Here is a 57,671-nt window from a genome sequence, read left to right as displayed (position 1 = left end):
TTGGAGCGATGATTTTACAAAAGGGTAACTTTTCGATTTATCTTGTCTTAATTGTATTATTTACATTTAATGGGATTTGCCTCGATCCTGATAAAAATACTCAATACTATAAATTTAAAGCGATAGCACCACGTTACATGGTAGTTTATGGAATGATTTTAGGGTTGATTTTTGGCTGCAGCGTCCAAGTTTTATCGACGATTTTGACAGTCATTGCAATGTTAGTAATTTTAGGAATCTCCATTTTATTCATTATGAGGTTATTCCACACTTCGATTCCTCAAATTGCTTTAATGACTCCTGAAACAATTACAACATTAATGTTAATTGGAACGTTCTGTTTAGGTTTTGCTTCAGTTACAAGTATGATGTCAGTCTTTTAACAAGAATCAAGTTCCATGCAAAAGATCAATCAAAGTAAATAGCTTTAATTCAAAAGAAGGCTGCGTTATGGCGCGGTCTTTTTTGTTATCAGTTGAATCGAAGTTTAAAGGAGTTTAAAAGTGGTTGAACTATCCAATTGATTTGAACTCCGATGGCTGCTTTTTTAACCAAATTTCTTCATAAATAATCGAGAATCTAAAAACGGTGCCGCACAAATATGCAGCACCGTTTTTGAATCTAATTATTTAATTTTAAAGGCAATCGATTGGTATGGTTGCAACTGGATTGCATCTTTCAATTGCATCTTCCGTGGTTCGCCGTAGTTATCGATCAAGACTTCAACTTCTTTATTTTGCAGGTCAGCTGGAATGTCAGCCCACGGTTCGTAGCCGTAGAAGTTGTTTAAAACGAATAATTGTTCATCACTGTCGTCAAGGTAACGCCGGTAAGCGAAGACTTGCGGATGATCTTCCAATTCAGCCTTAAAGTGACCATTGGAAATCAAATCTTCCGTTTTCCGGAGCTTGATCAGTTGTTGATAGTAATTAAAAATTTCGCCGTGATCAAGTTCGGCTTGAACATTGATTCGATCCTGATCAGTCGGCTTCAACCATGGTTTTCCAGTTGTGAAACCGGCATTTTGACTGTCATCCCAGTGCATTGGGACCCGTGAATTATCACGCGCTTTGGTTTTCACGATTTCAAAGGCATCGTGAGCGCTCATCCCGTTATCCATCATTTCCTGGTAAGCATTCAGCGCTTCAACGTCAACGTAATTGTGGATCGAGTAGTAATGCGGATCGATCATTCCAAGTTCTTCGCCCATGTAAATGTACGGTGTTCCGCGCAACAGGTGAATGGCAGTTGCGAGCATTTCAGCTGATTTTTCACGGTAGTTGACCGGATCGCCGAACCGGTTCAATGCCCATGGCTGATCGTGATTATTCCAGAACAGGGCTTGCCAGCCGTTACCGCGGTCGATTCCGGCTTGCCATTCATTTAAGATGCGTTTGAGTTTCATGAAATCAAACGGAACTTTGCTCCATTTTTCGCCGTTTTCATAGTCGACTTTTAGGTGATGGAAGGCAAAGACCATTGAAAGCTCATGGTCGTCTGGCTTCGTATATTCGATTGATTTTTCGATCGTCGTGGATGACATTTCACCAATGGTTACGGCATCTGGATCCTGACCGAAACTTTCACGGTTGAGTTGCTTAATGTAGTCCTTAACGACTGGAGTATCAGTGTAAAGGGCTTTTTCGTGATCGATGTTGCCATCGGAATCGACTAAAACTTCATCTTTTCCAGTAACGTTCAACACGTCAAACCGGAAGCCTTTGACGCCCTTTGTTCGCCAGAAATTGACGATGTCGACAGCTTCTTGGCGGACATCGGGATTATGCCAGTCAAGATCGGCTTGAGACGGATCAAACAGGTGAAGATAGTATAAATCGGTGTCACCAAATTTTGCCCAGGCCGGCCCGCCGAATTTTGATTCCCAGTTTGTCGGAAGATCGCCATTCGGCTTAGCCGGCCGGATGTAGAAGTATTTCATGTACTTTTCATCGCCGGCTAAGGCGTTTTGGAACCATTCATGGTCAGTTGAACAGTGGTTGAGAACCATATCCAACATCACGTCGACGTTGATTTCCTTTAACTTCGCAACCAATTCTTCAAAGTCCGCCATCGTTCCGAAGCGCGGATCAATTTCACGATAGTTGGCGATGTCATACCCGTTATCGTGCTGTGGTGAAACGAAGAACGGGTTGAACCAGATCATATCAATGTTGAGCTTGGCGATGTAGGGAATCTTTTCGATGATTCCTCTTAAATCCCCGATCCCATCGCCGTTACTATCATAAAAAGATTTGGGATAAATTTGATAAATAACTTTTTTTCCTAAATTCATGGGAAAAGTCCTTTCTATTTTAATTTGATTTTCTGTCGCCGGGCAAAGTCGCTGAATTTAAATTTGTCAGGCCGGTGGTAAGATTCAGTCAATTGAAAAAGGGTCGTGTCATTTAAAAATGATAAGCTGCGGACAACGACAACAAGTTGGTCGCCGGTCAGTTTCAGTTGGGCAGCGACTTCGTCATCAGCCTTTTCAACGGTAATTTCCTTTGAAGCGTAAGAAATATCCAGCCCTAATTCACCTTCAATATAATCGTATAACGAATTTTCAGCAACCTTTTGCGGAATTTCGTCAATTGGCGGAGTCAGCAAAAAATCACGGTCGATTACAACTGGTTCATGATCGATCATTCTGAGCCGTTCAATGTAAATGGATGGTTGATCGGCATCAACGCCCCGGTTTACAAAGTATTGCGGAATTGAAGTGCAGGGTTCGTTTTTAAGAACCGTCGTGACCGCATGCATTCCCAATCTTTGATTAAGTTCCTGGAAACTGGTAATTCCGGATACCGGGAAAGTAAATTTTTGATAATCAAGGACGATCGATCCTTTCCCTTTGATTTTTTGAATTAGCCCCAAGTCATTCAACTGGGAAAGGGCACTGCGAATCGTTTCACGCGAAGTTCCGTACAGGTCGGTAAGCTGATGCTCGCTTGGCAGATAGTCCCCTGGACAGTACAATCCATGATGGATTTTTTCAGCAAGATCCTGGGCAATCATATCTTGTTTGCTCATGAACGTCCCTTCTTTCATTGATTTAAGTTCAAGTTCTATTTAACCATAGAATGTATAGTCAGGCAAATTAATAAAAGCTAATAACGTTGTCAAAATAATTTTGAAAGCGATTAAAAAAGATGTTGACAACTTGTTTATACAAGATATAAAATAATGACAGAAATTAAAAGAAAGTGCTTTCAAAAAATTAAGGAGGAGCCGCAATGGCAAAGAGAACAGATATTGAGGTCCTTGCACCGGCAACGGGGAAGGTCTTACCATTATGCGAAACAAAGGATGAAGTTTTTTCAGCAGGAACAATGGGCCAAGGATTCGGCCTCGAACCATCAGCTGAAGGTGAAATCGAAGTTGTTGCTCCGGTTAGCGGAAAGGTCATGATGTTGGCTGACACCAAGCACGCAATTGGAATTCAAACTGCGGATGGGCTTGAAATTTTGATCCACATGGGAATTGATACGGTCAATTTGAAAGGAACCCCATTTACGGTTCATTGCGAACAAGGTTCAACGGTTAAAGCGGGACAACCGATTGCAACGATGAACTTAAAAGAAATTGAAGCTCACAAGCTTGCCAAGACGATCATGGTGATCGTAACGAACTCAGCTGATAAACTTGAAAGTCTTTCATTAGATGAAGGCGAAATTCAAGCCGGCGAACCAGCCGCTGATGCACATTTGAAAGGTGCCGGGAAAAAGAAAAAGGGCAAACGGGATTATGATGCATTAGCAACGACGATCATCAAGTTAGTCGGCGGGAAGGAAAACGTGAATAACTTGATCCACTGTATTACCCGGTTGCGGTTCTACTTAAAGGATGAAAGCAAAGCAGACACTGAAGCATTGAAGAATACCGATGGCGTAATCGATGTGATGAAGGCTTCAGGCCAGTATCAGGTTGTCATCGGGAATGAAGTGACGAACGTTTTTGATGCGGTAATGAAGCAATTAGGACCGTTGGATGAAGACGCAGCCGCTGCTCAACCAGCAGAAAATGACGGGAAGAACCCAATCAGCCGAGCCTTTGGCAATTTGATCGGCTTTATTACCGGTTCAATGAGTCCGGTAATCGGCGTTATCGCTGCATCTGGGATCATCAAAGGAATCTTGGCATTGTTGACTTTGCCTCAATTAGGTTCGATTTTAAGCGTGAAGAGTACAATGTACATGACGGTCAGTGCAATGGCGGATTCAGCCTTCTTCTTCCTGCCGATTTTAGTTGGTTATTCAGCTGCTAAGCGGCTCGGTAGTGATCCAATCGTTGCGGCCGTTATCGGGGGTGTCTTGACTTATCCGCAAATCATTACTTGGGGGAAAGCCTTCAAGACAATGTTTACCATTGGCGGATTCCACTTCCAATTCTTGAATTACACGTATTCGATCTTCCCGATGATCGTTGCTGCATGGTTGGCCAAGAAAGTTGGTGATTGGTTGAAAGACCACTTGCCAAGCTACCTTCAAATGATCTTCAATCCGTTGATCACGATTTTGGTAGTTTCAACGATCACCTTAGTAATCACCGGCCCAATTATTCAAGGAGCTGCGAACGGAATTGCCGACTTCGTTAACTGGTTGGTTCAAGCATCAGGCTGGATCGGCGGTTTGATTATCGGTGGCTTCTATCAATTACTGGTTATCTTTGGGTTGCACTGGGGCGTTGTGCCGTTAGTTGCCCAACAAATTGCCCAGACGCACCAAAGTGCTTTGAACGCAATTATTTCAGTTACAATGGTTTCTCAAGGGGCTGCCGTTTTAGCAGTTGCAATCAAATCAAAAAAGGATAACATGAAAGAACTTGGCTTTGCAGCTGCCATTTCAGCCTTCTGTGGGGTTACAGAACCCGCAATTTACGGGATCAACTTGCGTTACAAGAAAGTCTTTGTTTCCGGGCTGATTGGTTCAGCTGTCGGTGGATTGATCACCGGGTTGATGCACGGAACAATGTACGGCTTCACGGGTTCATTGATCGGATTCTCATCATTCTTCAACCCAGCTCACCCAACCCAATTAACAAGCTTCTACGCATTCTTGCTTTCAAGCATTGCCGCAATTATTGTTTCATTCCTTGTAACATGGTTCTGGGGCTACAACGATAACATGTCGATGGGCAAGAAAGTTGAAAAGAAGAAACGTCCAGGAACAAAATAAAAATATTAATTAACCGATAAGATCTCAACCACTTTATTAGTGGTTGGGATTTTTTTATATGATTTAACTATAATAAAAGTGTTGATTTACATTGACGTTAGTAACTTATATTGTGTAAAATATAAGTTAATTTGAAATATTGAGAGAGGGATCATTTTGAAAACCAAAAAGAAAATGTCGCTTGCCCAGCGAATCAACATTCTGCGGGCAGCAGTCATGGGCGCAAACGATGGAATCTTGTCAGTTGCCGGAATCGTTATCGGGGTTGCCGGAGCGGCGACAAGCAACTTTGCGATTTTTATTTCTGGAATCGCCGGAATGTTAGCCGGAACGGTTTCAATGGCAATGGGCGAATATGTTTCAGTCAGCGCTGAAAAGGATTCGCAAAAGCAAGCGATCGCGACCGAAAAGCAGGCGCTTAAAGATGATTATGATGATGAATATGATTTTGTAAGACAAAAGTATTTAAAGAAGGGCATTAAGCCGGAATTGGTTGAAAAGGCCGTTCATGAAATGATGGAACGGGATGCACTCCGGACAATGGTACGTGAACGGTATGGGTTTGACGTTGATGAATTTACCAGCCCATATGCGGCCGCAATTGCATCAATGATCTCATTTCCGTTAGGTTCGATCTTACCGCTGTGTTCAATTTCATTTTTCCCGCATTCGATCAAGATTGTAGCAACGTTTATCGCGGTGATCATTGCATTGGCAATTACCGGGTGGGCCGCTGCTTGGTTGAACCACGCTAACAAACTTCACGGAACGGTGCGGAATGTGATTTCCGGGATCATTACGATGTTAGTAACATATGGGATCGGTCATTTATTCGCGCACTAGAAAGGAGGACTTAGACAATGGCAAAGAATAAAAAAGATGAACAACGCTCAGCAATGGGCGAACGTTTGAATGTTTTACGGGCTGGAGTTTTAGGCTCCAATGATGGAATTTTAACGGTTGTCGGGGTCCTTTTTAGTGTGGCGGTTGCGACGTCGAACCGGTTTACGATTTTTATCGCTGGTTTGTCTGATTTGCTTGCCTGTGCTTTTTCAATGGCTTCGGGAGAATATGCTTCGGTAAGTACCCAACGCGACATGGAACAGGTAACGGTTAAAGAAGAACAGGCGCTGTTGAAGAAAGACCGCGAAGGCGAATTAGCCGCAGTTCGGAAATACTACATGGAAAAAGGGGTTTCCGAAGAAACGGCTGAAGACATTGCGGAAGATTTACTGAATAAAAAGCCGCTTGAAACGGTGGTTGATGTGAAACACGGATTGATTTTAAACGAGTACATGAACCCGTGGAATGCAGCTTTTTCATCATTGATTTCCGCTTCACTCGGCGGAATCTTCCCGTTAGCGGCAATGACTTTTAGTCCGGTAAAGTGGATGTGGCCGATTACGATCTTGGCCGTTTGCGTTTCCGTTTCATTGACCGGTTATCTAAGTGCCAAGCTTGGAAACGGGTTGGTTAAAGTGGCTATTAAACGGAACTTGATCGTCGGGATCATTACGATGATCATTCACTACACGTTAGGATTAATGATTTAGCCGCTTTACAGGGATTTGAATAACGTTTAAAATGAAAGTAACAATTTCAATGACCGGATTGAAGTAGAAGATCCAGTAACAGAGAGGTTTCAAGTGCTGAAAGAAACCAGGATCTTCGAAGTGGGACCGACCAGAAATTCCAACTAAATATTGGTAACAAGTGGCAGGATAACTGCAAATTAGGTGGTACCACGGTTAAAATCGTCCTATTCAGAAGTGATGGGACGATTTTTTGATTGGTCAGGAAAAAGAAAGGAATTTTATCATGGCAGAAAAACCAGTAATTTTAACCGGTGATCGTCCAACCGGCAAACTTCACATCGGACACTATGTTGGTTCATTAAAGAACCGGGTTGAAATGCAGAATACAGGGAAATACACGCCGTTCATCATGATTGCCGACCAGCAAGCATTGACGGATAATGCGCGTGATCCGGAAAAAATCCGCAAATCATTGATCGAAGTTGCATTGGATTACCTTGCAGTGGGCTTGGATCCAGCCAAATCAACGATTTTTGTTCAATCCCAAATTCCAGCCCTTTCAGAATTAAACTTGTACTACTTAAACTTAGTAACGGTTTCGCGGTTGGAACGAAACCCAACCGTCAAGGCTGAAATTCAACAAAAAAACTTTGAACGGTCGATCCCAGCTGGATTCTTTACATATCCGGTCAGCCAAGCAGCTGATATTACAGCATTTAAGGCCAGCCTTGTGCCAGTCGGCGATGACCAGGAACCAATGCTTGAACAAACGCGGGAAATTGTCCGGAGTTTCAACTCAATTTACGGCGATGTTTTGGTTGAACCCAAAGGCGTTTTCCCACCAAAGGGTTCAGGACGAATTCCAGGATTAGACGGCAATGCTAAGATGAGCAAGTCGTTAGGCAATGCAATTTATCTTTCAGATGACGCAGACACATTGCGGAAAAAGGTCATGTCAATGTACACGGATCCAAATCACATTCACGTTGAAGATCCAGGGCAAGTCGAAGGCAACATGGTCTTTACCTACCTTGACATTTTTGATGATGATAAGGAAAAAGTTGCTGAATTGAAAGCCCAATATCAGCACGGCGGATTGGGCGATGTGAAAATCAAACGTTACCTGAATGAAGTCCTTGAAAATGTCTTAGGACCAATTCGGCAACGACGGGAAGAATTCGCCAAAGACATTCCAGCGGTTTACGATATGTTGAAAAAAGGCAGCGAACACGCCAACGAGGTTGCAAACCAAACCCTTGAAGAAGTGCGGCACGCGATCGGCGTTGATTATTTTGGATAATAAAAATGGCATTCAGAAAATTCTGAATGTCATTTTTACTTAAACGCATAATTATATTGATAATACTTGGCCGACAACTTTGTCAATGTTCCGCTCATCCGCAAGCTGTTGATGACTTGTGAAACTTGTTTGGCAAGCTGGTCATCGTTTGTAATGGCAAACAGTTGCTGCGATAAAATTTGCGGATCGCTAACCTTTTTAAATGGCGGCAGTTTTAAACTCGAATTGTTGATCTGGGCTGCCTTTTCCCGTTCCGGATGCTTATCAAGGTAAAGGTTATATTGATATTGGTTCAATAAAATTGCCTTAACTTGATTTTGATCAAGGGCGTTCACCAGCTGATTGACCGTCGCAAACTTTTGCGGTTTAAGTTGAAGCTGGGTTAACATTGTTCCTTGCCCGCTTTCGTCCAAAATTCCAATCTTTTTATTTTGAAGACCGGTCAATAAGCGGGACTTGGTGCTCAGCATCACGTTTTTAATATATAGATAAGGCTGCGTTTGATAAACGTTTTTCAATTTTGGGGTTGAAAAGCCCATTGCCAGGTCAAGCTGGTGGTCAGCAACGGCTTCTTCCAGCTGAGATTGCTGCCGGTATTGGCGAATTACAACCCTTCGGTGGAGCTTTTGCCCAATTTGAAGCGCAAGCCGCTGGTCAAATGCACTTGAGTTGTGATTGGTGGTTTCGGTTTGAATTCCGACTTTTAAAACCGGGGCGGCTTCGATTCGTGAAAAGAGGCTGCTGATTCCGATCAAAGTCAGCAGCGAAACCAACAGGCGCGTAATTTTTTTCAAAATAATGCCCTCCGCGAAAACTTTTTCAAGATATTATATAATTAGTTTAACAAAGAATTGAGAACAGGGAGTAAAAAGAATGCAGTGCTTCAATAAATACTATCAAAAGCCATGGCAAAAGCGGTTGGCGATTTTGAAAAAAAACGGATTTCTGGATGAAAAGGAAATCAATCAGCTTGAAACTCAAGCCGTTGACCCAACGCTTGGCGATACGATGATCGAAAATTTCGTAACGCAGTACCAGCTTCCTGAAGGCCTAGCGATGAACTACGTAATCAACGGCAAGGAATACGTCGTGCCGATGGTTACGGAGGAGCCGTCAGTTGTTGCGGCGGCCAGCAATGGAGCTCGTTTAGTTAAGTTTGGCGGCGGTTTTCAAACCAAGTCATTATCCCGTCTGATGATCGGTCAAATTGCAATCGAAAACGTAACGGCGATGGATCAACTCGTTGAAACGATCGATCAACGGCAAGATGAATTCTTAGAAATTGCAAATCACGCCCATCCATCGATCGTGAAACGCGGGGGCGGTGCCCGGTGGATTCGAACTCGGATTTTGGCCGATGATATGTTGTCAGTTGACATGGCGGTCGATGTTCAGGAAGCAATGGGGGCAAACATGCTGAACACGATGCTTGAAGCGGTGGCCGATGAAATCCGGTCAACCTTGCATCAGGACATTTTAATGAGCATTTTGTCAAACTATGCAACGGAATGTTTAGTTTCAGCCCATGTTGAAATTCCGGTTACGGTTTTGGCAAAGGAAAAGATCGACGGAGCAACGGCAGCTGCGAAAATTGCTCAGGCAAGCCGCTTTGCCCACCTTGATCCGTACCGCGCAGCAACCAATAATAAAGGCATCATGAACGGAATCGATGCGGTCGTGATTGCCAGCGGAAATGACTGGCGGGCCATTGAAGCCGGAGCCCATGCCTATGCCGCCCGTGACGGCCAATATCGCGGGCTGAGCCAATGGCGGGTTGATGGTGATCAACTGATCGGTGACCTGACAATGCCGATGCCGGTTGGTTCGGTTGGCGGTTCAATTAAAATTGTGCCGTTAGTGAAAATCAATCACCATTTGATGAAAATCGAAAGTGCCGTTCAGTTAGCACAAATCATTGTTGCAGTTGGGTTAGGGCAAAACTTGGCGGCCTTATACGCATTGGTAACCGATGGGATTCAACGCGGTCACATGCGGTTGCAATTGAAGAGTTTAGCGGCATCAGTCGGCGCAACTAAGGATGAAATTCCAATGCTCGTTAATGCCCTTGAAGAACAGCATGCCCGGGATTCACACACTGCAGAAGTTTTATTAAAGAAGATACGTGAGGGAAAAGAATGACAGAACCACAATTAAATGAAAAAGTTCAACAATTGATCAAAAAAGCAGAAGCGCTTCAACCAAATGGCATTGAGATCCAATACCATGACGAAAAATCGGGTTTTGTGCGTCACGACCAGGCGCAGCACTTTTTACGCAACGGAAAATTAGTGATCGACGTTTTAGATCAAACCGACGTGAACTACATCGTTTCGCATGAACTGTTGCACTTTATGTTGATGTTTGAAAAGCTGCCGCAGATCGCATTTAATTTGGAAAGCGGGCGGCAAAAGCTTGATACAAAGTACACCGCTACGGGAATGGAATTGTATGATATTTTGATGCACTTCTTTGTTTATGACCGGCAGCGCGAATTAGGCTTGATCGATGACCAGGTCGAAGATTTGTACTTTAAAGGCATTTTGGCAGTCTTAAAACCGGAACCGCAAGATCATCAGGATGACTGGATGGTTTTACGGACGGTCAACCTGCTTGATGCGTTGATTTTCTTTAAGGACCAACAGGATAATGTTTTACCGAAATTGCGGGAATTATACCCGAAGGCAACTGCGCAAGCCAAAAAACTGTATGCAATTGTTACGGCTAAACCGCTCGATTCGGCTTTCAACGTTCGGCGGGCAATCGTGAAATTATATAAAGGCTTTGATGAAGCATTGAAGAGCTATGGCTTGTATGAAATGAATTTGAATTCGTATGTTTCATTAACGCCGGTTTTAAGTGATCGCCAGTTACGGCTTGAAGTGCGGCAATTATTTGAAATTTTCCACACTGATATGAAGGAAAACCTGCATTTTCGGACGGCTTACATCGGCCGCATGAAAAATGATCAGCAAAATGTTTTTGTTATTCCTGAACCAAAAGGCAGCGAACAACAGCGGTCAGTTGAATTTCGGCACATTTATGAGACCCCAGTTGGAGAATATTTAGATTCAATCGGTGTCCCATACTTGAAACGTTAATTATCAAACGGAGGCGGTTAAATGACAAAACTGAATGATTTGATTCAAAATGCCCGCCAGATCGTATTTATGACCGGTGCGGGAGTTTCAACGGCATCGGGAATTCCGGATTACCGTTCAAAAAATGGATTGTATTCGCATGGGCAAACCCCAGAATACCTATTAAGTCACGATTGTTTGGCGAATGAACCGGAAGTATATTATGACTTTGTGATCCATAATTTATTTTATCCGGATGCTCAACCGAACATTATCCATCAGAAAATGGCGGCGTTGACCCGGGAAGGCCGGGCAACGATCATCACCCAAAACATTGATGGCCTGCATGCGCAAGCTGATCCGGCACCGGGTTCGCTAATTGAATTTCACGGTAATTTATATAATATTGTTTGTCAAAAGTGCGGTCAAAAGGTTGATTGGCATGAATATCTAAAAGATATGCATCATTGGAATTGCGGCGGTATTTTGCGCAGCCAGATCGTTCTTTACGGTGAAGGAATCGATCAGCAGAAACTTGAACACTCGATTCAAGCTATTCAAGCGGCCGATTTGATCGTCGTTGTCGGGACTTCATTTGTTGTTTATCCGTTTGCAGGCTTATTACAGTATCGCCGTCCGGACGCTCAAATTGCGGCGGTCAACAAGGAACCAATTCAAGTTCCGCCGCAAACCACGATGATCGTTAACGATGCGGTGCAAGAATTCGCTCAAGTTAAGGCCTGACTATGATATACTAAAAATAATGATTTTTGAGATTGAAATTTGATTTCACATTCAAGGAGAAAGGAAACTGAACATGGCAGACAAACCAACATTTTACGTAACCACACCAATCTACTATCCATCAGGGCGGTTACACATTGGAAATGCATACACCACAATTGCATGTGACGTTTTAGCCCGTTACAAGCGGCTTCAAGGATACGATGTATTCTTCCTGACCGGAACGGATGAACACGGCTTGAAGATCGAACAAAAAGCCAAGAAGATGGGCATCACGCCGCAAGAATACGTTAATCAAATGGCTGCGGATATCAAGCAATTATGGAAGAAACTTGAAATCACCAATGATAAGTTTATCCGGACAACGGATGACTATCATGAAGCAGCTGTTCAACAAATTTTTGAAAAGTTATTGAAGCAAGGCGACATTTACAAGGGAACATATAAAGGGTGGTATTCAGTTTCAGATGAAGAATACTTTACTGAATCACAGTTGAAGGAAGTTTTCCGGGATGAAAATGGCAATATGACTGGCGGAATTGCTCCATCAGGGCATGAAGTTCAATTAGTTGAAGAAGAATGCTACTTCTTTAAGATGAGCAAGTACGCTGACCGGTTAGTTCAATACTATGATGAACACCCTGAATTTATTGAACCGGATTCACGGAAGCAGGAAATGTTGAATAACTTCATCAAGCCGGGATTGGAAGACTTGGCCTTGACCCGGACCAGTTTCGACTGGGGCGTTAAGGTTCCATCAGATCCAAAGCATGTTGTTTATGTTTGGATCGATGCGCTTTGCAACTATATCACGGCTTTAGGTTATGGTTCAAAGGATGACAGCCTGTTTAAGAAGTTCTGGCCAGCTGACATTCAAATGGTTGGAAAGGAAATTGTCCGCTTCCACACAATTTACTGGCCAATCATTTTGATGGCGTTAGATTTGCCATTGCCAAAACACATCGTCGGTCATGGTTGGTTAGTTATGAAGGACGGCAAGATGTCGAAGTCAAAGGGCAACGTTATTTATCCTGAAACGATCGTTGACCGCTATGGCTTGGATGCATTGCGTTACTACTTAATGAAGGCTGTTCCGTTCGGCAATGATGGCCGGTTTACTCCGGAAGACTTTGTTGAAAAGATGAACTTTGATTTGGCAAACGACCTTGGAAACTTGCTTAACCGGACGGTCGCAATGATCAACAAGTACCGGGATGGTCAGATTCCGGCCCTTGAAAGCAATGTGACACCATTTGATAAAGACCTTGAAGAAACGGCCGCAACGGCAATTCAAGAATATTGTGATGACTTGGACAAGACGTACTTTGCAAAAGCTCTTGAAAACTTATGGAAACTTGTTTCACGAACAAACAAGTACATTGATGAAACGGAACCATGGAAGCTTGCCAAGGATGAATCAGCCGAAGCAAATGCCCAATTAGACAGCGCTTTGGCTCACTTAGCAGCCAGCTTACGGGTAATTGCAATTCTCTTGCAACCGGTAATGACCCATGCACCGCAACAAATTTTTGAACAGTTAGGATTAGCAACTGACAAGATGGAGATCAAGGATCTTTCATACTTTGATTTGCCAGCCGGGGCAACGGTTGTGAAGAAGGGAACACCAATCTTCCCGCGGCTTGATAAAGGCGAAGAAATTGAATACATGCAATCAATGATGACTGCCAACGAAAAGGCAAAGGGCCGGAAGAACATGGCGGTTAACAAGGAAGATGCATTTGATCCTTCAAAAACAACGTTGAACTTAACGAAGAAGGAAATTCGGTTTGATAAGTTTGAAAAAGTCGAATTGAAGGTTTGCGAAATCAAGGCGGTTGAAAAGGTTGAAAATGCCGACAAGTTATTGAAATTCCGGTTAGATGCAGGTGATGAAGGCGATCGGCAAATCATTTCAGGAATTGCAAGCTGGTATCCTGAACCGCAAAAATTGGTTGGCAAGAAAGTAATTGCAGTGACGAACTTGAAACCGCGTGAAATGCGGGGCGAACTTAGTCAAGGAATGTTACTTTCAGCTGAATTTGGCGATCAGGTTCAACTTTTGACCGTTCCAGAAAATATTCCAAACGGTTCAATCGTTGGCTAAAATCTAAAATTGGGAGAAAAGACTGGCAGGTTGAGTTGAAACTGAAAAATGTCCAGTCTTTTTTCATAAAAATGAGAGGAGCAGGAAAATGATTTCAATTTTCGATTCGCATACCCATATCAATTCCCACGAATTTGATGATGATATTCCAGACGTCATTGACCGGGCAAAGGCATTGAACGTTGATTCAATGCTTGTATTGGGCTACGACGGTGAAAGTGCTGACAAAATGGTGAAATTGATCAACCAGTACCCGAATATTTACGGGGCAGTTGGAATTCACCCGGAAGATGCGGCCAAATATGATGATTTTGAAGACCAGTTGCGGGTTTATATGATCGAACCGAAAGTGAAGGCCGTTGGTGAAATTGGTCTGGACTATCATTGCGATGTTGACCATGATTTGCAAAAGGAAATCTTCAAGAAGCAGATCAAACTTGCCCATGAATTTCATTTACCGATCAGCGTTCATAACAGGGATGCGTTTGAAGATACCTATGACGTGATCAAAGAAACCGATGGGGCCAAGTATGGCGGCATTATGCACAGCTTTAACGGTGACGTGCAGTGGGCTCAACAGTTCCTTGAGCTTGGAATGGATCTGTCATTTAGCGGCGTCGTAACATACGATAACGCCAAGAAAGTTCAAGAAGCTGCCAAATATGTTCCGGCTGACCGGATGCTGGTTGAAACGGATGCCCCGTATTTGACGCCGATGCCGTATCGCAACCAACGCAATGAACCGGGAATGACCCGGTATACAGTTGAATTCTTAGCGAAATTGCGGAACGAAAACGTTGACCAGTTGGCCACGCAAACAAGTCAGAATGCAAAGAAAGTATTGAAAATCAATGAGTAAAATGATGGAAGATAAAATGAAAATTCAAGAAGTGATTGTCGTTGAGGGTAAAGACGATACCAAACGAATTAAAATGGCGGTGAATGCCGATACGATCGAGACCCGCGGATCAGCAATTAGTGATGAAACCCTTGACCAAATTGCGGAATTACAAGAAAAACGGGGAGTGATCGTGTTCACTGACCCTGATTACTCCGGTGAAAAAATTCGGAAAACGATTCGCGAAGCAGTCCCAGGAGTCAAACATGCTTTTTTGAAACGGAAAGATGCCGTTCCAGTTCATCAAGGAAGTTTAGGCGTTGAACATGCAAGCCCCGAAGTGATCCGCGAAGCATTGAAAAATCTTTACACGGAAGTTCCGGATGCGCCAGCGATGATTTCACGTGAAACGTTGGCGGCTAAGGGATTGATCAATGGTCTGGCGGCCAAGAAACGTCGGGAGTTACTGGGTGAAATTTTAAATATTGGCTATACGAACGGCAAGCAACTTTATAAGCGGTTGCGGTTGTTTGAAATTACCCCGGGCGATTTTGAAGATGCAATGCAAAAGGTTGAACAGCAAATGGAAAACGGTGATCAGCATGAAGAATAATGAAATTGAAATTGCCAATCCGACCCGCACGCGGGCAATTATGGAAACGTATGGGTTGAATTTTAAGAAGAGCTTAGGCCAAAACTTCTTAACGGATATCAACGTGTTGCATAACATTGTGGACGCGGCCGAAATTAGTGAAGAAGATGATGTGATCGAAGTTGGGCCTGGAATTGGAGCTTTGACAGAGCAGCTTGCAAAACGTGCTCATCAAGTAATGGCTTTTGAAATCGATGAACGGTTGATTCCGGTGTTAAAGGAAACGTTAGCGCCTTACGACAATATTACGGTTGTCCAGCAAGATATTTTAAAGACGAACCTCGAACAGCAAATTGAAGCCCATTTCGATGGCCATCATCAGTTGAAATTGGTTGCCAATTTGCCGTACTACATCACGACGCCGATCATCATGCATTTGTTAGAAAGCGGGATTCACTTTGATGCGATCGTTGTGATGATGCAAAAGGAAGTTGCCCAACGGTTAACGGCGGAACCGGGAACAAAGGACTACGGTTCCCTTTCAATTGCGGTTCAGTATTATACCGATGCCAAGATCGCCTTTATTGTTCCCAAGACGGTTTTTGTTCCGCAACCGAAAATCGATTCAGCAGTTGTTCGCCTAACACCGCAAAAGCCGGTGAAACAGCCTCAAGATGAGCAAGCATTTATGCAACTGGTAAAGGGCAGCTTTGCTCACCGGCGGAAGAGTTTATGGAATAATCTTTTAGGAATTTACGGGAAGGACCCGGCAACTAAGGAACGGTTAGAAAAGGTTCTTGCACAGGTTGGAATTGAAAAATCAATTCGAGCTGAACGGCTGACAATTAGCCAATTTATAGATTTATCTAATGGATTAATAGAAAATGATTAGAAATTAGAGTAATTTATTGCTTTTTGTTAAAGATTTGTGCTAAAATTGAGATTTTCTTTCGTGTGTGGTATAGTGTACGCTGACGGGAGGATGAAGCACATGCCAAGCACTTTAGCAAAAATTAAGTCGATGTTGGATAGTCATATTGGAAAGAAACTGACCGTTACGTCTCATGTTGGACGCAAGAAGATCTTAACCCGTAAAGGTAAACTGAGCGAAACATTTCCAGCTGTTTTTGTAGTTGAACTCGACAAGGATGAAAGTGCAGTTGAGCGTGTTTCATACAGCTACACGGATGTTTTAACTCAAAATATCAAACTTGAATTTGAAAATGAAGAGGCTGAAGAATAGCCTTTAAATAACGATTAGAAGTGTCTATTTCATACGAATGCCGCTTTCCGCGGTATAGTATGAAGTAGATACTTTTTATTTTATAAGAATGAAGGAATTGAGTTGAAGAAAATCGGGAAACGGATCGGTCAGGTTTTGATTGGAATTATTGTGATCGCGTTGGTTGTTCAAATGATCTTATTGGTCCCTAGTCCGCAAAAAGCGTTGCGGCAAGACCAACTGCGAAGTGATATTCATTATCAAGATGTCCCAACGTTGCTGATCAATGGATTTGGCGGCAGTAATTACACGTATAATAAAATGATCAATTATTACCAAAAAGAAAACATTGCGCAAAAAACAATGACGATCCATGTAACGCCGACCGGCACGGTGCATGTTTCCGGGTCAGTCAAAGGAAAAAAGAATGCGATGATTCAGCTTTTATTTGACTGGAACCTTGCCCAATCGTACAATCCGCAAACGAATTGGACGATCAAGGTTATTAAGATCTTGCATAATAAATACGGGATCAATGAATTGAACGTGGTTGGTCATTCATGGGGCGGGACTGAATTTTTACACGCCCTTGGACAATCAAAATGGATTCAGCGAAACGTGAAGTTCAATAAGGTTATTTTGATGGGAACGCCGGTTAACGAAGGCGTTACGAATAAGGTAACGTATCCGCAAGCACTGCGGGAGCATTTAACGGATGCTGAATATCGTAAATTGAAACGGGAATATCAGGACTTAACGCCGTGTTCGTCAATCAAGTTTTATAATGTGATGGCTGATTACCGTGATCATACAGATACTTCAGTTCCCAATGTTCAGTCTGAATTTTTAGTAACGATCTTAAATCCGAAGTGGTCATCATGCAAGACCGTAATGTTTTATGGAATCAAACACTCTGCTTTGCATCAAGATCCAAAAGTTCTGATGAAAGTGGCAAAAATGCTGTATGACTAATAAGAAGGTGTGACAAAACGTTAAAAACGAGCGTGGTGGAAGCAGAAAAGCGAATGAATCGCGGAACATAGATTCGGAACTTTTCGAACTTCCACATAGCTCGTTTGTTTTGGAACCCGATTATGCGGATATAGCAAAAAGGTTGCGACTTATGCCGCAACCTTTTTAGTTACAATTTTTCAAGTTAAACGGGCGCACAAGGTAGACTTCCTTACAAAAGCCCCGTAAGCTGTTGTAAATGTGCTGGGCCCGTGATTGTTTGGTTGAGATTCCAAAAACAGTTGGCCCGGTTCCGCTCATTTGAGCTGCCTCAGCCCCAAATTTGATCATTTTTTCTTTGATTCGGATGATCTCAGGGTACTTTTGAATCGTAATCGGTTCAAGCGAATTCCCCATGCTTGCGGTCAATCGTTTCCAGTCTTGTTGTTGAATTGCTTCAACGACGCTTTCAACGTTTAGGTGCTGAATTTCACTGAAATCAATTTGTTTTAAAATGGTCGGCGTTGAAACACTGGCCTTTGGTTTAGCAACAACGAACCATAAGGAAGTCAGATCGTTTAACGGGGTGATTTTTTCGCCTTTGCCTTCAACGAGAGCCGGACAACTGTATACGCAAAACGGAACGTCAGAATCAATTTCAAGCCCGATACGAGCAAGGTCCGTTAACGATTGGTTAAGACTCCAAAGATTGTTAAGACCGCGCAACACGGCGGCAGCATCAGCTGACCCGCCACCCATTCCCGCCGAAACAGGAATGTGCTTGTCGATGGTGATCATTACTCCCTGATCGATCTGAAAAAGTTCTTGAAGCTTTTTCGCTGCTTGAAATGCTAAATTTCGTTGATCTTGCGGAAGAAAGCCGGTATTTGTCTGAACCTGGATCGCGTTCGAATCATCACGCGTTTCAATGTGAACATAATCCGCTAAATCGATTGCCGTCATGACCATCCGCCATTCAGGATCGCCGTCAAGATGCCGGAAAAGGGCATCAAGACTAAGATTTAACTTAGCAGGTGCCTTTTCTAAAGTTTCCATGGGACCTCCTCATTTCACCTAATAATTAATTTTTATTATATATGTTTTTCAAAAAGTTTTAAACCATAATTCATAATTTAGAAATTGCATTTTTTTAATTTAATGATTAAAATAATCTTATCGTAAAAATTAGATAAGATAAGGGTTAACCGGATGTTTTTCCTGATTTTATCCGTAAGTAAGCGTTGACTAAATTGCCAGATAATGGTAGAATGACGTCATTCGTATTAAAAACCGAATATTTATTCTTATACGAAGGATAAAATGATATAGGGGTTAATTATTAAGAGAAGAGCAAACTTACGTTAATAATTAATAGAATGAAACATTAAATTAGGAAATTTTAAGAATGGAGGACTTGAAGATGAAAGTACGTAGAAGTGATCGTTTGATCGATATGACAAGTTATTTTCTTAACAACCCGCACAAACTTGTATCATTAACATATTTTGCAAAGCGGTATGAATCAGCTAAGTCATCAATCAGTGAAGACTTAGCCATCATTAAGCGGACATTTAATGTACGTGGCATTGGAGTCTTAGAAACAATTCCAGGAGCTGCTGGTGGTGCCCGCTTTATCCCATCAATCGGCGAAGAAGAAGCTGAACGCTTTATTTGGGAAATGGCAGCTGAACTTTCACAAGAAAACCGGTTATTGCCAGGGGGATACGTATACCTTTCAGACTTATTAGGCAAACCGGAAGTCTTACGGCATGTCGGTCGGTTGATTGCCCGGCAATACATGGGCCGTCAAGTGGATGCCATCATGACCGTTGCCACAAAAGGTGTGCCGATTGCGCAAAGTGTTGCATACTACATGAACGCTCCATTTGTAATTGTTCGGCGCGACTCAAAAATTACTGAAGGTTCAACCGTTTCAGTTAACTATGTTTCAGGATCAAGCCAACGAATTGAAAAGATGGAATTATCGAAGCGGAGTTTGCGGCGTGGCTCACATGTTTTAGTCGTTGACGACTTTATGAAGGGCGGCGGCACGATCAACGGGATGAAGTCAATGATTGAAGAATTTGACTCTGAATTAGTCGGAGTAACGGTCTTTGCTGAAGGGGTCGTTGATGAAGGTAGCCGGTTGATCGAAGATTACACTTCATTATTGAAAGTTGACAATGTTAATACATTGAATAAGACAATCCACGTAAGTGCCGGAAATTACCTTGCAAAGGTATTTGGTAAGCGGACAGAGTAGGATCAAAAGGAAGCTGAAAGGCTTCCTTTTTTTGAATGTAACAATAATTGAAGTTCATATTTTTTTAAGTTAGAATTTATACATGAGTAAATAACTTTAATAGAGAATGAGGATAAATCAATGACAGCAAAATTTGCAATTATCTTAGCAGCGGGTCAAGGAACTCGCATGAAATCAAAGTTATACAAGGTTCTTCACCCGGTATGCAGCAAGGCCATGGTTGACCACGTCCTTTCACAAGTTGAAAAGGATAACGTCGATCAAATCGTAACGATTGTTGGCCACGGGGCAGAAAAGGTTCAAGAAACCCTTGGCGACCGGACAGAATATGCTCTTCAAGAAGAACAATTGGGAACTGGCCATGCCGTTTTGCAAGCAGAAAAGATGCTTGGCTCAAAGGATGGCATGACGTTAGTAACATGTGGCGATACGCCATTGTTTACGGCTGAAACGTTTGCTAAGTTATTTGAATATCATGAAAAGAACGGCGACGTAGCAACGGTTTTGACAGCCAAAGCCGATGATCCATTTGGCTACGGTCGCGTAATTCGCAACGCTGCTGGCGAAGTTGAAAAAATCGTGGAACAAAAAGATGCAACGCCTGAAGAAGCCAAGGTTGATGAAATCAATACGGGCGTTTATGTCTTTGATAATCAAGCATTGTTTGAAGCCCTTCACCAAGTCAACAATGACAATGCTCAAGGCGAATACTACTTACCAGATGTAATCGGAATCTTCCAAAAAGCTGGTAAGAAGGTTGGCGCCTTTAAAATGGATGATTTTGAAGAATCAATGGGCGTTAATGATCGCGTTGCGCTTGCAAAGGCAACAAAGGTAATGCAACGGCGAATCAATGAAATGCACATGCGTAATGGGGTAACGATTATTGACCCAGATAACACGTACATTGACGCTGATGTTCAAATCGGAGCTGATACAGTCGTTGAACCAGGCGTTCAGCTTAAAGGAAAGACGGTTATCGGTGAAGACTGCGTGATCGGGGCACATTCACAAATTCGCGACTGCAAGATCGAAGATGGCGTCACGGTTACTGTTTCATATCTTGAAGAATCAGTAATGCACAAGAATTCAAACATTGGACCATACAGTCATTTGCGGCCATTAGCTGACATTGGCGAAAATGTTCACATCGGAAACTTTGTTGAAGTCAAGAAAGCTGAAATCGGTAAGAATACTAAGGTTGGCCACTTAACATATGTTGGCGATGCAACTTTGGGAAAGAATATCAATGTTGGTTGTGGAACGATCTTTATCAACTACGATGGCATGAACAAGCACCACACAAATGTTGGCGACTACTCATTCATCGGAAGTGGTGCCAACTTGGTTGCTCCACTTGAAATTGAAGACCACGCTTACGTTGCTGCCGGATCAACGATTACAAACGATGTTCCAGCTCATGCAATGGGAATTGGTCGGGGACGTCAAGTAAACAAGGAAGGTTACTATGATCGCTACCCGGTTGCAGAAGCTGCAAAAAAGGCCGAAAAAGCTGATAAAGACTAAGAATTAGCTTGATTTTAAGCCGGTTAACGCATACTATATATTAGTAGAATAATCATTATTGGAGGCAATCATGGCTGAACAAAGTTATAATTCAAAGGTTAAAATTTTTGCTTTGAATTCAAACAAACCATTGGCAAAGAAAATTGCTGATGCCGTAGGAGTTCCTTTAGGTAAGACTTCAGTTGACCGTTTTAGCGATGGCGAAATTCGGATCAATATTGAAGAAAGTATTCGGGGGGATGAAATCTTCATCATCCAGTCAACGTCTGCACCGGTTAATGACAATTTGATGGAATTGTTAATTATGATCGATGCCTTAAGACGGGCAAGTGCATCAACGATCAACGTTGTAATGCCATATTATGGGTATGCACGGCAAGACCGGAAAGCGCGTTCTCGTGAACCAATTACTGCAAAGTTGGTTGCAGATATGCTTGAAAAGGCGGGTGCCGATCGCGTAATCGTGCTTGATTTGCACGCTGCTCAAATTCAAGGATTCTTTGATATCCCAGTTGATCACTTAATGGGCGCTCCATTATTGGCCGACTACTTCTTGAAGAACGGCCTTGAAAAAGATGCAGTTGTTGTTTCACCTGATCACGGTGGGGTTACCCGGGCACGGAAGTTAGCCGAATTCTTAAAGGCTCCGATCGCAATTATTGATAAGCGGCGTCCAAAAGCCAATGTTGCCGAAATTATGAATATTATTGGTTCAGTTGATGGCAAGCGGTGCATCATTATCGATGATATGATCGATACTGCCGGAACGATCACGTTAGCGTCCCAAGCATTGATGGATGCTGGTGCAAAGGAAGTTTATGCATGTGCAACGCACCCTGTATTATCAGGCCCAGCAATTGAACGTCTTGATAAGTCTCCAATTAAGAAGATTATCGTAACGGATTCAATTCAACTTCCAGAAGAAAAGCAAATCGATAAGTTGACTCAAGTTTCAGTTGGTCCGCTTATCGGCGATGCAATCAAACGGATTCATGAAAACAAACCGGTTAGTCCATTGTTTAAGAATCGTTTCCGTTCAGATAAAATTGATGACTAATTAATAAATGATAAAGGAAAGAGGTCATGGTGAAAACCATGACCTCTTTCCTTTATCCACATAATCGTGTTCCAAAACAACGAGCTACGACGCGAAGCTAGTGAAGTTCAAAAAACTCCGAATTTATGCTGGCGCGATTCGTTCGCTTTTCTGCTTCCACCACGCTCGTTTTTGATGTTTTGTCACACCTTCTTTATTTATTTCGGAAAAATCAACCGGTCATTATGCAAATACTCTTCAAATTGCTGGTAAACGGGTGTGAAAATTTCAAGCTGATTGCCCTTGGCAAGCATTTCCCGCGGGAAAAAGAACCGTTCATCACCGGTGATTTTACCGCTGATGGCTTTGACCAGCGTGCTGACCGTTGAAAGTTCGATCAGGCTTCCATCCGTTTGCATCAATTCGATTTGCGTTTGTGGCTTTTTGGCATTCGGATTGTATGAATCGTACGGCAGATCAAAACTGTCATTAGTGGCTGCATAATAATACGGATCAAAACCGGCTTCAGCAATCAATTTGCGTAAGGTTGGTAACAACGAACGCGTATCATCATTGACCTTAGCTGATTTAAGTGGTTTGCGGTTTAAGAACCGCCGGGCGAGATCTTTAAGAATGTGATCATCGCATTCGCTCCAAATACTGAAACAGGTATTTAAAACGCCATCATCAAGTTTCAAGTACTGTTCAGGTGAAAATTGATTATCAAAAAACGGTTTTAAAGTTTCGTATGCAAAGTCATGCGGTAACTGATCCATTTCGTACAGGTCCTTTGCTCGTTTCAATAATGAACTTAAAATGACTTCCATTGACCGGGAAACGGGATGGAAATAAACTTGCTGGTACATTTGAAAACGGCTGACAATGTAGTCTTCAACCGCATGCATTCCACTAAAGTTGAAGGCAATCCCGCCGTGGTACGGCCGCATGACCCGCAAGATCCGGGTGAGATCAAAGTTACCGTATTTTGTTCCGGTAAAGTACGAATCGCGTAAAAGGTAATCCATCCGGTCCGCGTCGATCTGGCTTGAAATCATTTGAACAACTTGCTGGTTCGGATAGGTCTTCGCAATTACGCTGGCGACCTGCGCAGGAAAATCATCGCTGACCTGCCGCAGAACGTGGTTGACTTCGGTTTCCGGCGAAGTGATGATCTGCTGCGTCATTTGTTCGTGGTTAGTATGAAAAATATGCTCAAAAGTATGCGAGTATGCTCCGTGACCAACGTCATGTAACAAAGCGGCACATAAAGCAACGAGCCGTTCACGATCATCCCATAGACCATCATTGGCCTTTTGCGTTGGATAATTACGTTGGAAGAGGTCACAGATTTTTCGGGTGATCTCATACACCCCAACGGAATGCGAAAAACGTGAATGCTCAGCTCCGTGGAAAGTATAACTGGTCGTGCCAAGCTGTTTGATCCGGCGTAACCGTTGAAATTCCTTGGTATTGATCAGGTCAAGGATCACTTGGTGCTGAATGTAAATGTAATTATGGATCGGGTCACGCAGAACCTTTTCCATTGGTAAAAGCTGCGGATGCAAAACTGTGATCGGAGCCACTTCCTTTCGGTTAATGATTGCCTTTATTATACCGCAACCGGCAAATTAATCGGTGGCAAAGTGAATGGCAGCTCGATATAATAAAACTAAGGATTTTTAATAAGGAAGTGATCAGATGGCATCCAAAAATGAAATTCCGGTCAAAATTCACGTTGAGACCGTTCATCAGCAAGATGGGCAAAAGGAAGAATATGCGGAAGATTTTGATGGCCGGTTGATTGAGATCGGGGAGACGGTTTATTTGCGGTATGAAGAAGAACTCCCAGAAAATGAACACGCAAAGGTGACCTTTAAGATTGCAGGCGATGAAGAGGTTCAACTGACCCGGAAACTTGAACATCAGAAGCTGCATTTGACCTTTAAACCCGGAAAACGAATTCCATCCCGGTACCAAACTCCGTACGGTAATATTCCGGTTGAAGCTTTTGCCGGCCGCATGGAAACGGTGCTTGAGGATGATCCGCGGGCCGGTAAGTTAGAGATCGATTACCGCCTTTATAATGGGGATTCTTTACTTGGCGATTATAAAATCAGATTGCAATTTACCGCGTAGTATTGTATGATGAAGAGTAAACTGCTGAAAGGACGTGTACCAAATTGGGGCTTGAAAAATTCGAAGGTATGAATAAAGATGAATTGTCAATGATCGAAGTTTCACGGGAAATTTTGCATGAAAAAGGCGAACCGATGGCGTTTGCTGATTTAACAAACGAGGTTCAAAATTTCCTTGAAAAGAGCGATGAAGAAATTCGCGAACGGTTGCCACAATTCTATACTGACTTAAATATTGATGGCAGTTTTATCTCATTGGGAGATAATATGTGGGCATTGCGCTCATGGTATCCATTTGAATCAATCGATGAAGCACTTGTCCATTCTGATGAAGCAGATGATGACCAACCACGCAAAAAGCGGAAAAAGGTCAATGCTTTCTTAGACTCAAACAATGATGACGATGTAATCGATTATGACAATGATGATCCTGAAGATGATGATTTTGCCGATGATGACGATGATCACCAACAAGATTTGAAGGATTACCAAAACGATTTGGATGACGTGGACGATGGCGATGACCCGCAAGACGATTTGCCAGATGGAATCGAAGGTCAACTTAACGAATTTTCAGATGACGATGATGAATAAAGGCTTGACGTTCGAATAACGATTAGGTAGAATCTTATTTGGGCGCTCGTGAAGAGCCTTTTGAACGGAGAAAGCTCCCTACCTTATGAATTAAGGTAGGGGGCTTGTTGTTTTTTGTAATCCCCGGAAATCAATTAATTTGGAGGAATATTTCACAATGACCAAGTATATTTTTGTTACTGGTGGGGTTGTTTCCTCACTTGGAAAAGGTATTGTTGCAGCATCTTTAGGCCGCTTACTTAAAAATCGTGGATTAAAGGTTACAATTCAAAAGTTTGATCCATACATCAACGTGGACCCCGGAACAATGAGTCCATACCAACACGGTGAAGTTTTCGTTACTGATGATGGAACAGAAACTGACTTGGACCTTGGCCATTATGAACGGTTCATTGATATCAACCTTAACAAGTATTCAAACGTTACGACCGGGAAGGTATATTCAGAAGTTTTAAAGAAGGAACGGCGCGGTGATTATTTAGGAAAGACCGTTCAAGTTATTCCGCACATCACAGACATGATCAAGGAAAAGATCTTACGTGCCGGAACGGTTACTGATTCAGACGTTGTAATTACTGAAATCGGGGGAACTGTTGGGGATATTGAATCCCTTCCGTTCCTTGAAGCTTTACGGCAAATGAAGGCGGAAGTTGGCGCTGATAACGTGCTTTACATTCACACGACCCTTCTTCCATACTTGAAGGCTGCGGGTGAAATGAAGACCAAACCAACCCAACACAGTGTAAAGGAATTACGGAGTGTCGGCATTCAACCAAATATTTTGGTTGTTCGCTCTGAAAAGCCGATTTCACAAGGAATCCGGAACAAGATTGCAAGTTTCTGTGACGTTGATCCAGAATCTGTAATTGAATCCCTTGATGTTGATACGCTTTACCAAATTCCATTGAACTTGCAAGCTCAACACATGGATGATATTGTTTGCCGGAAATTGAAACTTGAAACTCCAGAAGCTGATATGACTGAATGGAAAGAATTAGTTGATCGGGTTCGGAACCTTAAGGGCCATGTCAAGATTGCATTGGTTGGAAAGTATACTCAACTTCCAGATGCATACATTTCAGTTAATGAAGCTCTCCGGCACGCTGGTTACAAGGTGAACGCCAAGGTTGACATCGATTACTTTGATGCTGAAAACATTGATAAGAATAACGTTGCTGAAAAACTTGGCAGCTATGACGGAATTATTGTTCCTGGCGGTTACGGTTCACGGGGAATCGAAGGAATGATCCAAGCAATTCGGTATGCCCGTGAAGAAAACGTACCATTCTTAGGGGTTTGCCTTGGAATGCAAATGGCAAGTATCGAATTTGCCCGCGATGTTCTTGGAATTGAAGATGCAACAACTGGCGAAGTTAACCCGGACGCACCACACAAAGTAATTGATTTGATGGAAGCGCAAGCCGACGTTGAAGACATGGGAAATACTCAACGGTTAGGAGCATATCCATGCAAACTTCGTCCAGGCACAGTTGCAGCTGCCGCTTATGATAATCAAGATGTAATTCAAGAACGTCACCGTCACCGTTACGAATTCAACAATGAATATCGCGATGCGTTTGAAGCTCACGGCCTTGTCTTCTCAGGAACATCACCGGATAACCGCTTAGTTGAAGTTATCGAAATTCCAGAAAACAAGTTCTTCGTTGCATCACAATACCACCCAGAATTCTTATCACGGCCACAACGTCCAGAAGGCTTATATGCCGCATTCGTTAAAGCTGCTTTTGAAAATCAAAAGTAATTTTAGAAGGCGAATTGAATTAAATGTGTTATCCTTATAGTAGCAATAGATAACGGAGGCGAACTAGGGATGAAAGAAAAGAAATTAGGACACCTTGCTGAAGAAATTGTAAAGTATCAAGAAAAGTATCATTTAACAGATGCTGAATTGGCACTGACAAGTCATTTTTCAGTCGAACGGATTCATGCAATCAAGGCGGGACAAGTTGAAGTTCGTCCTGAAGAATATGAAGAATTACAGGAATTGTTGGCTGATGAGGAACCAGTTACAAGTGATGATAAACAATAAAAACTGTAATTGAGAGCGAAGAGGCTGCGACAATCATGTCCAGTCTCTTTTATTGTATTTACCGAAGTTGATTGGCGTTAAAGAAAGGAAAGTAAAATGGCAAAGAGAAAACGCAAAAAGCAAAAGGTTACTCCGTCACAGGTTATTATTACGGTCTTAGCCGCAATTTTGATCGTGCTTGCCGGAGGAAGAGTTTCTGGTAAACTAGGCCGGCTTGATCTTGGAATGACGCAAAATGTCCGGGCAGGTCAGAATACTCCGAATCAAAAGTTGGCATCAAGCGTATTAACGGATAGTGTTAAACAACAGCTTGGGGGTTCGATCACCTATAACGGGCATGGGGCGTTCATTATCAACAATAATCAAAATGATTTGAATGCGCAGATTGCAAGTGCGCCGTATGCAACGGATGAAGTTGATAACTTGGGCCGGCCGCACATTGGAAATGCATGGTTGAATAAGACTTGCCGGCAGTACAAAAACCGGGAGCAAACTGGGAACGGTCGCACCGATTGGAAACCAGCCGGATTTCATCAATTAAGCGGATTACCGGGAGAATATAAGCATGCTTATGATCGGGGACACCTGTTAGGATATGCATTGGTTGGCGGAATTCGTGGCTTTAACGCTTCGGAATCGAATCCGGCCAACGTTGCAACCCAAACTGCATGGGCCAACGAAGCCCGGTCAGCAGATTCAACGGGGCAGAATTATTATGAAGGATTAGTCCGGAAAGCGCTTGATCAAAATAAGCAAGTTCGTTACCGGGTGACTGATATTTATGACGGTAATAATTTAGTTCCGTCAGGGGCGCATATTGAAGCTAAGTCGTCCGATGGATCATTAGAATTTAACGTTTTTGTTCCGAATGTTCAAAACAATATTCGGATCAATTACGCAACGGGCTACGCGACACAAAATTAGTAATATTCTTTAAAAACGATTGAAACCCAATTAAGGATTTTGTATCATTAAAGTTGACACGTCGCCTTGACGATGGTTCGGATTATAATAAATAAATTTAAAAAATTAGTGAGGATTCTTGCGATGAAAAAAATGATCGTCAAAGGAGAACAGCGCTTGCACGGCGAAGTAACGATCGGCGGTGCAAAAAACAGTACGGTGGCCTTGATTCCGGCTGCAATTTTAGCTGATACTCCGGTTAAATTTGACTCAGTTCCTGAGATTTTAGATGTCCACAATTTAATGTTGATTCTTGAAGCGATGAATGTAAAATCGCATTTTTCGCATGGACAATTAGAAATTGATCCTACTAATATCGAGAACCGCCCGTTACCTGGGGATGCGATTCGCAGTTTGCGGGCATCATACTATTTCATGGGTGCAATGCTTGGCAGGTTTGGTAAGGCAGTTGTTGGATTCCCTGGCGGAGACAACATTGGACCACGGCCGATTGACCAGCATATTAAAGGATTTAAGGCGCTCGGTGCGCATGTTGAAGAGGAAGATAACGCGGTTCGGATTACGACTGGCCCTGAAGGACTGCATGGGGCGCGGGTCTTCTTTGATATGGTATCTGTTGGGGCAACGATCAATGTTTTGCTTGCCGCCGTTAAAGCAAAGGGAACAACGATCATGGAAAACGTTGCAAAGGAACCGGAAATCATTGATTTAGCAACGTTCCTGAACAATATGGGAGCCCACATTCGCGGTGCCGGAACGGATGAGATCCGAATCGAAGGGGTTGAGAGTTTAAAGTCAACGAATACCCACACGATTATCCCGGATCGAATCGAAGCTGGAACTTACCTTGCATTTGCTGCAGCAAATGGTGACGGGGTTTTGGTAAAGAATGTAATTACAGAACACTTGGACCCATTCATTGCTAAACTGCGTGAAATGGGCGTTACGATGGAAATTGATGAAGACAGCATTTACATTCCAGGCAATGACCGTTTGAGTCCGGTAACTGTCAAGACATCACCGTTCCCTGGATTTGCGACTGACTTGCAGCAACCGATTACGCCATTATTAATGTGTGCGCAAGGAACATCCAAGATCATTGAAACGATTTATCCGAAAAGAATCAAACACATTCCTGAAATGCAGCGGATGGGTGCAGATATCTCATGCAAAGATGGGGTATTTACGATTCATCATGCGAAGAATCTTAAGGGAGCCAATGTTGATGCCGGTGAAATTCGGGCCGGGGTTGCGCTCCTTGGACTAGGATTGATGGCTAAAGGAACAACGGTTATTAATAATGCGGATAATATTTTGCGTGGTTATGACCGAATCGTTGAAAAGATGCGTGGATTATCAGTTGATATCGAGTTATTGACGGTTGCTGATAATCTTTAGAAAGTAGTGCGGGATGGAAAAGAAAACATCAAAGAAAAGCGAACCTGAAAAAAAGCGGGTTTTAAAGGGAAGAGCATCTTCAAAGGCAAAGGAAACTAATAAGAACAAGGAAGCTCAACAACAGGCTTCACACGAAAACATCACCCTTGAAGATCTTGAAAAGAAGACGTTGCGGGAGATTTATGAATACGCGCGTCAGTATAAAATTCCATATTACAGTCAGATGAATAAAAAAGAGCTTGCGATGGCAGTCGTCCGGGCGCAAGCTGAAAAACAAGGCTATTTCTTTATGAATGGCGTTCTTGAAATCATTTCTCATGATTCATATGGGTTCTTGCGGCCAATCAATTATGGCCCGTCGCAAGAAGATATTTACGTTTCGGCAAGTCAGATCAGTTTATTTGGTCTGCGGAACGGTGATCGGGTCGCTGGGTTAGCCCGGCCGCCACGGCATGGGGAACAAAACTACGGCATGATGCGAATCGACTCGGTCAACGGTAAGGCGCCGCAAGAAGCCAAGAACCGGCCGCATTTCCCAGCACTGACCCCGATTTATCCGGACAAACAGATCAAGTTAGAAACGACTTCGAAAAATATTTCGACGCGGGTGATCGATCTGTTTGCCCCAATCGGATTTGGTCAGCGGGGATTGATCGTCGCGCCGCCCAACGCTGGGAAAACTAGCTTATTAAAGGCGATCGCTGGCGGGATTTCGGCTAACTATCCGGATGCTAAGTTGATGCTGCTGTTAATTGATGAACGGCCGGAAGAAGTTACGGATCTAGAGCGAACGGTTAACGGTGAAGTGATTTATTCAACGTTTGATCAACGTCCGGAAAATCACGTGCGCGTTGCTGAACTCGTTTTGGAACGGGCAATGCGGCTTGTCGAAGATAAACAGGACGTTGTAATTTTGCTTGATTCGCTTACCCGGCTTGCTCGGGCATATAACCTGGTTGAAACTCCAAGCGGACGGACGTTATCTGGTGGGGTCGATCCAGCAGCCTTGTACAAACCGAAGAAATTCTTCGGGGCAGCCCGCAACGTTGAAGAAGGCGGCAGTTTAACGATTCTTGCAACGGCGTTAGTTGATACCGGCAGCCGAATGGATGACGTGATCTATGAAGAATTTAAGGGAACTGGCAACCAAGAATTGCAACTGAGTCGAACCTTGGCTGAACGGCGAATCTATCCGGCAATTGATTTGGATAAATCAGTTACCCGGCGGGAAGATCTGCTGCTGAGTGATGATATCCGCAACGCAATTTGGAAGTTGCGGCGGAAACTGATGACAAACGACTTGACGCAAGATACAACGGAAGTTTTGAATATGTTGCGTAAGACGAAAAACAACGATGAATTTATTCAGCAAATTAGCAAAATAAAGTCGGTTAAATAATTCAAAGAGTTATTGCATGAAAATTTTATTCATGGTAACATGGTGTATGTTGCATGTTATATGCATAAATAACTCTGGCTCAGCAAATGGACCAGGGCAAAGGAGCGAAATTTAAATGAAACAAGGAATTCATCCAGATTATCACAAAGTTGTATTTATGGATTCATCAACAGGATACAAGTTCTTATCTGGTTCAACAGCAACATCAGATGAAACTGTTGAATGGGAAGATGGTAATACATACCCATTGATCCGTGTTGAAATCTCAAGCGACTCACACCCATTCTACACAGGTAAGCAAAAGTTTACTCAAGCAGACGGGGTTGTCGATCGTTTCAACAAGAAATACGGCTTTACAAACAAATAATTGCAGTGGAGGTTGTGATATATATCACAACTTCTTTTTTTCTAGGTTTTCGTCTCCAAGTGAGCTAAAATTAAAGTAAGCAATCTGGTTGAATTTGGATTGCAAATTTGATATTTTATACTTGTAAAAAGTAAGTAAATCAAATATGGGAAGGACGATTAGAATGATTAAAGAATTAACTGACCAAAACTTTGAAGCTGAAACCGCTAAGGGCGTTACATTTACAGACTTTTGGGCAACATGGTGCGGTCCTTGCCGGATGCAAAGCCCTGTTGTTGATCAATTGGCTGATGAGATGGGCGATAAGGTTCAATTTGGAAAGATGGATATCGATCAAAACCCTGGAACGGCCCAAGAGTTGGGAATTATGTCAATTCCAACAATGGTCATCAAAAAAGATGGTAAAATTGTAGATACAGTTGTTGGGTATCATGATAAAACTCAACTCGAACAAATTATCAATCAATATCTTTAATTAATGAGGTGTCACAATGGCAGATAAATACGACGTAATTGTGATCGGTGCAGGTCCCGGCGGAATGACGGCTGCGCTTTACGCATCACGGGCAAACCTGAAAGTTGCGATGCTTGATCGTGGGGTATATGGCGGTCAAATGAACAATACAGCAGAAGTTGAAAACTATACCGGATTTAAATCAATTTTAGGTCCGGATTTGGCTGAGCAAATGTATCAAAGTTCAATTCAATTTGGAGCGGACTTTGTATACGGCAATGTTGAAAAAGTAACGGTTGACGAAGATGGAATTAAGCACGTGAAGACTGATAGCGGAGAACTTGAAGCTCCGGCAATCGTAATTGCAACCGGATCACAATACCGGAAACTTGGAATTCCAGGTGAAGATGAATATAGTGGTAAGGGCGTTTCATACTGTGCAGTATGTGACGGGGCTTTCTATCGTGGAAAAGACGTTACAACGGTCGGCGGCGGTGATTCAGCCGTTGAAGAAAGTGAATACCTTGCCAAGTTGGTAAATAACGTTAACATCGTTCACCGGCGTGATCAATTGCGGGCCCAAAAGATTTTGCAAGACCGGGCATTTGCAAATGATAAGATCGATTTTACGTGGAATACGATCGTAACCGAGATTGTGGGGGATGGTAAGAAAGTTACCGGCGTAAAGACTCACAACAAGGAAACGAATGAAGACCGGTTAGTTCCAACTGATGGCGTATTTATCTACATTGGAAACGTCCCAATGACGGAACCATTTAAAGACCTTGGAATTACTGACGAACAAGGTTGGGTAATTACGGATGACGAAATGAAGACGAGCGTTCCAGGCGTGTTTGCAGTTGGCGATGTTCGGGATAAGAAGTTGCGTCAAATTACAACGGCCGTTGGCGATGGCGGAATTGCCGGCCAAGGGGTATTCAGTTACATCGAAAGTTTAAAAGACTAATTTAATTAGATTAAAGTGGGAATCGAACAGATTAATGTTCGGTTCTCACTTTTTATTTATAAAGAAAACCCGAAAAATAACTTTCGTATTTATTTGACCGTTTACAAAAGAAATTTTGTGATATATATTTATTAATGTTGTTTGATTTAAACAATCAAAATAATGTTCGTATTTTACCGAAGGAGTGTTACTTTTGAAAGGCATTGCAAATTATTTCGAGTTTGATAAGCTGCATACGAATTTTAAACGGGAATTTGTTGCGGGCGTTACCACTTTTGTATCAATGGCCTATATTTTGTTTGTGAACCCGAGCGTTTTAGGTGCATCGGGAATGGATAAGGGGGCAGTCTTTACGGCAACGGCTGTTTCGGCTGCTTTTGCATGTTTAGTGATGGGGTTATACGCGAAGTATCCATTTGCTTCCGCTCCAAGTTTAGGGATCAATGCATTCTTTACCTACTCAGTATGTATCGGAATGCATATTCCGTGGCAAACCGCTTTAGCCGGTGTTTTTGTAGCATCGATCATTTTCTTACTGGTAACGGTTTTAAAACTTCGGGAAACGATTATTAATTCAATTCCCGAAGACTTGAAGTATGCAATTTCTGCCGGAATTGGTTTATTCATTGCATTTGTGGGGTTGCAAGATGGAAAAATCATTATTGCTGACAAGTCGACCCTGGTTGGTTTAGGCAGCATTCACGGAGCAGTTTGGGTAACCTTGTTTGGGTTGCTTGCAACGGCTTTGTTACTGATTTTAAATGTTCCTGGAGCAATCTTTATTGGAATGGTTCTGGGGGCAATCTTTGGAATCGTAATGGGATATATTCCAATGCCGCATCATTTTATTTCGGCAATTCCAAGTTTGAAGCCAACATTCGGCGTGGCCCTTCATCATCTTGGAAGTATTAATACCGTCCAGATGTGGATCGTTGTCTTTACGTTCTTATTAGTAACATTCTTTGATACGACCGGAACGTTGATTGGGTTAGCCCAACAAGGCGGTTTTATGAAGGATAATAAGTTGCCGCGTGCCGGTCGCGCCTTGATGGCCGATTCAACTGGGATGATGGTTGGTTCAGTGCTTGGAACCTCACCTGTCGGGGCTTACATTGAATCATCAGCCGGGATTGCCGTTGGCGGTCGGAGCGGATTGACCGTCGTGATCACTGGAATCCTCTTTATTTTAGGGATGTTCTTTTCGCCGCTTTTAGGTGTAGTTACTTCTCAAGTTACTGCTCCAGCATTGATTATCGTTGGGGTTTTAATGGCCCAAAATATGGCAAAAATCCATTGGGACAAGTTGGAAATTGCGATTCCAGCATTCTTAATTTTGGTTGGAATGCCATTGACATACAGTATTTCTGACGGGCTGGCTTTAGGATTTATCGCTTATCCGTTAACGATGCTGGCAGCTAAACGTGGCAAGGAAGTTCCGGCATTGATGTATATCCTTGGAATCGTTTTTGTGATTTTCATTTGGATTTTGAATCACTAGGATTTCGTTCAAAACTTGAAAAATCGCCGGGGATATGATTAAATTATCTAACTGTGAGTGAGAATGTTGTTAGGGAAGCTGTTTAAAGGTTTTCTTGGGAGATTACGACAATAATTCACGAGGTAGATATATGTTAGAAATTGAAAAGACAGTTGATCTTGACCGCGATTTGTACAAAGACGCTGTCGCAATTCGGGAACAGGTCTTTGTGAATGAACAAGGAATCCCGATTGAAAAAGAAATGAAGGGTGAAGATGGACCGTGCTATTATGTTGGTTACATTGATGGTCATCCGGTGGCAACTGCGCGGGTTGTGAAAAAAGCGGGTGAATGGTTGATCCAACGGGTTGCGGTCGTCTCTGAAGAACGCAATAAGCATTATGGAACTGAAATGATGGCACAAATTGAACAAGATGCGCTTGCTCAACGGGCTGAAAGATTGATCTTGCATGCTCAAGATGATGCGCAATCATTTTATATCCAGTTAGGATATCAAGTTGAAGGAGATCAGTTTAAAGAAGCTGATCTTCCCCACCATGTAATGATTAAAGATTTGTAATCTAAAATAAAAAATGATATGGTATTGGTATGCGATGAGTCGAGGAAAGCTGGCCAGAAATTTCTGGTGTGCTGCGGCACAGACGGCTTTAAATCGAACGCGGACACCATTACTGCCGGATTGCAGGGTGGCGTTGAACTTTTAATGTGGATAAAACGTTCAACTATTTTGGATAAACAAAATACCGCAAAAGTGAGGAGGTCAGACAAATGTCGGCCTCCTCTGCTGTATCGTAATTAATTTTCATTATCAAAATAAACGGAGGATCAAGAATGATTGGATTAATTGTTTTAGTAATCGTGATTGCATTGGTGATCACATACATTGTAATGTACAACGGTCTGCAACGTGCAAAGGTTAATACTGATGAAGCATGGAGCCAAATCGATGTTCAATTGCAACGGCGGAACGACTTGATTCCAAACCTGGTTGAAACAACAAAGGGCTATGCTAAACATGAACGGGAAACCCTTGATGAAGTTGTTGGTTTACGGAATAAAATCATGCAACTTCCAGCTGATGCGCATCAGGAAAAAATGGAAATTTCAAATCAATTAACAGATGCATTAAAGTCAATTTTTGCATTGTCAGAAAATTATCCAGATTTGAAGGCCAGCCAAGAATTCTCACAACTTCAAGAAGAATTAACGAATACTGAAAATAAAATTGCTTATTCACGGCAACTCTTCAATAGTTCAGCTGCATTGTATAATCAAAAATTAGTAACCTTCCCGTCAAACATGGTTGCTCATATTCACCACATGACAAAGGTTAACTACTTGGAAACTCCAAGTGCAGCGAAGGAAGCACCAAAGGTTTCATTTTAATTTTTGAATTAGTTTGTTGAAACGGAGGTTTTAGCAAATGCTTTATCAGCAAATCGCGCAAAATAAGCGGAAAACGATTTACGTTTTAATTGGATTTTATGTTTTAGTCGGCTTGATGGGAGCGGCTCTTGGCTATTTTTGTTACGGCCGGGCAACGATTGGAATTGCAATTGCGATTGGCGTTGGCCTTTTCTACATGATCATGACGTTGACCCAATCAACGTCGATCGTCATGAGCATGAATAATGCCCATCCGGTTACTGAAGAGCAGGCGCCGGTTTTATATCACGTTGTTCAAGACATGGCAATGGTCGGTAAAGTTCCGATGCCGAAAGTTTACATTATTGATGATCCAAGTCCCAATGCGTTTGCCACCGGACCAGATCCGCAGCATGCAGCGGTTGCCGCAACGACGGGCTTGCTTGAACGGTTGAACCGGGAAGAGCTTGAAGGGGTAATTGGCCATGAAATCAGTCATATTCGAAATTATGATATTCGGCTGCAATCAACGGCGTTAGCATTGTCATCCGCAATTTCATACCTTGCAAACTTAGGGGTGAATTCGTTCTTTTGGGGACGGGTCAATCGCGATGATGATGACAATCAGTCAGCAATTATTGCAATGATTTTTTCAATTCTAACGCTGATTTTAGGTCCGCTTGCAGCTACCCTTGCTCAAATGGCCCTTTCACGGAACCGGGAATATCTTGCTGATGCGGGATCAGTCGAATTGACGCGCAATCCGCAAGGCTTGATCGATGCCTTACGGGCAATTTCAGATAGTGAACCGATGCGGAACGCGAACACAAGCAGTGCATCACTTTACATTGCCGATCCGTTTAAAAAAGGTTCATGGACCCATTTATTTGATACTCATCCGCCAATCGAAAAACGAATTGAGCGGTTGGAACATATGTAAGTATGAGAAGGTGTGACAAAACAGTAAAAACGAGCGTGGTGGAAGCAGAAAAGCGAACGAATCGCAGAGCATAGATTCGGAGGTTTTCGAATTAGCTTCGCGTCACCACTCAGCTCGTTTGTTTTGGAACCCGGTTATGCAATAGTAAAGAGACTGCGACTTATGTCACAGTCTTTTTTTAACAAGAAAATAATGATTGAATGTGGTACAATATCTTAGATTAGGATTCGGAATGAATAAGGAAAGGAAGATAAAATCAATGAAGATGCAATTATCAGAAATTGCACGGGTATTGGAGGTTGAAGATATTCCGGCAGAGTGGAACGCCATTACGATCACGAGTGTCAGTTTCGATAGTCGGCAAATGAAGCCGGGGGCGTTGTTTGTCCCATTGAAGGGTGAAAACGATGGCCATCAATTTATTCAAAATGCAATTGATGCTCAAGCAGCGGCAACCCTTTGGCAAACTGATCACCGGGCAATTCCAACTGCAATTCCTGCATTACCGGTTGAAGATACGTTAGCTGCAATGCAAAAACTTGCCAAGTACTACTTGCACAAAATTAATCCGCAAGTTGTTGCAGTCACCGGCAGTAATGGAAAAACAACCACGAAAGACATGATTGCGGCGGTTTTGCAAACGCAATATAACGTAACGAAAACCTTTGCCAATTTTAATAATGAAATTGGGGTTCCAATGACCTGTCTTTCAATGGAGCCGAATACGGAAGTTTTAGTGGTCGAAATGGGAATGGACCGCTTTGGCCAGTTGGATAAGCTTAGTCGGCTGGTCGAACCTGATATTGCGGTCATCACAATGATCGGGGAAGCCCACATTGAGTTCTTTGGAACCCGTGACCGGATTGCCGATGCCAAAATGGAAATCACTCATGGATTAAAAGAAGACGGAACTTTAATTTACAACGGGGACGAACCGCTTTTGCGGGCACGGACGGCGGATCTTGTTCAGGCAACCAAGACATTTGGGTTAGATGAACAAACCGATGATTTGGCTGCAAGTGATATTCAAGGAAATGATCACGCAACGACCTTTAAAGTTCCGGCATTAACTCCTGATGAATTTAAGATTCCAATGATTGGGGATTACAACGTTAAAAATGCGTTAGCAGCCATTGAAGTTGGAAAGTTAATGCATATTGAAATTGCCAACATAATTCAAGCTTTGAAGACGTTTGCGTTAACCGCTAACCGGACTGAATGGGTCAACGGGACCCTTGGCGAACGGATCTTAAGCGATGTTTATAATTCAAATCCAACAGCGGTCAAGGCGGTTCTGCATTCATTTAAGGAAGTGCCAGTTGAAGATGGCGGGCGCCGGATCGTCGTTTTAGGCGATATGTTGGAACTCGGTGAGCAATCACCTGAATTGCATGCTTCACTAGCAGAAGCAATTGACCCGGCCAAAATTGATGAAGTTTACCTTTACGGAAACGAAATCAAGCCGTTAAAGACCAAGCTTGAAGGAATGATGGCTCCTCAACGGATCCATTACTTTGAATTTGGCAACCAGGAACAATTAATTGATGACCTTCAACATGATTTGCGTCCGGAAGATGTTGTTTTACTGAAAGGTAGCCACGGAATGCATCTTGAAAAGGTCTTAGCCGCCTTGAGTCCGGCAGAGAATGAAGATTAAGGAGAATTTGAGATTGAATTTTAGCGATTTAGGATTAGATAATCAATTATTAGAAGCGGTAAAGCGAACCGGCTTTGAAGAACCGACGCCGATCCAGTCCAAGACCATTCCGCTGGTTCTTTCGGGAATCGATGTGATTGGTCAAGCCCAAACCGGAACGGGCAAAACGGCGGCTTTCGGATTACCGTTACTGCAAAAGATTGATTATTCACGGCGTGAGATTCAAGCGCTTGTGATCTCACCGACCCGGGAACTCGCAATTCAAACTCAAGAAGAAATCTTCAAACTTGGAAAAGAAAAATTAGCAAAGGTCCAGGCAGTTTTCGGCGGGGCAAATATTGTTCGGCAGATCAAGCAGCTAAAAAATTATCCGCCCCATATTTTAGTCGGAACTCCAGGACGGTTACTTGACCACCTTCAACGGGGAACGGTCAACTTGAGCAAGGTTGAAACGCTTGTTTTGGACGAAGCTGATGAAATGCTTGATATGGGATTTCTGGATGATATTAGTAAAATCATTGCGCAAATTCCAAAAAAACGGCAGACGTTGCTTTTTTCAGCAACCATGCCGCCAGCAATCTTGAAAGTCGGCAAACGGTTCATGAATCACCCGGAGATTGTGAAAATCAAGAACCAGCAATTAACGGCTGATTTAGTTGACCAATTCTTCGTTAAGGTTCGGGAAAATGAAAAATTTGATGTAATGACGCGGATTTTAGACGTCCAGGCACCTGAATTAACGATCGTTTTTGGACGGACGAAACGGCGGGTCGATGAGCTTTCGCGCGGATTGGTTGCCCGTGGTTATAATGCGGCCGGCATTCATGGCGACCTGTCGCAGCAGCAGCGAAGTGCGGTCTTGAAAAGATTTCGGGATGGCGACCTTGATATTTTAGTGGCCACGGATGTTGCTGCTCGCGGATTGGATATTTCAGGTGTCAGTCATGTCTACAACTATGATATTCCGCAAGACCCGGAAAGTTATGTTCACCGGATTGGGCGAACAGGGCGGGCCGGTCATCAAGGAATCTCGGTCACGTTTGTCACCCCTAATGAAATGGATTATTTGCGGGTGATTGAAAAACTGACCCGTAAACGGATGATCCCAATGCGGCCGCCGACAGCCAAGGAAGCCTTTAACGGTCAGATGGAAAGTGCGATCCGGGAGATCGATAATTTGATTTCGCGGACTGATACGGATAAATACAGTGATCAGGCCAATGAATTATTGAATGAATACAGTGCGTTGGACCTTGCAGCAGCGTTATTGAATACTGTTTCGCGCGAAGATGCATCTTCAGTTCCGGTCAAAATCACACCGGAACGACCATTGCCGCGGCGGAAACGGACTAACCGGCATGATAACCGTTATGGTAAAAATCGGAAACGGAACTATCGTGACCGGCGAGGAAAGCGGAAGGATCAACGACCAAAGAAAAAACAGACAACCAAGCCAAAATATAAGATTCGGAAACGATAACAATGATTTGGGGATTAGGAATTGATTTAACGGAAATTGAACGAATTCATCGCATTCGCCAAAAGGGGGATGCTTTTGCCCGCAAGATTTTGACGGCCAATGAATTGGCAGTGTATCAGAAACTCGGTTCAAAGCGCCAGGATGAGTTTTTAGCAGGCCGATTTTCAGCAAAGGAATCATACAGCAAGGCGCTGGGAACTGGAATCGGGAAGGCGGTCAATTTTAAGGATTTGGAAATTATCGATAATGAACTCGGCAAACCCGAGCTGCGCCGTCACCCTAAGCAGAATGAATTAAAGGCGTTCGTTTCAATTTCGCATACGGATGAGTTAGTAATGACAGAGGTTATTTTGGAGAAGAAGGACTAAAAATGATTATTGGAAAACATCGTGGAACATGTGCCACCATTGATTTAGGGGCAATCAAGCATAATTTAAAAATTGAACGTCAACGAATGGAACCCGGCCAGGAATTGTTTGCCGTGGTCAAAGCCGATGCATACAGTCACGGATTAATTCCGGTTGCAGTTGCTGCACAGGAAGCCGGAGTTGACGGCTTTTGCGTGGCGGTGATCGATGAAGCCGTTGCGTTACGGGAAAATGGAATTACAAAGCCGATTTTGATTTTAGGTGCTTCACCAGAAACGGAAGCCCCGTACATGGCAAAATTCAACTTATCAACGGCGGTCAGCGACCTTCACTTCTTACAAACGGCCCAGCCATTATTAGCAGCTCAAAATTTGAAGTTAAAGGTTCACCTTGCCCTTGATACGGGAATGGGCCGGATCGGATTCCGTGATCAGGAAACCGTTAAGGCAGCAATCGAATTTATGAACCACCATCAAGCCCAATTTGAATTTGAAGGGATCTTTACCCACTTTTCAACGGCTGATTCAGCGGATGATTCTTACTTCAAGAAGCAATTGAATAAGTTCCACGAACTGATGGAAGTTGTTACTCAACGTCCGCGTTACGTTCACGTTGCGAACTCAGCTGCTTCGATTTGGCACAAGCAATGCGGCGGGAATATGGTCCGGCTTGGAATCGGAATGTACGGGTTGAATCCATCAGGCAAGGAAGTTCAACTCCCGCATGATGTTGCGTTAAAACCAGCGTTTGAACTTACCAGTCACATTGTTGAAGTTAAGCAGGTTCATCCAGGAGATTCGATTAGTTACGGGACAACGTACACGGCTACTAAGGATGAATGGATTGGAACCGTTCCGATGGGCTATGCTGATGGCTGGTTACGGCGGATGCAGGGGTCAACGGTTTTAGTTGACGGCCAGGAATGCGAAATTGTTGGCCGAATCTGCATGGACCAGTTTATGATCCGGTTACCGCATGAAGTGCCATTGGGAACGAAGGTTACGCTAATTGGTGAAAATGGTGGCAAGCAAAAGACCGCCCAGGATGCTGCAGATTATGCCGGAACGATTCATTACGAAATTCTTTGTTCGATTGGACAACGGGTTCCGCGCTTTTACGTTGAAAAATAACAGCGGTGGAGGAATCAGCCATGGGGTTAAGTGAAACGGAAGCAGTTCAAAAAGTATTAGCATGTTCAAATTTGAAAGTTTACTGTGATTACTATTCGATTACAGTTGACGACATCAAGCACCAGCCGCAATTGGCATTTTACATCTTAAAACACCGTAATTCACTTGAACAATTGATTGCAGGTTACAGTGAGATGGAAGCAATCAATCAGGACATTTGTACTGAATTTCAGCGGTGTGAGCAGGAATGTCAGTCAATGATTCGGGGGTTAGTAAAGGATCGGGGATCAAATGAATTCAAAAATTAAACGCGGCGATATTTATTATGCAGACCTGTCCCCGGTCGTCGGTTCAGAGCAGGGTGGATTGCGTCCAGTGTTGATCATTCAAAATAACATTGGCAACCGTTTCAGCCCGACCGTGATTATCGCAGCAATTACGTCGAAAATTTCGAAACCAAAAATGCAAACGCACGTAGCGGTTGCGAAGTCGAAGGACGGATTAGGAAAGGATTCTGTAATTCTGCTTGAACAGATTCGGACGATTGATAAACGGCGCTTACAACGAAAAATTACCCATTTGGATGATTCGATAATGAATCAGGTTGACCGTGCACTTGAAGTGAGTGTGGGCTTAGGAGAAATTGATTAAAAAAAGGTTGTGACCTCGGTCACAACCTTTTTTCTACATTGACGAAGCATGTAAATTTTCAATTTCAGTAACGGTAAATTTATTTCGTTTCAAACTAGCAACGATCCGTTTGAGTTTATGTTCTGAAACTTCAGACGGAAGGGTAAATAAGATTCGTTGAATGTTGTTTTTTTCGTGCAGGTCAAGTGAAATACAACTGGCAATCACCGTATAACGGGTAATGATCTTCGACATTTTCGCAAGGTCACCGCGATCGCCGTTGGAAAGAATGGTCAAGACATAGCTTCCAGTATCAACGTTCCATGATTGCGATAGCATATTCAGCAAGCTGCTGTGAGTTAAAATTCCATAAAATTGATTTTCTTCATCTAAAACGGTAATGTACGGTAAGTCTTTAATTGTAAAGAAAATGTTGAAAAATGCCGAGTTGATTGAAATAAATTTGGTGGCATTTTTAAGCAATTGAGTTACCGGTAATTGCATATCGCCGCCGCGTGACTTATGCCGGTAAATGTGCATTTTGTAGATGTTTCCACGGAACAATTTACCTGATTCGTCAAGAACCGGAACACAACGAAAACCGGATGCTTCCAAAATATCGAGCGCCTCTTCAAGGGTTGCTGTTTCGGGAATGGTTGTTAATTCACTTTTCGGTTTAACAATTTCTTTTAAAATCATGATAAAGCTCCTTAGATCGTCATCAAAAAGTTTCAAACATTATAATAACATACTAAGGAACCTCTAAGAAATATTTAATTCAAAAAAACATTGCGAAATCGTTTGAAACTAAAATATGATATACTAAATGCGAAATCAGATTAATGGGTGGCTTGCTGAATTGCAGGCCGTTTTTGCGTATTTTAAAAGATAATTAGAAAGAAGTTTTTCAAATGAAAATGATCGTTGGCCTTGGAAATGTCGGTTCACGGTATGATGGAACCCGACACAATACTGGTTTTATGGTGATTGATGAACTTGCCACGCGGAACCAAATTGAAATTAATAAGGAAAAAGATGAAGCAATGATCGGTCAGGGAATGATCGATGGCGAAAAAGTTTTATTGGTTAAACCGCTGACTTTCATGAATGATTCCGGAAGAGCAGTGCGACCGTTGATGGATTTTTATAAAATTGATGTTGATGACCTGGTGATCGTTCAAGATGACCTTGATATGGAAGTCGGCCGGGTTCGCTTGCGGCAAAAAGGATCAGCGGGCGGCCACAACGGAATTAAAAGCATTATCCAGCATGTTGGAACGCAAGATTTCAAACGGGTCAAGGTTGGAATCGGACGGCCGAAGATCATGACGATCGTTGATTGGGTATTAGGAAGATTTACCCCAACGGAACGGCCATTCTTTGAAGAAGGTCGGGATAAAGCGGTTGCCGCAATTGAATATTGGGTTCAAACCGGCGACTTTATGAAGACGATGAATAAGTTTAACTAGAAGAAAGAGATGAAGGCATGGATTTAAGTGAATTGATTGGTCAAACTGATGAACTGCAAACTGTTCGGCAACAGTTAACGCAGCCGGGACGCCATTTGTTAACGGGGGTCCTGGGGTCAGCGAAGACGTTGATTTTGAAAAGTCTGTTTCAGCAATTAAAAAAGCCGTTTTTAGTTGTAACGGACACGCTCAGCCATGCCCAAAAGTTAACGGCGGATTTAACGAATGTTTTGGACGAGGAACAGGTTCGGCTTTTCCCGGTCGAAGAATTAGTGGCGACCGAAATTGCAACCAGCTCACCTGATTTTCAAAGTCAGCGGGTGCGGGCGTTGACAGCGCTCAGCCAGCATAAGGCTAAAGTTGTTGTGACTTCTGCTTCAGGACTAAGACGCCGGTTAGCACCGGTTGAAATGTGGAACCACAACCAACTGACTTTTAAGGTCGGAGCAGAACTCGAGCTTGAACAGGTCAGCCACCAGCTGGTTCAAATGGGATATCAACGACAAAAGTTAGTCGATCGTCCCGGTGATTTTGCGATTCGTGGGTCGATTATTGATATTTATTCACTGAACCATGAACTTCCTGTTCGAATCGACCTTTTTGATACTGAAATCGATTCGATCCGGTTCTTTGAGATTGGAAATCAGCGCAGCTTGGAAAACGTTGATGAAATCAGCGTGATGCCGGCAACCGATATGATTCAAAATTCCCAGATTTTCACTGATGGGATTCGGCGGCTGCAAGAACTTGAAGCTCAGGTCAAACCAGCCTTAAAGGAAGAGCAGGCAGATGAATTGCGGCGCCAACTTGATGCGGTCATCACGATGTGGAAAGACCAGGAGTTATTAAAAGAACACCGTATTTTCACCCAAATTCTCTATCCTCAAGCAACGTCCCTGCTTGATTATTTGGATGACGGGGTTTTAGTGCTTGATGATTATGCCAAAATTTTGGAACATGCAGATGAGATCGAGCAAAACGAACAGGTTTGGCTGGATGAAAAGGAAGAACTGAAGCCGGTGCTTGATCAATTACAGCTCGGGTTTGAAGTTCGCAAACTTGTTCGGAAAACCAAAAAATCAACGCTGTTCATGTCGTTGTTTAAAAAAGGAATTGGGCGCTTAAAGTTTGCATCATTAACGGATCTTAAAGTGCGCACGGTTCAGCAATTCTTCAGCCAAATGCCGTTATTACAAACGGAAGCGCGGCGATGGAACAAGCAAAACCAGACTGTTGTTTTGATGATTCAGGATGAAGAACGCCTGACGAAGATTTCCCAGACCCTTGATGATTTTGAAATTCCAAATATTATGACCCAGCCAGAAAATTTACAACGCGGAATTCTTCAAATTGTACGCGGCAGTTTGCAAAGCGGATTTGAAGTTCCCAGCGCGAAACTGGTTGTTTTAACGGAAACGGAACTGTTTGCGAAGGCAACAAAGAAGCGGGCCAAACGGCTGACAATGGAGAACGCTGAACGGCTGAAAAGTTACACCGACCTTAAAGAAGGGGACTTTGTCGTTCACGTTGATCACGGGGTTGGCCGGTATCTTGGCGTTAAAACGATGGAAGTCGATGGCAAACACCAAGACTACCTGACTCTTGAATACCAGAAAGGGGCTAAGCTTTACGTTCCGGTCAATCAATTAGACCGGGTTCAGAAGTATGTGTCATCGGACGCAAAGACACCGCATTTGAATAAACTGGGCGGAAGCGAATGGCATAAGACCAAAAAGCGGGTCGCAAGTAAGATCGAAGATATTGCGGATGAACTGGTTGATTTGTATGCTGAACGCGAAATGAAGACGGGATTTGCCTTTCCTAAGGATGATGCATATCAGCGGGAGTTTGAAGATGCGTTCCCGTATACCGAAACCCCGGATCAGCTTCGAAGTACTTCAGAAATCAAGCAAGATATGGAAAACAAGCACCCGATGGATCGGTTATTGATTGGCGACGTCGGTTACGGGAAAACGGAAGTCGCTTTGCGGGCTGCATTTAAGGCCGTTGAAGCGGGAAAGCAGGTTGCCTTTCTGGTTCCGACAACCGTTTTGGCCCAGCAACACTATGAAACGATGATCGAGCGGTTTGAAAACTTTCCGATTGAAATTGGGATTTTATCCCGGTTCAACACCCCGGCTGAAACCAAACAGGTCCTTGAAAACTTGAAGGACGGAAAGTGCGACATTGTGGTTGGAACGCACCGGCTTTTATCAAAGGATGTGCAGTTCAAAGATCTCGGATTGTTAATCATTGATGAAGAGCAGCGGTTCGGTGTTAAGCATAAGGAACGGTTGAAACAGTTGAAATCAACGGTTGATGTTTTAACGTTGACGGCAACGCCAATTCCGCGAACGCTTAACATGTCGATGCTTGGGGTCCGTGATCTATCAGTGATTGAAACTGCTCCGGTCAACCGTTATCCGATTCAAACGTACGTTATGGAACAGGATAATCAGGTGATTGCAAACGGAATCCGGCGGGAAATGGAACGTGGTGGCCAAGTCTTTTACCTGCATAACCGGGTAAAAGACATTGAAAAAAAGGCGGCGGCGTTGCAGGCCCTTGTTCCGGAAGCACGGATTACTTATATTCACGGTCAAATGACGGAAAACCAAATGGAAAAGATCTTAATGGACTTTATTCATGGCGATTATGATGTCCTGGTGACCACAACGATCATTGAAACGGGGGTCGACATTCCAAACGCCAACACCCTTTTTGTTGAGGATGCTGACAGGATGGGACTGGCTCAGCTTTATCAGCTCCGCGGACGGGTCGGCCGTTCAAGCCGAGTTGCATATGCTTACTTTATGTATAAACCGGATAAAGTGCTTACTGAAGTCAGTGAAAAACGATTGGAAGCAATCAAAGACTTTACGGAACTTGGATCCGGATTTAAGATCGCGATGCGGGACCTTGCGATTCGCGGAGCCGGCAATCTTTTAGGAAAGCAGCAGCATGGTTTCATTGATTCGGTCGGGTATGATCTGTATACTCAAATGTTGAATGAGGCTGTTGCCCGGAAACGCGGCGTTAAACCAGAAGAAAAAACGGATGCGACGATCAATTTGGACGTTGAAGCGTATATTCCGCAATCTTACATTGACGATGAACAACAAAAAATCGAAATTTATAAGCGGATTCGTCAATTTAAGAATTTTAATCAGTATCAAGAAGTTCAGGATGACCTGATCGACCGGTTCGGTGATTATCCGGATGAAGTATCGAACTTGCTGGAGATCGGATTATTAAAAATGGATGCTGATCGGGCATTAGTTGATCAAATTTTCCAAAAGAAAGATGAGATTACGATCGTCTTTTCAAAGAAGGCAACGACGCGGTTATCTGGCAGTCAATTCTTAGCAGCGGTTTCGCAAACCAAGTTGTCAACGTCAATGAACGTTGATAATTTGCAAATGAAGATTACAATTAAGAAAAAGGCTGATCAGACTCTTGCCCAAATTATTTTAGAAATGCAGAATTTGCTGAGTGAAATTGCAAAAATGCTGTCATCACAGGAGAAGGTTCATGAAGGATAATCGAATGAAAAATGTCATGAACGGGGCGTTGATTTTATCATTGGCGGCCCTGATTGCGAAAATCTTAAGTGCGTGTTACCGGATTCCATTTGAAAATTTAGTCGGGAATACCGGCTTCTATGTTTACCAGCAAGTATATCCCATTTATGGAATCGGAATGACGTTTGCATTGACGGGATTCCCGGTTTTTATTTCAAAGATAATCGCTGAACAAGATGAAGAAGCGGCTAAGCTAGCCGTTTCACATCAGATTTTTGTGATTTTAGCCTTTTTTGGACTCGCTTGTTTTGGCTTTTTGCAGCTTTTTGGACACCAAATTGCATTGATGATGGGTGATCGGCACCTTACCCCGCTGCTTGGCAGTGTTTCATGGATGTTCCTCTTTATGCCGATCCTGGCAGTCGGCCGGGGATATTATCAAGGAACGTTTAACATGACCCCGACGGCGATCTCACAGGTCACCGAACAGTTTATTCGGGTAACCGTCATTATTTTCGTGGCGTTGCTTGCAGTTCACCGTCATTGGACAGTTTACCGGATGGGGACGTGGGCCATGTTTGCGTCAACGTTTGGGGCAATTGGGGCCAGTATCAGTTTTATTCCGTTTTATACTAAGAAGTTTTGGCAAACAAAGCGGTCGGCCCACCAAAGCTATTTTAATTTGACCAAGCGGATTTTTTCAGACGGGTTGATCATTTGCTTGTTTGCATCAATGATGGTGCTGTTGCAGCTGGTTGATTCGTTTACCGTTAAAAATAGTTTGGTTTCAGCCGGAATGCTGCCGGCAGTTGCCAAAAGCATTAAAGGAACCTATGACCGGGCCCAACCGTTAGTTCAGTTAGGAATGGTCGTGGCGGTCAGCTTTTCATCGACGTTGTTGCCGACTTTGACGGATGCATTGCAGAAAAATCAGCTAGCACGATTCCGCCAGATTGCCAAGCTATTGATGCGGATCAGTGCGACGATTGCGGCAGCGGTAACGGTTGGAATGATCGTGCTGATGCCGGAAATCAATACGTTGCTTTTCAGCACCCCCGCACTTTCGCGAACGATTGCCGTTTATGTATTAAGTGTTTTTGTGATCACGCTGATCAGTACTTATAATTCGATTCTTCAAAGTCTTGACCAGTTCAAGATCACGGCAGTCGGTTTGATCCTTGCGGTTGTCGTCAAAGCCGCCATTAATTCGCTGATGATCCGCCATTTTGGAATGATCGGGGCAAGCTGGGCAACGGTGATCAGTTTACTGGTTGCCCTTGGAATTATTTTGTGGGCTTTGCCTTCGGGGGTTAAGAATTTATTCTTTGACGGTAAGGGCTTTGTGCATAAACTTTGCTTGGCAGTTTTAATGATGGGGCTGAGCGTTGGAATCGTTGTGCATGGTTTGCGGATGGTTATTTTCCTTTCACGCAAAGGGTCGATCGTCATCACGGTGATCGGAATGCTTGTTGGCGCGGCTGTCTTTCTTTCAATGGTGATTGGGCAAAAGATGTTTACAACGCGTGAATGGCTGATGATTCCCGGCGGTAAAAAGTTACTATTAGTTTTAGAAAAAATTGCGAAACGAGGAAATTCAAAATGAGACTAGACAAATTTTTAAAAGTATCACGAATCATTAAACGGCGTTCGGTTGCAAAGGATATTGCTGACCAAGGCCGAGTAACGGTTAACGGTAAGGTTGCTAAGTCATCTTCCAAGGTTGCAATCGGCGATGAGATCGTGATTAATTTTGGTAACAAAACTTTGACCGTTAAAGTTAACGATATCAAGGATACAACGAAGAAAAACGAATCGCAGGATTTGTATACGGTCGTTTCTGAAGAATATCAAGAAGATTATCGGATGTAAGGTACTTTTTTAAGTGGCGGTTTGTTATAATTTGAGTAGTGAGATCTAGTCGGTTTGATAAGGAGAGTACAATGGCGCAAAAGAAGAAAAGCAAAAAGTTAAAGGTCATTAATCAGGAATACTATAATCAGCAAACCGCTCAAAATGCAGTTACTCAAAAACAACTGGCATTAACGCGGAAACACCGGATGAAAATGCTGATTCTTTGCGGCGTGATGTTGGTGATCACGATCATGTTTGGCTTTAACATTATTCAAAATAACATTCAGGCAGCGGTTCTTGGAAAAAAGACACGGGAAGCGCGCGTGGAATTAAAGAGTGCTAAACAGCAGAATCAAAAGCTGAATCAACGGGTAGCTGAGTTAAAGGATTCGGATTATTTGGCGAAAATCATTCGGAAGAAATACTTCTTCTCAAAAGACGGCGAAACGATTTATAGTTTGCCAAGTGATAAGGCCAAAACCGTTACTGAAAATTAGTTAAATAAATGAATTTAGACGCTTATTAAAATATTTAAACAGTGTTATACTGAAAGAAACATCAATTTCTGGGAGGATTAAATTTTTTTATGACAGTTGAAGTGGGAACGAAAGTTTCAGGTAAGGTTTCAGGAATCACGAACTTCGGAGCATTCATTGATCTTGGTGATCACCAGACCGGGTTAGTTCATATCAGTGAAGTTTCGAACACGTACGTCAAGGATATTCATGATGTCTTAAAGGTCGGCGACGAAGTTCAAGTCAAGGTTCTGAAAGTTGGCGATGACGGCAAGATCTCATTGTCGATCAAGCAAGCCATGCCGAAGCCTGATAAATCCAAGAATAATCATCACAATGGCAATCGCCAAGGAAGTAACCATCGTTTCCATGGAAACAAGAATAATCATCAAAAGAAAGATTTTGATGCCCTTTTAGCAGGGTTCCTAAAGGAAAGTGATGAACGGTTAACGTCTCTTAAACGGAATACCGATGGTAAGCGTGGCGGTCGCGGCGGCCGGCGCAGCTAATATTAATAAGTTGAAAAATATTAAATCCGAGACTGGAGCTTGTCCCAGTCTCTTTTCGTATCTGAAATAGGTGACCGAATGGAATTAGAATTTATTCAAAATTGGAAGAAGTTTGATTTAAATTGTCAGCCGCTTTTAGTAGCCGTTTCAACGGGCGTTGATTCAATGGTTTTACTAGATTTGCTGCAGCACTTACCTGCTGATCTGCGGCCGCAAATTACGGTTGGCTATGTTGATCACCGTTTGCGAAAGCAAAGTAAGGATGAAACCAAGTTTATTCAAGAATATTGTCGTCAGCATCACTTACCGTTGAAAATTGGTGTTTGGGATGCTGATCAACACCCACAACACGGAATTGAGGAAGCTGCACGAAACTTTCGGTATGCTTTCTTTTCAAAAACGATGGCTGAGTTGAAAATTTCCACGCTGGCAACGGCGCACCATGCCGATGATCTGGCAGAAACGTTTTTGATGAAGCTGCTTCGCGGCGGTGAACTATCCCAGTTGGTGGGGATTGCCCCTTGCCGGTCAATGGGACAAGGACGGCAAGTGATTCGGCCGCTTTTACCATATTCCAAACAGCAGCTGTATGATTATGCCCGGCAACATCAGTTAACCTTTTTTGAAGATGAAACCAATCACGATGACGATGTTTTGCGGAATCGAATCCGCCACCACATTATTCCGCAATTAAAACAGGAGAATCCACGCTTTTTGGATCATGTCCGCAGTTACACGCAACAGTTAAGGTCGACGTTGAAAGTTAATCAGCAAATTTTACAGCAGCAGTTAACCCAGTTGCTCGAAGATGATCGGGTGAGTCTACCAGCATGGCTGCAACTTGATGCGGCAATGCGGCGGGCGGTATTAAAAGAATATCTGATTCAGCATGGCGTTCCGCTTCACCAGCGGCAGTTTGCCGAGGTCAGCAGCTTTTTAGAAAATCGCCAAAAACCGCAAGGAACCTTTCAGTTGGATGCGAAGCGAGCGGTGGTTAAGGAGTACATGCACTTCTATTTAATTTCCCGGGAGAAAGCATTCGAAAAGGTTTCGAATCAATCATTCTTGATTCAAGGTGAAACGCCGGCTAGCACGGCAACCTTTGAACTAGCGCTTAACCACCATGAACAGCGGGATGCAGACGAACAACTAAGGTTTAGCCGTTTGCCAGCCGGATTAACTTTGCGGCATCGGTTGCCGGGGGATTGGCTGCGGATTCGTGAAGGAACTAAAAAACTGACCCGTTTTTTAATTGATAAAAAAATTTCACAACGGGAGCGGCAAGCATTGTGGGTGATCGCTGATGAAAAGCAGGAAGTTTATGCCCTTTTCGGTGATCAGCCAAATTCAATGATCTATTTGTCACAACCCGTGGAAAATGCTACAATTCGTTACATAGTAGCGATAAAGTACAGAAAGAGGTAAAAAGATGAATGATGATATTTTGAAAGTTCTTTATAGTCGAGAACAGATTCAAGATGCAACTGAAAAAATGGGAAAGCAGATCACCAAGGATTTTGAAGGCAAAGATCCGCTTGTAATCTGTATTTTAAAGGGTGCGGCCGTTTTTTACTCTGATATCGTTCGCGAAATCAATACGTACTGCGAATTAGATTTTATGGACGTTTCAAGTTACGGCAACGAAACCGTTTCATCGGGTGATGTCAAGATCATTAAGGACCTTGATACGTCGGTTGAAGGCCGGAATGTGCTGATCATTGAAGATATTATTGATACTGGCCGGACATTGAAATGTTTAGTTGACCTATTTGAAAAGCGGAACGCCAAATCAGTTAAAATCTGTACTTTATTAGATAAACCGGATCGGCGGATCGAAGGAATTGTTCCGGATTATACGGGCTTTAAAGTTCCAAACGAATTTGTTGTCGGTTTTGGGCTTGATTACATGGGCCACTACCGGAATTTGCCATTCGTTGGGGTTTTGAAACCGGAAATTTACGCTGATAATCAAGAATAGTCAAAAAAAGTCAAGTATGATATGATTAGCTTGATAACTTTGAATTATTAGTTATTGTCGTAGGAGGAAATAATGAATAATAACAATAAAAAGAATGGACTATTCCGGAATAGTCTTTTCTACATTGTCGTCTTCCTGGGAATCATGGGAGCGGTCTACTACTTTACAGGTGGCAGTAACGACTCATCGACCCAACAAATTCAGTCAAGTACATTTATTTCTGAATTAAAGAAGGACAATGTAAAGAAGTTTACGTTAGAACCTTCTGGAAACGTTTATAAAGTTTCAGGGGAATACCGTAAACCAGTAAAGACTTCCTCAAAGAAGAATAGTCTGACAGGCATGGGCGGCGGTAGTTCAACCGCGAAGAACTTCACAACGGACATGGTTACTAACGAAGGAACCGTGAATGAAGTGATGAAGTACGCCCAAAAGAATCACGTTGCAAACAGCGCGAAGGAAGAACAATCAAGCAGCATTTGGATGCAGTTATTGTTGACCATCGTGCCGATCGTGATCATGATTTTCTTCTTCTACATGATGATGGGCAATGTCGGCGGTGGCCAAGGCGGCGGTCGGATGATGAGCTTTGGCAAGTCAAAGGCCAAGCCAATCGACAAGAAAGAGAACAAGATTCGTTTCTCAGATGTTGCCGGTGAAGAAGAAGAAAAGCAGGAATTGGTTGAAGTTGTTGAATTTTTGCGTGATCCGCATAAATTCCAACGGTTAGGGGCTAAGATTCCATCAGGGGTTCTGCTTGAAGGCCCTCCAGGAACTGGGAAAACTTTGCTTGCAAAAGCAGTTGCTGGTGAAGCAGGTGTTCCGTTCTTCTCAATTTCTGGTTCTGACTTCGTTGAAATGTTTGTCGGGGTTGGGGCAAGTCGTGTTCGTGACTTGTTTGAAAACGCCAAGAAGAATGCACCATCGATCATCTTTATCGATGAAATCGATGCCGTTGGTCGCAAACGGGGCAACGGCATGGGCGGCGGCCACGATGAACGTGAACAAACCTTGAACCAATTGTTAGTAGAAATGGACGGGTTCGAAGGTGACGAAGGCGTTATTGTAATGGCAGCCACCAACCGGTCAGATGTTTTGGATCCAGCCTTACTTCGTCCGGGTCGTTTTGACCGGAAGATTTTGGTTGGCCGGCCAGATGTTAAGGGCCGGGAAGCCATCTTGAAGGTCCACTCAAAGGGCAAGCCGTTGGCAGACGATGTTGACTTGAAGATGATTGCTAAACAAACTCCGGGCTTTGTCGGGGCTGATTTAGCAAACTTGCTGAACGAAGCTGCATTGTTGGCTGCGCGGCGCGATAAGAATGAAATCGATGCTTCAGATATTGATGAAGCTGAAGACCGGGTAATTGCCGGACCAGCTAAACGTGATCGGGTAATCAGTGAACAAGAACGCCGGACCGTTGCGTTCCACGAAGCCGGCCACACAATTGTCGGCCTTGTTTTGAATGATGCCCGCGTCGTTCATAAGGTTACGATCGTACCTCGGGGACGTGCCGGCGGATATGCAATCATGCTTCCGCGGGATGATCAAATGCTGAACTCCAAGAAGGACTTGAAGGAACAAATCGCCGGTTTGATGGGTGGACGTGCTGCCGAAGAAATTATCTTCGGACAACAATCATCCGGAGCTGCAAACGACTTCCAACAAGCAACTCAATTAGCACGGGCCATGGTTACTGAATACGGAATGAGTGAAAAACTTGGGCCGGTTCAATACGAAGGGCAAGCAAACATGCAACCGGGCGAATTTGACGGTCAACACAGTTACTCAGGCCAAACGGCAAACTTGATCGATGAAGAAGTTATGCGGCTTTCAAACGAAGGAATGGAAACTGCTAAACGGATTATCCAAGAACACCGTGAACAACACCGGGTAATTGCTGAAGCCTTATTGAAGTATGAAACACTTAACGAAAAGCAAATCTTGAGTTTGTTCAAGACCGGCAAGATGCCAGCTGAAAATGAAGATGAATTTCCAAGTGAAAAATCAGGTTCATTTGAAGAAGCTAAGAAGGCATTAGAACGGAAAGACGCTCAACGCCAAAAGATCGATGCTCAAGAAGTTGCAGCTGAAAAAAAGGCCGAAAAACAAGACGATGAATCATTACCAACGCAAACATTCTATCCGAGTGAAAAGCATGATGATTCACATCAAGACGAAGGCTAAATAGCATAAAGGGTGACTATGGTTAACATGGTCACTTTTTATGTTAATCGGAATTAAATATTTTTTTATTTTTAAAAAAGAACATGGTAAAATCTTAGTTTGGAAGAAAAGAAGGGATAGTTTATGAGCGATTATTTAGTAAAAAGTTTGGCGTTTGACGGTCAGATCAGAGCATATGCAGTCGACGCCACAGAAACGGTCAGCACAGCTCAAAAATTGCATGATACTTGGAGTGCGGCTTCGGCAGCCCTTGGACGGAGTCTGGTAGGGACTTTATTACTCGCATCAGCTTCACTTCAAGGCGATGAAACAATGACGGTCAAGATCAATGGGAACGGTCCGGTTGGCGGAATCGTCGTTGATGGCAATGCCAACGGAACGGTGAAGGGATACGTTCAAAATCCGCATGTTCATTTACCGTTAAATGATAAACACAAAATTGATGTGAAGGGGGCCGTCGGAACAGAAGGTTTTCTTGCAGTTACAAAGGATCTCGGCTTGAAAGAACCATTTACGGGGCAAGTGCCGTTAGTATCCGGCGAACTTGGCGAAGACTTCACGTATTATCTTGCTAAGTCAGAACAGATTCCATCTTCAGTTGGCTTGTCAGTTTTTGTTAACAGCGATAACTCAATTGAAACGGCGGGTGGCTTTATGATTCAGGTAATGCCGGGAGCAAAGGAAGAAACGATCAGCCAAATCGAAAAGCGGTTAGCTGAAATTCCAATGGTTTCTGAAATGATGCGCGATGGCAAGAAACCGGAAGATATTTTAAATGAAATTCTCGGCGCTGAAAACGTTAAGGTCCTTGATAAAATGCCGGTCAGTTATCACTGCGATTGCTCGCGAGAACGCTTCTTAGGCGTGTTGACAAGTTTACCGACTGATCAGCTTCAAGAAATGGCCGATGAAGATCATGGAGCTGAAGCCGTATGCCATTTCTGCGGCAAGAAGTATCAGTTTACTGAAGACGAATTACGGAAGATCATTAAGGTCAAAAAACAAAACGGAAAGAAAGAGGATTAAGCAATGGAATGGAAAATTGATGATATTACAATTCCAAACCGGGTCGTTGTTGCGCCAATGGCAGGGGTAACTAACGTTGCGTTTCGGATGATCTGCAAAGAGTTCGGTGCGGGATTAGTTGTTTGTGAAATGATTTCAGATAAGGGAATTCATTTTCGAAACAAAAAGACCCTGGGAATGTTGTTCGTTGATGAAAGCGAACACCCGGTAAGTGTTCAAATTTTTGGTGGGACAAAGGATTCGCTGGTTGAAGCAGCCCAATACGTTGCTGAAAATACAAGTACGGATATCATTGACATCAACATGGGCTGCCCGGTGCCAAAGGTTACGAAGACGGATGCTGGGGCCCACTGGTTGCTTGACCCAGACAAGATCTACGAAATGGTCAAGGCGGTTACGGCGGCAGTTGACAAGCCGGTCACGGTTAAAATGCGGACCGGTTGGGATGATGATCACATCTTAGCGGTTGAAAACGCATTGGCGGCTGAAGAAGCCGGAGCATCAATGCTTGCAATGCACGGTCGGACCCGGAAACAACTTTATTCAGGGCATGCTGATTGGGGTATCTTAAAGGATGTTGCTGATCACTTAACGAAGATTCCATTCGTTGGAAACGGCGATGTGCGTACTCCGCAAGACGCAAAGCGAATGCTGGATGAAGTTGGGGCTGATGCCGTCATGATCGGCCGGGCAGCATTAGGAAACCCATGGATCGTTAAGCAGGTAACCCATTACCTTGAAACGGGTGAAGAAATTCCGGAACCGACTCCGGCAGAAAAAATCAGAGTTGCCAAAGAACACCTTCACCGTTTGATCAAGCTGAAAGGTGAAAAAATCGGTCCCCGGGAATTCCGTTCACAGGCAGCATACTACCTGAAAGGCATTCCGCGGTCTGCACGAACAAAAGCAGCATTGAATGATGCTGACACTGAACAAGAAATGATTGAGATCTTTGATAACTTCTTGAATGATTTAAACAGTGCGGCAGCAAGACGGGCTGCTCGCCGTGCACACTCACGAAATTAATTAAAGATGTTTAGTGTTTTTTGATATGATATAATCTCACTAGAGGTCAAAAATTAAGAAAAGAGGGCTATTATGGCAAAAGATCAATCAATGAATGATCAGATGCGGGTTCGTCGCCAAAAGATGCAAGAATTGCGCGATGAAGGTATCGATCCATTTGGTCACCGGTTTGAACGGGACTCAATGAACGCCGATCTTCATGAAAAGTATGGCGACATGACAAAAGAAGAATTAAATGATGCAGGTTACACTGCAACGATTGCAGGCCGGATGGTTGCTAAACGTGGAAAGGGTAAAGTTGGCTTTGCTGACTTGCAAGACCGTTCAGGCAAGATGCAATTGTATGTTCGGAAAGATGTTGTTGGCGAAGACCAATATCATATTTTCAAGCGGTCAGATTTAGGTGACTTCCTTGGAGTAACGGGTGAAGTTATCAAGACTGATATGGGTGAATTGACTTTACGGGTTACAAAATTGACGTTTCTTTCAAAGGCTTTACGTCCATTACCTGACAAGTATCACGGTTTACAAAATATTGAACAAGTATATCGGCAACGTTACTTAGACTTGATCACTAACCGGACAAGCTTTGAACGTTTCATGAACCGAAGCAAAATCGTAAAGGCTATTCGGGACTACATGGATGAAAATGGTTTCGTTGAAGTTGAAACACCAATTTTGAGCAACATTGCCGGTGGGGCTGCTGCACGGCCATTTATCACGCACCACAACGCATTGGACATTGACATGTACTTGCGGATCGCAACGGAATTGTCACTTAAACGGTTGATCGTTGGTGGAATGGAACGGGTTTATGAACTTGGACGGGTCTTCCGGAACGAAGGAATCGATACCCGGCATAACCCAGAATTCACAACCATGGAAACCTATGCTGCATACTGGGATTTAACTGACGTTATGGATGAAACGGAAGGAATTTTCAAGGCAGCTGCTAAGGTTGTAACGGATAACGGAATTATTACTTACCAAGGAAATGAAGTTAACCTTGATAAGCCGTTTAAGCGGGTTCACATGGTTGATTTGATCAAGGAGGAAACCGGCGTTGACTTCTGGAAAGAAATGTCGCTTGATGAAGCCCGGAAGATTGCTGATGAACATAATGTTCATTACGAACCATACTGGCAAGTTGGCCACATCATTAATGAATTCTTTGAAACATTCTGTGAAGAAAAGATCGTTGACCCAACATTTGTTTATGGTCATCCAGTTGAAGTTTCACCACTTGCGAAGAAGAATGAAAAGGATCCCCGGTTTACTGATCGGTTTGAACTCTTTATTCTTGGTGGCGAATATGCAAACGCCTTTACTGAATTAAATGATCCAATCGATCAACGTGAACGGTTTGAAGCTCAAGCAGCTGAACGTGAAAACGGAAATGATGAAGCCGAACACATTGATGAGGATTACTTGGAAGCAATGGAATACGGAATGCCGCCAACGGGTGGATTAGGAATCGGAATTGACCGGTTAGTAATGTTATTGACAGATGCACCATCAATTCGGGATGTCTTATTATTCCCAACCCGGCGTCCAGAAAAATAATTAAATCACTTTTTTAAGGAGCACATGAAGTTCATGGGCTCTTTTTTGATTTTGGAAAAATTATAATATTAAAATTATAATATTAAATTTCGAAAAATTAAGAAAAGGGATTGACGGTGATTGGGGTTTGATGATAAACTAACAAAGTCGTCAAAAGGAACAACAGTTGATGTTAATAATTAAATAAAAAAGTTATTGACAAGTTGGTGCCTGTTTGATAATATAATAAATGTTCCGCTGATGCGGAGTTAAATATTTGATAGATCTTTGAAAACTGAACAATGTTTCGACACACGAATGTGCAGGA

General features: G+C 43.1%; 55 protein-coding genes (1 of these 55 running past the window's edge). 49 read left to right on the top strand and 6 right to left on the bottom strand.

Annotated elements, in window-relative coordinates; all coding sequences use genetic code 11:
• Positions 1-383, top strand: the 3' portion of a protein-coding gene (locus Q3C15_RS03825) for a zinc-ribbon domain-containing protein (RefSeq protein WP_283601358.1). It extends 205 nt beyond the left edge of the window; 383 of the gene's 588 nt are visible here — the last part of the coding sequence; its start codon lies off the left edge, out of view; it ends in the stop codon at positions 381-383.
• Between the two features lie 242 nt (positions 384-625).
• On the opposite strand, the gene treC is transcribed toward Q3C15_RS03825, so the two are convergent.
• Complete coding sequence (gene treC / locus Q3C15_RS03820; protein WP_302704219.1) at positions 626-2,293, bottom strand: alpha,alpha-phosphotrehalase; 1,668 nt, start codon at positions 2,291-2,293, stop codon at positions 626-628.
• A gap of 14 nt (positions 2,294-2,307) precedes the next feature.
• The gene (treR, locus tag Q3C15_RS03815; protein ID WP_283601360.1) at positions 2,308-3,030 is read right to left on the bottom strand and encodes a trehalose operon repressor; all 723 of its coding nucleotides are present in this window, start codon (positions 3,028-3,030) and stop codon (positions 2,308-2,310) included.
• A 203-nt stretch (positions 3,031-3,233) separates the two neighbouring features.
• Between treR and Q3C15_RS03810 the strand changes: the two genes are divergently transcribed.
• The 4 genes from Q3C15_RS03810 (at position 3,234) to trpS (ending at position 8,009) form a co-directional block, all read left to right on the top strand.
• On the top strand, positions 3,234-5,174 hold the full coding sequence (locus Q3C15_RS03810) for a glucose PTS transporter subunit IIA (RefSeq protein ID WP_302704218.1): 1,941 nt from the start codon (positions 3,234-3,236) through the stop codon (positions 5,172-5,174).
• A gap of 174 nt (positions 5,175-5,348) precedes the next feature.
• The gene (locus tag Q3C15_RS03805) at positions 5,349-6,017 is read left to right on the top strand and encodes a VIT family protein (protein WP_302704239.1); all 669 of its coding nucleotides are present in this window, start codon (positions 5,349-5,351) and stop codon (positions 6,015-6,017) included.
• Between the two features lie 17 nt (positions 6,018-6,034).
• The gene (locus tag Q3C15_RS03800; protein ID WP_204779229.1) at positions 6,035-6,727 is read left to right on the top strand and encodes a VIT family protein; all 693 of its coding nucleotides are present in this window, start codon (positions 6,035-6,037) and stop codon (positions 6,725-6,727) included.
• A gap of 265 nt (positions 6,728-6,992) precedes the next feature.
• Positions 6,993-8,009, top strand: a complete 1,017-nt coding sequence (gene trpS / locus Q3C15_RS03795) for a tryptophan--tRNA ligase (protein WP_057826961.1) — start codon at positions 6,993-6,995, stop codon at positions 8,007-8,009.
• A gap of 35 nt (positions 8,010-8,044) precedes the next feature.
• On the opposite strand, the gene Q3C15_RS03790 is transcribed toward trpS, so the two are convergent.
• On the bottom strand, positions 8,045-8,803 hold the full coding sequence (locus Q3C15_RS03790) for an ABC transporter substrate-binding protein (protein ID WP_283577443.1): 759 nt from the start codon (positions 8,801-8,803) through the stop codon (positions 8,045-8,047).
• 79 nt (positions 8,804-8,882) lie between these two features.
• Here Q3C15_RS03790 and Q3C15_RS03785 point away from each other — a divergent pair, with 79 nt between their 5' ends.
• From Q3C15_RS03785 to Q3C15_RS03745, 9 genes are all read left to right on the top strand, one after another.
• On the top strand, positions 8,883-10,148 hold the full coding sequence (locus Q3C15_RS03785; protein ID WP_302704214.1) for a hydroxymethylglutaryl-CoA reductase, degradative: 1,266 nt from the start codon (positions 8,883-8,885) through the stop codon (positions 10,146-10,148).
• Positions 10,145-11,107, top strand: coding sequence for an IpaB/EvcA family protein (locus Q3C15_RS03780; protein ID WP_302704213.1), 963 nt, complete (start codon positions 10,145-10,147; stop codon positions 11,105-11,107). The genes Q3C15_RS03785 and Q3C15_RS03780 overlap by 4 nt, the downstream gene beginning before the upstream one ends.
• Positions 11,108-11,128: 21 nt before the next feature.
• The gene (locus Q3C15_RS03775; RefSeq protein WP_302704212.1) at positions 11,129-11,830 is read left to right on the top strand and encodes an NAD-dependent protein deacylase; all 702 of its coding nucleotides are present in this window, start codon (positions 11,129-11,131) and stop codon (positions 11,828-11,830) included.
• Positions 11,831-11,903: 73 nt separating this feature from the next.
• Entirely contained in the window at positions 11,904-13,934 is a 2,031-nt protein-coding gene (metG, locus tag Q3C15_RS03770) for a methionine--tRNA ligase (RefSeq protein ID WP_302704210.1), read from the top strand.
• Positions 13,935-14,025: 91 nt separating this feature from the next.
• Positions 14,026-14,793 carry a TatD family hydrolase gene (locus Q3C15_RS03765; RefSeq protein WP_204779232.1) on the top strand — a complete coding sequence of 256 codons (768 nt, stop codon included), beginning with the start codon at positions 14,026-14,028 and terminating at the stop codon, positions 14,791-14,793.
• A 16-nt stretch (positions 14,794-14,809) separates the two neighbouring features.
• Positions 14,810-15,385 carry a ribonuclease M5 gene (rnmV, locus tag Q3C15_RS03760; protein WP_302704208.1) on the top strand — a complete coding sequence of 192 codons (576 nt, stop codon included), beginning with the start codon at positions 14,810-14,812 and terminating at the stop codon, positions 15,383-15,385.
• Complete coding sequence (gene rsmA / locus Q3C15_RS03755) at positions 15,375-16,256, top strand: 16S rRNA (adenine(1518)-N(6)/adenine(1519)-N(6))-dimethyltransferase RsmA (RefSeq protein ID WP_057826955.1); 882 nt, start codon at positions 15,375-15,377, stop codon at positions 16,254-16,256. The genes rnmV and rsmA overlap by 11 nt, the downstream gene beginning before the upstream one ends.
• 99 nt (positions 16,257-16,355) lie before the next feature.
• Positions 16,356-16,607 carry a Veg family protein gene (locus tag Q3C15_RS03750; protein ID WP_057826954.1) on the top strand — a complete coding sequence of 84 codons (252 nt, stop codon included), beginning with the start codon at positions 16,356-16,358 and terminating at the stop codon, positions 16,605-16,607.
• 102 nt (positions 16,608-16,709) lie between these two features.
• Positions 16,710-17,558, top strand: a complete 849-nt coding sequence (locus tag Q3C15_RS03745) for an alpha/beta hydrolase (protein ID WP_302704204.1) — start codon at positions 16,710-16,712, stop codon at positions 17,556-17,558.
• 165 nt (positions 17,559-17,723) lie between these two features.
• Here Q3C15_RS03745 and ispE read toward each other — a convergent pair whose 3' ends face one another.
• Positions 17,724-18,593, bottom strand: coding sequence for a 4-(cytidine 5'-diphospho)-2-C-methyl-D-erythritol kinase (gene ispE, locus Q3C15_RS03740; RefSeq protein ID WP_302704202.1), 870 nt, complete (start codon positions 18,591-18,593; stop codon positions 17,724-17,726).
• A 364-nt stretch (positions 18,594-18,957) separates the two neighbouring features.
• Here ispE and purR point away from each other — a divergent pair, with 364 nt between their 5' ends.
• From purR to Q3C15_RS03725, 3 genes are all read left to right on the top strand, one after another.
• Positions 18,958-19,800, top strand: coding sequence for a pur operon repressor (gene purR, locus Q3C15_RS03735; protein WP_057826951.1), 843 nt, complete (start codon positions 18,958-18,960; stop codon positions 19,798-19,800).
• Between the two features lie 120 nt (positions 19,801-19,920).
• Positions 19,921-21,327 (top strand): bifunctional UDP-N-acetylglucosamine diphosphorylase/glucosamine-1-phosphate N-acetyltransferase GlmU, encoded by a 1,407-nt coding sequence (gene glmU / locus Q3C15_RS03730; RefSeq protein WP_302704200.1) that lies wholly within the window; start codon positions 19,921-19,923, stop codon positions 21,325-21,327.
• Between the two features lie 70 nt (positions 21,328-21,397).
• Positions 21,398-22,384 (top strand): ribose-phosphate diphosphokinase, encoded by a 987-nt coding sequence (locus tag Q3C15_RS03725; protein ID WP_057826949.1) that lies wholly within the window; start codon positions 21,398-21,400, stop codon positions 22,382-22,384.
• 197 nt (positions 22,385-22,581) lie between these two features.
• Here the strand turns inward: Q3C15_RS03725 and Q3C15_RS03720 are convergent, their stop codons facing one another.
• Complete coding sequence (locus Q3C15_RS03720; RefSeq protein ID WP_283601385.1) at positions 22,582-23,907, bottom strand: HD domain-containing protein; 1,326 nt, start codon at positions 23,905-23,907, stop codon at positions 22,582-22,584.
• Between the two features lie 154 nt (positions 23,908-24,061).
• Here Q3C15_RS03720 and Q3C15_RS03715 point away from each other — a divergent pair, with 154 nt between their 5' ends.
• From Q3C15_RS03715 to Q3C15_RS03620, 20 genes are all read left to right on the top strand, one after another.
• Entirely contained in the window at positions 24,062-24,499 is a 438-nt protein-coding gene (locus Q3C15_RS03715; protein ID WP_057826948.1) for a DUF1934 domain-containing protein, read from the top strand.
• Between the two features lie 44 nt (positions 24,500-24,543).
• Positions 24,544-25,092 carry a DNA-directed RNA polymerase subunit delta gene (rpoE, locus tag Q3C15_RS03710; RefSeq protein WP_057826947.1) on the top strand — a complete coding sequence of 183 codons (549 nt, stop codon included), beginning with the start codon at positions 24,544-24,546 and terminating at the stop codon, positions 25,090-25,092.
• Positions 25,093-25,249: 157 nt separating this feature from the next.
• On the top strand, positions 25,250-26,854 hold the full coding sequence (locus Q3C15_RS03705) for a CTP synthase (RefSeq protein WP_057826946.1): 1,605 nt from the start codon (positions 25,250-25,252) through the stop codon (positions 26,852-26,854).
• Positions 26,855-26,923: 69 nt separating this feature from the next.
• Entirely contained in the window at positions 26,924-27,142 is a 219-nt protein-coding gene (locus tag Q3C15_RS03700; RefSeq protein ID WP_057826945.1) for an LBP_cg2779 family protein, read from the top strand.
• A 96-nt stretch (positions 27,143-27,238) separates the two neighbouring features.
• Positions 27,239-28,066 (top strand): DNA/RNA non-specific endonuclease, encoded by an 828-nt coding sequence (locus tag Q3C15_RS03695; RefSeq protein ID WP_278852445.1) that lies wholly within the window; start codon positions 27,239-27,241, stop codon positions 28,064-28,066.
• 123 nt (positions 28,067-28,189) lie between these two features.
• Positions 28,190-29,464 carry a UDP-N-acetylglucosamine 1-carboxyvinyltransferase gene (locus Q3C15_RS03690; RefSeq protein WP_057826943.1) on the top strand — a complete coding sequence of 425 codons (1,275 nt, stop codon included), beginning with the start codon at positions 28,190-28,192 and terminating at the stop codon, positions 29,462-29,464.
• Between the two features lie 13 nt (positions 29,465-29,477).
• Positions 29,478-30,863, top strand: coding sequence for a transcription termination factor Rho (gene rho, locus Q3C15_RS03685; RefSeq protein WP_283599574.1), 1,386 nt, complete (start codon positions 29,478-29,480; stop codon positions 30,861-30,863).
• Positions 30,864-30,978: 115 nt separating this feature from the next.
• Positions 30,979-31,230 carry a type B 50S ribosomal protein L31 gene (locus tag Q3C15_RS03680; protein WP_057826942.1) on the top strand — a complete coding sequence of 84 codons (252 nt, stop codon included), beginning with the start codon at positions 30,979-30,981 and terminating at the stop codon, positions 31,228-31,230.
• Between the two features lie 163 nt (positions 31,231-31,393).
• Positions 31,394-31,705, top strand: coding sequence for a thioredoxin (gene trxA, locus Q3C15_RS03675; RefSeq protein ID WP_064208551.1), 312 nt, complete (start codon positions 31,394-31,396; stop codon positions 31,703-31,705).
• A 16-nt stretch (positions 31,706-31,721) separates the two neighbouring features.
• A complete protein-coding gene (gene trxB / locus Q3C15_RS03670) occupies positions 31,722-32,651 on the top strand; it encodes a thioredoxin-disulfide reductase (protein WP_283599573.1) in 930 nt (309 codons plus the stop codon).
• Between the two features lie 193 nt (positions 32,652-32,844).
• On the top strand, positions 32,845-34,149 hold the full coding sequence (locus tag Q3C15_RS03665) for an NCS2 family permease (protein ID WP_057826939.1): 1,305 nt from the start codon (positions 32,845-32,847) through the stop codon (positions 34,147-34,149).
• 130 nt (positions 34,150-34,279) lie between these two features.
• Positions 34,280-34,708, top strand: coding sequence for a GNAT family N-acetyltransferase (locus Q3C15_RS03660; protein WP_302704193.1), 429 nt, complete (start codon positions 34,280-34,282; stop codon positions 34,706-34,708).
• A gap of 272 nt (positions 34,709-34,980) precedes the next feature.
• Positions 34,981-35,535: a LemA family protein gene (locus Q3C15_RS03655; protein ID WP_057826937.1), complete on the top strand. Its 555-nt coding sequence runs from the start codon at positions 34,981-34,983 to the stop codon at positions 35,533-35,535.
• Positions 35,536-35,572: 37 nt separating this feature from the next.
• Positions 35,573-36,454 carry a zinc metalloprotease HtpX gene (htpX, locus tag Q3C15_RS03650; RefSeq protein ID WP_057826936.1) on the top strand — a complete coding sequence of 294 codons (882 nt, stop codon included), beginning with the start codon at positions 35,573-35,575 and terminating at the stop codon, positions 36,452-36,454.
• A gap of 259 nt (positions 36,455-36,713) precedes the next feature.
• The gene (gene murF / locus Q3C15_RS03645) at positions 36,714-38,111 is read left to right on the top strand and encodes a UDP-N-acetylmuramoyl-tripeptide--D-alanyl-D-alanine ligase (protein ID WP_302704191.1); all 1,398 of its coding nucleotides are present in this window, start codon (positions 36,714-36,716) and stop codon (positions 38,109-38,111) included.
• 13 nt (positions 38,112-38,124) lie between these two features.
• The gene (locus tag Q3C15_RS03640; protein ID WP_302704189.1) at positions 38,125-39,591 is read left to right on the top strand and encodes a DEAD/DEAH box helicase; all 1,467 of its coding nucleotides are present in this window, start codon (positions 38,125-38,127) and stop codon (positions 39,589-39,591) included.
• Between the two features lie 2 nt (positions 39,592-39,593).
• Positions 39,594-39,959: a holo-ACP synthase gene (gene acpS / locus Q3C15_RS03635; protein WP_057826933.1), complete on the top strand. Its 366-nt coding sequence runs from the start codon at positions 39,594-39,596 to the stop codon at positions 39,957-39,959.
• Positions 39,960-39,961: 2 nt separating this feature from the next.
• Positions 39,962-41,089 (top strand): alanine racemase, encoded by a 1,128-nt coding sequence (alr, locus tag Q3C15_RS03630; RefSeq protein WP_283602048.1) that lies wholly within the window; start codon positions 39,962-39,964, stop codon positions 41,087-41,089.
• Positions 41,090-41,109: 20 nt separating this feature from the next.
• A complete protein-coding gene (locus Q3C15_RS03625) occupies positions 41,110-41,397 on the top strand; it encodes a hypothetical protein (protein WP_278852454.1) in 288 nt (95 codons plus the stop codon).
• A complete protein-coding gene (locus Q3C15_RS03620; protein WP_302704184.1) occupies positions 41,381-41,740 on the top strand; it encodes a type II toxin-antitoxin system PemK/MazF family toxin in 360 nt (119 codons plus the stop codon). Before Q3C15_RS03625 ends, Q3C15_RS03620 begins: the two co-directional genes overlap by 17 nt.
• Positions 41,741-41,773: 33 nt before the next feature.
• Here the strand turns inward: Q3C15_RS03620 and cbpA are convergent, their stop codons facing one another.
• Complete coding sequence (cbpA, locus tag Q3C15_RS03615; RefSeq protein WP_057826929.1) at positions 41,774-42,418, bottom strand: cyclic di-AMP binding protein CbpA; 645 nt, start codon at positions 42,416-42,418, stop codon at positions 41,774-41,776.
• Between the two features lie 212 nt (positions 42,419-42,630).
• On the opposite strand from cbpA, the gene pth reads away from it, so the two are divergent.
• The 12 genes from pth to lysS all read left to right on the top strand — a co-directional run bounded on the left by pth (position 42,631) and on the right by lysS (position 57,364).
• Positions 42,631-43,188 (top strand): aminoacyl-tRNA hydrolase, encoded by a 558-nt coding sequence (gene pth, locus Q3C15_RS03610; protein WP_204779210.1) that lies wholly within the window; start codon positions 42,631-42,633, stop codon positions 43,186-43,188.
• Between the two features lie 17 nt (positions 43,189-43,205).
• Positions 43,206-46,730, top strand: coding sequence for a transcription-repair coupling factor (gene mfd, locus Q3C15_RS03605; protein WP_302704178.1), 3,525 nt, complete (start codon positions 43,206-43,208; stop codon positions 46,728-46,730).
• A complete protein-coding gene (locus Q3C15_RS03600) occupies positions 46,720-48,312 on the top strand; it encodes a polysaccharide biosynthesis protein (RefSeq protein WP_283596605.1) in 1,593 nt (530 codons plus the stop codon). The genes mfd and Q3C15_RS03600 overlap by 11 nt, the downstream gene beginning before the upstream one ends.
• A complete protein-coding gene (locus Q3C15_RS03595) occupies positions 48,309-48,578 on the top strand; it encodes an RNA-binding S4 domain-containing protein (protein WP_057826925.1) in 270 nt (89 codons plus the stop codon). The genes Q3C15_RS03600 and Q3C15_RS03595 overlap by 4 nt, the downstream gene beginning before the upstream one ends.
• A 71-nt stretch (positions 48,579-48,649) precedes the next feature.
• Complete coding sequence (locus tag Q3C15_RS03590; protein WP_057826924.1) at positions 48,650-49,057, top strand: septum formation initiator family protein; 408 nt, start codon at positions 48,650-48,652, stop codon at positions 49,055-49,057.
• An 89-nt stretch (positions 49,058-49,146) separates the two neighbouring features.
• Positions 49,147-49,584 (top strand): S1 domain-containing RNA-binding protein, encoded by a 438-nt coding sequence (locus tag Q3C15_RS03585; RefSeq protein ID WP_283579919.1) that lies wholly within the window; start codon positions 49,147-49,149, stop codon positions 49,582-49,584.
• Positions 49,585-49,662: 78 nt separating this feature from the next.
• Complete coding sequence (gene tilS / locus Q3C15_RS03580) at positions 49,663-51,009, top strand: tRNA lysidine(34) synthetase TilS (RefSeq protein WP_302704160.1); 1,347 nt, start codon at positions 49,663-49,665, stop codon at positions 51,007-51,009.
• 4 nt (positions 51,010-51,013) lie between these two features.
• Entirely contained in the window at positions 51,014-51,562 is a 549-nt protein-coding gene (gene hpt / locus Q3C15_RS03575) for a hypoxanthine phosphoribosyltransferase (RefSeq protein ID WP_057826921.1), read from the top strand.
• Positions 51,563-51,634: 72 nt separating this feature from the next.
• Positions 51,635-53,749: an ATP-dependent zinc metalloprotease FtsH gene (ftsH, locus tag Q3C15_RS03570; protein ID WP_302704158.1), complete on the top strand. Its 2,115-nt coding sequence runs from the start codon at positions 51,635-51,637 to the stop codon at positions 53,747-53,749.
• A gap of 123 nt (positions 53,750-53,872) precedes the next feature.
• Entirely contained in the window at positions 53,873-54,775 is a 903-nt protein-coding gene (hslO, locus tag Q3C15_RS03565) for an Hsp33 family molecular chaperone HslO (RefSeq protein ID WP_204779205.1), read from the top strand.
• A gap of 3 nt (positions 54,776-54,778) precedes the next feature.
• Complete coding sequence (gene dusB, locus Q3C15_RS03560) at positions 54,779-55,801, top strand: tRNA dihydrouridine synthase DusB (RefSeq protein WP_283596602.1); 1,023 nt, start codon at positions 54,779-54,781, stop codon at positions 55,799-55,801.
• 72 nt (positions 55,802-55,873) lie between these two features.
• Positions 55,874-57,364 (top strand): lysine--tRNA ligase, encoded by a 1,491-nt coding sequence (lysS, locus tag Q3C15_RS03555; protein WP_057907243.1) that lies wholly within the window; start codon positions 55,874-55,876, stop codon positions 57,362-57,364.
• Positions 57,365-57,671: the final 307 nt, after the last annotated feature.

The organism is Ligilactobacillus sp. 110_WCHN, assembly GCF_030518115.1.
GTDB lineage: Bacteria > Bacillota > Bacilli > Lactobacillales > Lactobacillaceae > Ligilactobacillus > Ligilactobacillus aviarius_C.
The sequence above is the reverse complement of the archived record's forward strand: the minus strand, read 5'-3'. Positions and strand labels throughout refer to the sequence as shown.

Excerpts from the sequence above, each read along its gene's own strand:
- treC (WP_302704219.1), bottom strand. The coding sequence starts at position 2,293 with ATGAATTTAGGAAAAAAAGTTATTTATCAAATTTATCCCAAATCTTTT.
- treR (WP_283601360.1), bottom strand. The coding sequence starts at position 3,030 with ATGAGCAAACAAGATATGATTGCCCAGGATCTTGCTGAAAAAATCCAT.
- Q3C15_RS03810 (WP_302704218.1), top strand. The coding sequence starts at position 3,234 with ATGGCAAAGAGAACAGATATTGAGGTCCTTGCACCGGCAACGGGGAAG.
- Q3C15_RS03805 (WP_302704239.1), top strand. The coding sequence starts at position 5,349 with ATGTCGCTTGCCCAGCGAATCAACATTCTGCGGGCAGCAGTCATGGGC.
- Q3C15_RS03800 (WP_204779229.1), top strand. The coding sequence starts at position 6,035 with ATGGCAAAGAATAAAAAAGATGAACAACGCTCAGCAATGGGCGAACGT.
- trpS (WP_057826961.1), top strand. The coding sequence starts at position 6,993 with ATGGCAGAAAAACCAGTAATTTTAACCGGTGATCGTCCAACCGGCAAA.
- Q3C15_RS03785 (WP_302704214.1), top strand. The coding sequence starts at position 8,883 with ATGCAGTGCTTCAATAAATACTATCAAAAGCCATGGCAAAAGCGGTTG.
- Q3C15_RS03780 (WP_302704213.1), top strand. The coding sequence starts at position 10,145 with ATGACAGAACCACAATTAAATGAAAAAGTTCAACAATTGATCAAAAAA.
- Q3C15_RS03775 (WP_302704212.1), top strand. The coding sequence starts at position 11,129 with ATGACAAAACTGAATGATTTGATTCAAAATGCCCGCCAGATCGTATTT.
- metG (WP_302704210.1), top strand. The coding sequence starts at position 11,904 with ATGGCAGACAAACCAACATTTTACGTAACCACACCAATCTACTATCCA.
- rnmV (WP_302704208.1), top strand. The coding sequence starts at position 14,810 with ATGAAAATTCAAGAAGTGATTGTCGTTGAGGGTAAAGACGATACCAAA.
- rsmA (WP_057826955.1), top strand. The coding sequence starts at position 15,375 with ATGAAGAATAATGAAATTGAAATTGCCAATCCGACCCGCACGCGGGCA.
- Q3C15_RS03750 (WP_057826954.1), top strand. The coding sequence starts at position 16,356 with ATGCCAAGCACTTTAGCAAAAATTAAGTCGATGTTGGATAGTCATATT.
- ispE (WP_302704202.1), bottom strand. The coding sequence starts at position 18,593 with ATGGAAACTTTAGAAAAGGCACCTGCTAAGTTAAATCTTAGTCTTGAT.
- purR (WP_057826951.1), top strand. The coding sequence starts at position 18,958 with ATGAAAGTACGTAGAAGTGATCGTTTGATCGATATGACAAGTTATTTT.
- glmU (WP_302704200.1), top strand. The coding sequence starts at position 19,921 with ATGACAGCAAAATTTGCAATTATCTTAGCAGCGGGTCAAGGAACTCGC.
- Q3C15_RS03725 (WP_057826949.1), top strand. The coding sequence starts at position 21,398 with ATGGCTGAACAAAGTTATAATTCAAAGGTTAAAATTTTTGCTTTGAAT.
- Q3C15_RS03720 (WP_283601385.1), bottom strand. The coding sequence starts at position 23,907 with ATGGAAAAGGTTCTGCGTGACCCGATCCATAATTACATTTACATTCAG.
- Q3C15_RS03715 (WP_057826948.1), top strand. The coding sequence starts at position 24,062 with ATGGCATCCAAAAATGAAATTCCGGTCAAAATTCACGTTGAGACCGTT.
- Q3C15_RS03705 (WP_057826946.1), top strand. The coding sequence starts at position 25,250 with ATGACCAAGTATATTTTTGTTACTGGTGGGGTTGTTTCCTCACTTGGA.
- Q3C15_RS03700 (WP_057826945.1), top strand. The coding sequence starts at position 26,924 with ATGAAAGAAAAGAAATTAGGACACCTTGCTGAAGAAATTGTAAAGTAT.
- Q3C15_RS03695 (WP_278852445.1), top strand. The coding sequence starts at position 27,239 with ATGGCAAAGAGAAAACGCAAAAAGCAAAAGGTTACTCCGTCACAGGTT.
- Q3C15_RS03690 (WP_057826943.1), top strand. The coding sequence starts at position 28,190 with ATGAAAAAAATGATCGTCAAAGGAGAACAGCGCTTGCACGGCGAAGTA.
- rho (WP_283599574.1), top strand. The coding sequence starts at position 29,478 with ATGGAAAAGAAAACATCAAAGAAAAGCGAACCTGAAAAAAAGCGGGTT.
- Q3C15_RS03680 (WP_057826942.1), top strand. The coding sequence starts at position 30,979 with ATGAAACAAGGAATTCATCCAGATTATCACAAAGTTGTATTTATGGAT.
- trxA (WP_064208551.1), top strand. The coding sequence starts at position 31,394 with ATGATTAAAGAATTAACTGACCAAAACTTTGAAGCTGAAACCGCTAAG.
- trxB (WP_283599573.1), top strand. The coding sequence starts at position 31,722 with ATGGCAGATAAATACGACGTAATTGTGATCGGTGCAGGTCCCGGCGGA.
- Q3C15_RS03660 (WP_302704193.1), top strand. The coding sequence starts at position 34,280 with ATGTTAGAAATTGAAAAGACAGTTGATCTTGACCGCGATTTGTACAAA.
- Q3C15_RS03655 (WP_057826937.1), top strand. The coding sequence starts at position 34,981 with ATGATTGGATTAATTGTTTTAGTAATCGTGATTGCATTGGTGATCACA.
- htpX (WP_057826936.1), top strand. The coding sequence starts at position 35,573 with ATGCTTTATCAGCAAATCGCGCAAAATAAGCGGAAAACGATTTACGTT.
- murF (WP_302704191.1), top strand. The coding sequence starts at position 36,714 with ATGAAGATGCAATTATCAGAAATTGCACGGGTATTGGAGGTTGAAGAT.
- acpS (WP_057826933.1), top strand. The coding sequence starts at position 39,594 with ATGATTTGGGGATTAGGAATTGATTTAACGGAAATTGAACGAATTCAT.
- alr (WP_283602048.1), top strand. The coding sequence starts at position 39,962 with ATGATTATTGGAAAACATCGTGGAACATGTGCCACCATTGATTTAGGG.
- Q3C15_RS03625 (WP_278852454.1), top strand. The coding sequence starts at position 41,110 with ATGGGGTTAAGTGAAACGGAAGCAGTTCAAAAAGTATTAGCATGTTCA.
- Q3C15_RS03620 (WP_302704184.1), top strand. The coding sequence starts at position 41,381 with ATGAATTCAAAAATTAAACGCGGCGATATTTATTATGCAGACCTGTCC.
- cbpA (WP_057826929.1), bottom strand. The coding sequence starts at position 42,418 with ATGATTTTAAAAGAAATTGTTAAACCGAAAAGTGAATTAACAACCATT.
- pth (WP_204779210.1), top strand. The coding sequence starts at position 42,631 with ATGAAAATGATCGTTGGCCTTGGAAATGTCGGTTCACGGTATGATGGA.
- mfd (WP_302704178.1), top strand. The coding sequence starts at position 43,206 with ATGGATTTAAGTGAATTGATTGGTCAAACTGATGAACTGCAAACTGTT.
- Q3C15_RS03600 (WP_283596605.1), top strand. The coding sequence starts at position 46,720 with ATGAAGGATAATCGAATGAAAAATGTCATGAACGGGGCGTTGATTTTA.
- Q3C15_RS03595 (WP_057826925.1), top strand. The coding sequence starts at position 48,309 with ATGAGACTAGACAAATTTTTAAAAGTATCACGAATCATTAAACGGCGT.
- Q3C15_RS03590 (WP_057826924.1), top strand. The coding sequence starts at position 48,650 with ATGGCGCAAAAGAAGAAAAGCAAAAAGTTAAAGGTCATTAATCAGGAA.
- Q3C15_RS03585 (WP_283579919.1), top strand. The coding sequence starts at position 49,147 with ATGACAGTTGAAGTGGGAACGAAAGTTTCAGGTAAGGTTTCAGGAATC.
- tilS (WP_302704160.1), top strand. The coding sequence starts at position 49,663 with ATGGAATTAGAATTTATTCAAAATTGGAAGAAGTTTGATTTAAATTGT.
- hpt (WP_057826921.1), top strand. The coding sequence starts at position 51,014 with ATGAATGATGATATTTTGAAAGTTCTTTATAGTCGAGAACAGATTCAA.
- ftsH (WP_302704158.1), top strand. The coding sequence starts at position 51,635 with ATGAATAATAACAATAAAAAGAATGGACTATTCCGGAATAGTCTTTTC.
- hslO (WP_204779205.1), top strand. The coding sequence starts at position 53,873 with ATGAGCGATTATTTAGTAAAAAGTTTGGCGTTTGACGGTCAGATCAGA.
- dusB (WP_283596602.1), top strand. The coding sequence starts at position 54,779 with ATGGAATGGAAAATTGATGATATTACAATTCCAAACCGGGTCGTTGTT.
- lysS (WP_057907243.1), top strand. The coding sequence starts at position 55,874 with ATGGCAAAAGATCAATCAATGAATGATCAGATGCGGGTTCGTCGCCAA.